Annotated in this window: 51 protein-coding genes, 1 tRNA gene, 1 pseudogene and 1 riboswitch; of the genes and pseudogenes, 11 read left to right on the top strand and 42 right to left on the bottom strand. The window is 65.7% G+C overall.

Annotated features, from left to right (window positions below; translation table 11 throughout):
• The 4 genes from prmC to LDO54_RS17840 form a co-directional block, all read left to right on the top strand.
• Window positions 1-616, top strand: a 616-nt coding sequence (gene prmC, locus LDO54_RS17855) for a peptide chain release factor N(5)-glutamine methyltransferase (protein ID WP_224012012.1), incomplete at its 5' end; no start/stop codon positions are given.
• Between the two features lie 94 nt (window positions 617-710).
• The gene (gene grxD / locus LDO54_RS17850) at window positions 711-1,022 is read left to right on the top strand and encodes a Grx4 family monothiol glutaredoxin (protein ID WP_224012011.1); all 312 of its coding nucleotides are present in this window, start codon (window positions 711-713) and stop codon (window positions 1,020-1,022) included.
• Between the two features lie 144 nt (window positions 1,023-1,166).
• Window positions 1,167-1,772 carry a UbiX family flavin prenyltransferase gene (locus tag LDO54_RS17845; protein ID WP_224012010.1) on the top strand — a complete coding sequence of 202 codons (606 nt, stop codon included), beginning with the start codon at window positions 1,167-1,169 and terminating at the stop codon, window positions 1,770-1,772.
• A gap of 144 nt (window positions 1,773-1,916) precedes the next feature.
• A complete protein-coding gene (locus LDO54_RS17840; protein WP_224012009.1) occupies window positions 1,917-2,714 on the top strand; it encodes a DODA-type extradiol aromatic ring-opening family dioxygenase in 798 nt (265 codons plus the stop codon).
• A 115-nt stretch (window positions 2,715-2,829) separates the two neighbouring features.
• On the opposite strand, the gene LDO54_RS17835 is transcribed toward LDO54_RS17840, so the two are convergent.
• The gene (locus LDO54_RS17835) at window positions 2,830-4,425 is read right to left on the bottom strand and encodes an APC family permease (RefSeq protein WP_224012008.1); all 1,596 of its coding nucleotides are present in this window, start codon (window positions 4,423-4,425) and stop codon (window positions 2,830-2,832) included.
• Between the two features lie 432 nt (window positions 4,426-4,857).
• On the opposite strand from LDO54_RS17835, the gene LDO54_RS17830 reads away from it, so the two are divergent.
• Complete coding sequence (locus LDO54_RS17830) at window positions 4,858-5,061, top strand: cold-shock protein (RefSeq protein ID WP_027797379.1); 204 nt, start codon at window positions 4,858-4,860, stop codon at window positions 5,059-5,061.
• Between the two features lie 133 nt (window positions 5,062-5,194).
• Here LDO54_RS17830 and LDO54_RS17825 read toward each other — a convergent pair whose 3' ends face one another.
• The 3 genes from LDO54_RS17825 to LDO54_RS17815 form a co-directional block, all read right to left on the bottom strand.
• A complete protein-coding gene (locus tag LDO54_RS17825; RefSeq protein ID WP_224012007.1) occupies window positions 5,195-6,529 on the bottom strand; it encodes an Hsp70 family protein in 1,335 nt (444 codons plus the stop codon).
• A gap of 216 nt (window positions 6,530-6,745) precedes the next feature.
• Entirely contained in the window at window positions 6,746-7,348 is a 603-nt protein-coding gene (locus tag LDO54_RS17820; RefSeq protein WP_224012006.1) for a nitroreductase family protein, read from the bottom strand.
• A 201-nt stretch (window positions 7,349-7,549) separates the two neighbouring features.
• Window positions 7,550-8,833, bottom strand: a complete 1,284-nt coding sequence (locus LDO54_RS17815) for an MFS transporter (protein WP_224012005.1) — start codon at window positions 8,831-8,833, stop codon at window positions 7,550-7,552.
• A 170-nt stretch (window positions 8,834-9,003) separates the two neighbouring features.
• Between LDO54_RS17815 and LDO54_RS17810 the strand changes: the two genes are divergently transcribed.
• Both LDO54_RS17810 and LDO54_RS17805 read left to right on the top strand, forming a co-directional pair.
• Window positions 9,004-9,669, top strand: coding sequence for a TetR/AcrR family transcriptional regulator (locus LDO54_RS17810; protein ID WP_224012004.1), 666 nt, complete (start codon window positions 9,004-9,006; stop codon window positions 9,667-9,669).
• A gap of 71 nt (window positions 9,670-9,740) precedes the next feature.
• Window positions 9,741-10,337, top strand: a complete 597-nt coding sequence (locus LDO54_RS17805; RefSeq protein ID WP_224012003.1) for a DUF1415 domain-containing protein — start codon at window positions 9,741-9,743, stop codon at window positions 10,335-10,337.
• A gap of 89 nt (window positions 10,338-10,426) precedes the next feature.
• Here LDO54_RS17805 and LDO54_RS17800 read toward each other — a convergent pair whose 3' ends face one another.
• Window positions 10,427-11,293, bottom strand: coding sequence for a class I SAM-dependent methyltransferase (locus tag LDO54_RS17800; RefSeq protein ID WP_224012002.1), 867 nt, complete (start codon window positions 11,291-11,293; stop codon window positions 10,427-10,429).
• Window positions 11,294-11,675: 382 nt separating this feature from the next.
• On the opposite strand from LDO54_RS17800, the gene LDO54_RS17795 reads away from it, so the two are divergent.
• A complete protein-coding gene (locus tag LDO54_RS17795) occupies window positions 11,676-11,996 on the top strand; it encodes a DNA-binding protein (RefSeq protein WP_065062658.1) in 321 nt (106 codons plus the stop codon).
• A gap of 253 nt (window positions 11,997-12,249) precedes the next feature.
• On the opposite strand, the gene LDO54_RS17790 is transcribed toward LDO54_RS17795, so the two are convergent.
• The gene (locus LDO54_RS17790) at window positions 12,250-13,395 is read right to left on the bottom strand and encodes a methyltransferase (protein WP_224012001.1); all 1,146 of its coding nucleotides are present in this window, start codon (window positions 13,393-13,395) and stop codon (window positions 12,250-12,252) included.
• A gap of 292 nt (window positions 13,396-13,687) precedes the next feature.
• On the opposite strand from LDO54_RS17790, the gene LDO54_RS17785 reads away from it, so the two are divergent.
• Window positions 13,688-16,339: a type IIG restriction enzyme/methyltransferase gene (locus tag LDO54_RS17785; protein ID WP_224012000.1), complete on the top strand. Its 2,652-nt coding sequence runs from the start codon at window positions 13,688-13,690 to the stop codon at window positions 16,337-16,339.
• Between the two features lie 51 nt (window positions 16,340-16,390).
• On the opposite strand, the gene LDO54_RS17780 is transcribed toward LDO54_RS17785, so the two are convergent.
• The 8 genes from LDO54_RS17780 to LDO54_RS17745 form a co-directional block, all read right to left on the bottom strand.
• A tRNA-Thr gene (locus LDO54_RS17780) sits at window positions 16,391-16,466 on the bottom strand.
• 18 nt (window positions 16,467-16,484) lie between these two features.
• Complete coding sequence (locus tag LDO54_RS17775; protein WP_224011999.1) at window positions 16,485-17,027, bottom strand: ClpXP protease specificity-enhancing factor; 543 nt, start codon at window positions 17,025-17,027, stop codon at window positions 16,485-16,487.
• Window positions 17,028-17,099: 72 nt separating this feature from the next.
• Complete coding sequence (locus tag LDO54_RS17770) at window positions 17,100-17,711, bottom strand: glutathione S-transferase N-terminal domain-containing protein (RefSeq protein WP_027797364.1); 612 nt, start codon at window positions 17,709-17,711, stop codon at window positions 17,100-17,102.
• Between the two features lie 113 nt (window positions 17,712-17,824).
• Window positions 17,825-18,586, bottom strand: a complete 762-nt coding sequence (locus LDO54_RS17765) for a cytochrome c1 (protein ID WP_436975614.1) — start codon at window positions 18,584-18,586, stop codon at window positions 17,825-17,827.
• A gap of 99 nt (window positions 18,587-18,685) precedes the next feature.
• The gene (locus LDO54_RS17760) at window positions 18,686-20,074 is read right to left on the bottom strand and encodes a cytochrome b (protein WP_224011998.1); all 1,389 of its coding nucleotides are present in this window, start codon (window positions 20,072-20,074) and stop codon (window positions 18,686-18,688) included.
• A complete protein-coding gene (gene petA / locus LDO54_RS17755; RefSeq protein ID WP_224011997.1) occupies window positions 20,074-20,694 on the bottom strand; it encodes a ubiquinol-cytochrome c reductase iron-sulfur subunit in 621 nt (206 codons plus the stop codon). The genes LDO54_RS17760 and petA overlap by 1 nt, the downstream gene beginning before the upstream one ends.
• Window positions 20,675-20,899: a hypothetical protein gene (locus LDO54_RS17750; RefSeq protein WP_224011996.1), complete on the bottom strand. Its 225-nt coding sequence runs from the start codon at window positions 20,897-20,899 to the stop codon at window positions 20,675-20,677. Before LDO54_RS17750 ends, petA begins: the two co-directional genes overlap by 20 nt.
• A gap of 65 nt (window positions 20,900-20,964) precedes the next feature.
• Complete coding sequence (locus LDO54_RS17745; RefSeq protein WP_224011995.1) at window positions 20,965-21,711, bottom strand: Nif3-like dinuclear metal center hexameric protein; 747 nt, start codon at window positions 21,709-21,711, stop codon at window positions 20,965-20,967.
• Between the two features lie 19 nt (window positions 21,712-21,730).
• Here LDO54_RS17745 and LDO54_RS17740 point away from each other — a divergent pair, with 19 nt between their 5' ends.
• The gene (locus tag LDO54_RS17740) at window positions 21,731-22,951 is read left to right on the top strand and encodes a Do family serine endopeptidase (RefSeq protein WP_224011994.1); all 1,221 of its coding nucleotides are present in this window, start codon (window positions 21,731-21,733) and stop codon (window positions 22,949-22,951) included.
• A gap of 137 nt (window positions 22,952-23,088) precedes the next feature.
• Here LDO54_RS17740 and tatC read toward each other — a convergent pair whose 3' ends face one another.
• From tatC to LDO54_RS17600, 28 genes are all read right to left on the bottom strand, one after another.
• A complete protein-coding gene (gene tatC, locus LDO54_RS17735) occupies window positions 23,089-23,871 on the bottom strand; it encodes a twin-arginine translocase subunit TatC (protein WP_224011993.1) in 783 nt (260 codons plus the stop codon).
• A 69-nt stretch (window positions 23,872-23,940) separates the two neighbouring features.
• Complete coding sequence (tatB, locus tag LDO54_RS17730; protein WP_224011992.1) at window positions 23,941-24,522, bottom strand: Sec-independent protein translocase protein TatB; 582 nt, start codon at window positions 24,520-24,522, stop codon at window positions 23,941-23,943.
• A gap of 71 nt (window positions 24,523-24,593) precedes the next feature.
• Window positions 24,594-24,830, bottom strand: a complete 237-nt coding sequence (gene tatA, locus LDO54_RS17725) for a Sec-independent protein translocase subunit TatA (protein WP_224011991.1) — start codon at window positions 24,828-24,830, stop codon at window positions 24,594-24,596.
• A gap of 225 nt (window positions 24,831-25,055) precedes the next feature.
• Window positions 25,056-25,436: a histidine triad nucleotide-binding protein gene (locus LDO54_RS17720; RefSeq protein ID WP_224011990.1), complete on the bottom strand. Its 381-nt coding sequence runs from the start codon at window positions 25,434-25,436 to the stop codon at window positions 25,056-25,058.
• 37 nt (window positions 25,437-25,473) lie between these two features.
• Entirely contained in the window at window positions 25,474-25,869 is a 396-nt protein-coding gene (locus LDO54_RS17715) for a DUF4870 family protein (RefSeq protein WP_224011989.1), read from the bottom strand.
• A 118-nt stretch (window positions 25,870-25,987) separates the two neighbouring features.
• Window positions 25,988-26,356 carry a phosphoribosyl-ATP diphosphatase gene (locus tag LDO54_RS17710; protein ID WP_065062687.1) on the bottom strand — a complete coding sequence of 123 codons (369 nt, stop codon included), beginning with the start codon at window positions 26,354-26,356 and terminating at the stop codon, window positions 25,988-25,990.
• Window positions 26,353-26,769, bottom strand: coding sequence for a phosphoribosyl-AMP cyclohydrolase (hisI, locus tag LDO54_RS17705; protein ID WP_224011988.1), 417 nt, complete (start codon window positions 26,767-26,769; stop codon window positions 26,353-26,355). Before hisI ends, LDO54_RS17710 begins: the two co-directional genes overlap by 4 nt.
• Before the next feature lie 3 nt (window positions 26,770-26,772).
• Complete coding sequence (hisF, locus tag LDO54_RS17700; protein WP_224011987.1) at window positions 26,773-27,546, bottom strand: imidazole glycerol phosphate synthase subunit HisF; 774 nt, start codon at window positions 27,544-27,546, stop codon at window positions 26,773-26,775.
• Window positions 27,547-27,677: 131 nt separating this feature from the next.
• A complete protein-coding gene (gene hisA / locus LDO54_RS17695) occupies window positions 27,678-28,430 on the bottom strand; it encodes a 1-(5-phosphoribosyl)-5-[(5-phosphoribosylamino)methylideneamino]imidazole-4-carboxamide isomerase (protein ID WP_224011986.1) in 753 nt (250 codons plus the stop codon).
• 182 nt (window positions 28,431-28,612) lie between these two features.
• Window positions 28,613-29,254, bottom strand: a complete 642-nt coding sequence (hisH, locus tag LDO54_RS17690) for an imidazole glycerol phosphate synthase subunit HisH (protein ID WP_224011985.1) — start codon at window positions 29,252-29,254, stop codon at window positions 28,613-28,615.
• Window positions 29,255-29,516: 262 nt separating this feature from the next.
• Window positions 29,517-30,104, bottom strand: coding sequence for an imidazoleglycerol-phosphate dehydratase HisB (hisB, locus tag LDO54_RS17685; protein ID WP_224011984.1), 588 nt, complete (start codon window positions 30,102-30,104; stop codon window positions 29,517-29,519).
• Window positions 30,105-30,187: 83 nt separating this feature from the next.
• Entirely contained in the window at window positions 30,188-31,264 is a 1,077-nt protein-coding gene (gene hisC / locus LDO54_RS17680; RefSeq protein ID WP_224011983.1) for a histidinol-phosphate transaminase, read from the bottom strand.
• A gap of 320 nt (window positions 31,265-31,584) precedes the next feature.
• Window positions 31,585-32,904 carry a histidinol dehydrogenase gene (hisD, locus tag LDO54_RS17675; RefSeq protein WP_224011982.1) on the bottom strand — a complete coding sequence of 440 codons (1,320 nt, stop codon included), beginning with the start codon at window positions 32,902-32,904 and terminating at the stop codon, window positions 31,585-31,587.
• A 66-nt stretch (window positions 32,905-32,970) separates the two neighbouring features.
• Complete coding sequence (hisG, locus tag LDO54_RS17670; RefSeq protein ID WP_065062697.1) at window positions 32,971-33,669, bottom strand: ATP phosphoribosyltransferase; 699 nt, start codon at window positions 33,667-33,669, stop codon at window positions 32,971-32,973.
• A complete protein-coding gene (gene murA, locus LDO54_RS17665; RefSeq protein ID WP_224011981.1) occupies window positions 33,666-34,928 on the bottom strand; it encodes a UDP-N-acetylglucosamine 1-carboxyvinyltransferase in 1,263 nt (420 codons plus the stop codon). The genes hisG and murA overlap by 4 nt, the downstream gene beginning before the upstream one ends.
• 108 nt (window positions 34,929-35,036) lie before the next feature.
• Window positions 35,037-35,276 carry a BolA family protein gene (locus tag LDO54_RS17660; RefSeq protein WP_065062699.1) on the bottom strand — a complete coding sequence of 80 codons (240 nt, stop codon included), beginning with the start codon at window positions 35,274-35,276 and terminating at the stop codon, window positions 35,037-35,039.
• 27 nt (window positions 35,277-35,303) lie between these two features.
• On the bottom strand, window positions 35,304-36,068 hold the full coding sequence (locus LDO54_RS17655; RefSeq protein WP_224011980.1) for an ABC transporter permease: 765 nt from the start codon (window positions 36,066-36,068) through the stop codon (window positions 35,304-35,306).
• A complete protein-coding gene (locus LDO54_RS17650) occupies window positions 36,065-37,000 on the bottom strand; it encodes an ABC transporter ATP-binding protein (protein WP_224011979.1) in 936 nt (311 codons plus the stop codon). The genes LDO54_RS17655 and LDO54_RS17650 overlap by 4 nt, the downstream gene beginning before the upstream one ends.
• A 228-nt stretch (window positions 37,001-37,228) precedes the next feature.
• On the bottom strand, window positions 37,229-37,501 hold the full coding sequence (locus LDO54_RS17645; RefSeq protein ID WP_224011978.1) for an STAS domain-containing protein: 273 nt from the start codon (window positions 37,499-37,501) through the stop codon (window positions 37,229-37,231).
• A complete protein-coding gene (locus tag LDO54_RS17640) occupies window positions 37,498-38,130 on the bottom strand; it encodes an MlaC/ttg2D family ABC transporter substrate-binding protein (protein ID WP_224011977.1) in 633 nt (210 codons plus the stop codon). The genes LDO54_RS17645 and LDO54_RS17640 overlap by 4 nt, the downstream gene beginning before the upstream one ends.
• A 237-nt stretch (window positions 38,131-38,367) precedes the next feature.
• A complete protein-coding gene (locus LDO54_RS17635; RefSeq protein WP_224011976.1) occupies window positions 38,368-39,387 on the bottom strand; it encodes an MlaA family lipoprotein in 1,020 nt (339 codons plus the stop codon).
• A gap of 11 nt (window positions 39,388-39,398) precedes the next feature.
• Window positions 39,399-39,977 carry an outer membrane lipid asymmetry maintenance protein MlaD gene (mlaD, locus tag LDO54_RS17630; protein ID WP_065062821.1) on the bottom strand — a complete coding sequence of 193 codons (579 nt, stop codon included), beginning with the start codon at window positions 39,975-39,977 and terminating at the stop codon, window positions 39,399-39,401.
• Between the two features lie 128 nt (window positions 39,978-40,105).
• Window positions 40,106-40,882 carry a lipid asymmetry maintenance ABC transporter permease subunit MlaE gene (gene mlaE / locus LDO54_RS17625; RefSeq protein ID WP_224011975.1) on the bottom strand — a complete coding sequence of 259 codons (777 nt, stop codon included), beginning with the start codon at window positions 40,880-40,882 and terminating at the stop codon, window positions 40,106-40,108.
• Entirely contained in the window at window positions 40,879-41,700 is an 822-nt protein-coding gene (locus LDO54_RS17620) for an ABC transporter ATP-binding protein (RefSeq protein ID WP_224011974.1), read from the bottom strand. Before LDO54_RS17620 ends, mlaE begins: the two co-directional genes overlap by 4 nt.
• 168 nt (window positions 41,701-41,868) lie before the next feature.
• A complete protein-coding gene (gene thiE, locus LDO54_RS17615; protein ID WP_224011973.1) occupies window positions 41,869-42,981 on the bottom strand; it encodes a thiamine phosphate synthase in 1,113 nt (370 codons plus the stop codon).
• Window positions 42,981-43,793, bottom strand: coding sequence for a thiazole synthase (locus LDO54_RS17610; protein ID WP_224011972.1), 813 nt, complete (start codon window positions 43,791-43,793; stop codon window positions 42,981-42,983). The genes thiE and LDO54_RS17610 overlap by 1 nt, the downstream gene beginning before the upstream one ends.
• A 73-nt stretch (window positions 43,794-43,866) precedes the next feature.
• The gene (gene thiS, locus LDO54_RS17605; protein ID WP_065062715.1) at window positions 43,867-44,064 is read right to left on the bottom strand and encodes a sulfur carrier protein ThiS; all 198 of its coding nucleotides are present in this window, start codon (window positions 44,062-44,064) and stop codon (window positions 43,867-43,869) included.
• A 96-nt stretch (window positions 44,065-44,160) separates the two neighbouring features.
• Window positions 44,161-45,306: an FAD-dependent oxidoreductase gene (locus LDO54_RS17600; RefSeq protein WP_436975613.1), complete on the bottom strand. Its 1,146-nt coding sequence runs from the start codon at window positions 45,304-45,306 to the stop codon at window positions 44,161-44,163.
• Window positions 45,307-45,544: 238 nt separating this feature from the next.
• A riboswitch (TPP riboswitch) is annotated at window positions 45,545-45,658 on the bottom strand.
• Between the two features lie 346 nt (window positions 45,659-46,004).
• Between LDO54_RS17600 and LDO54_RS17595 the strand changes: the two are divergent.
• A pseudogene (locus LDO54_RS17595) lies at window positions 46,005-47,275 on the top strand (ABC transporter ATP-binding protein/permease); the annotation flags it as partial.

Genomic DNA, 47,275 nt, shown 5'->3' with positions numbered 1-47,275 from the left:
CACGCCCGACGTGCTGATCCCGCGCCCCGAAACCGAACTGCTGGTCGAAACCGCGCTGGCCGCGCTCGAAGGCATCGCGCAGCCGCGCGTGCTCGACCTCGGCACGGGCAGCGGCGCGATTGCGGTGGCGATCGCCTCGGCGCGGCCCGACGCGCGCGTCTGGGCCGTCGACCGCTCGGAAGCCGCACTCGCCGTGGCCGCGCGCAACGCCGCGAAGCTGCTCGACGCGCGTCGTCCCGGCGGCGCGCTCACCTTCGTCGCAGGCAGCTGGTACGACACGCTCGACGCCGCGCTGCGCTTCGAGGTCATCGTGAGCAATCCGCCCTATATCGCGAACGGCGATCCGCATCTCGACCAGGGCGACCTGCGCTTCGAGCCGCGCGGCGCGCTCACCGACGAGGCCGACGGCCTCTCGTGCCTGCGCGCGATCGTCGACGGCGCGCCGGAACGACTCGTCGCGGGCGGCGCGCTCTGGATGGAACACGGCTACGACCAGGCCGCCGCGGTGCGCGCGCTGCTCGACGCGCGCGGCTTCGCGGACGTGCGCTCGGAGCAGGACCTCGCGGGCATCGAACGCATCAGCGGCGGGCGCTTCGGCAGCCCGATCCGCGCATAGCCACGCCGAGCGCGCCCGGCTCGCGCCGGCGAAATCCGCTATCATTTCACTCTGCAATCAACGTATTCCGCATCACTCAATCCCAAGGTCAGACATGGACACCCAACAGCGCATCAAGCAGATCGTCGACGAAAACGCCGTCGTCCTTTTCATGAAGGGCAACGCGCAGTTTCCGATGTGCGGCTTCTCGGGCCGCGCGGTGCAGATCCTGAAAGCCTGCGGCGTCGATCAGTTCAAGACCGTCAACGTGCTCGAGGACGACGAAGTCCGCCAGGGCATCAAGGAATTCTCGAACTGGCCCACGATTCCGCAGCTCTACGTGAAGGGCGAATTCATCGGCGGTTCGGACATCATGATGGAGATGTACCAGAACGGCGAACTGCAACAGCTGTTCACGGCGGCTTAAGCCCCCGAATCGCTTTGCCACGGAACGGCGGCGCGCCCTGCGCCCGTTGTTCCGCGCCGGTTTGAGGTCTTTCGGGCCGGCGCGCTTTTCCGCCTTCTTCGCGGATTCCCTCAGATTCCCCCGCCTTTTTCGCCGATCTCCCTCGTGAACGCCCTCCCCACCGCCACTGTTCCCCGCCGTCTGATCGTCGCGATCACGGGTGCCACGGGCGCGATTTACGGCGTGCGCATTCTGGAAACGCTGCGGCGTCTGGGCGGCGTCGAATCGCATCTGCTGATCTCGGCGGCGGGCTGGCTCAACATCCAGCACGAGTTGCAGCTGAGCAAAGAGGACCTGCACGCGCGCGCGGATGTCGTGCACTCGGTGCGCGACGTGGGTGCCACGATCGCCTCGGGTTCGTTCGCGACCGACGGCATGATCGTCGCGCCCTGCTCGATGAAGACGCTCGCGAGCGTCGCCCACGGCCTCTCGGACAACCTGATCGCGCGCGCCGCCGACGTCACGCTCAAGGAGCGCCGCCGCCTCGTGCTGCTGGTGCGCGAAACACCGTTCAACCTCGCGCATCTGCGCAACATGACGGCGGTGACGGAGATGGGCGGCGTGATCTTTCCGCCGCTACCGGCCTTCTACAACCAGCCTGCATCGATCGACGAGATGGTCGATCACACGGTCGCGCGCGTGCTCGACCTGTTCGCGCTCGGACCGGCGCTCGCGCCCGCGTGGCCTGGGCTGCGCACCACCGGCGACTAAGCTTTTAGCGCTGTGTTCGTGCCCCGTCGATTATCAACATCGGCGACACAATCAATTCGCTTGCCGCACATTTAATTCGCGAGAGTTGGGTCTTATATTGATCGTAACGCGAACTTTTCCGGCCGCCTCGCGCGGCTCACGATCATGACCACCCGCACTCCCACGCTTTTCCTGTCGCATGGCGCGCCCACTTTGCCGATCGACCCGTCGATGCCGCGCGAAGGCTTCGTCAAGCTGGCCGAACATCTGCCGCGCCCCGAGTCGATCCTGATGCTCTCGGCGCACTGGTACACGCAGCGCCCGGCCGTCAGCACCGCGACGCAGCCCGAGACCATCCACGACTTCTACGGCTTTCCGCGCGCGCTCTACGAGATCCAGTACCCGGCGCCCGGCGCGCCCGAGACCGCGCAACGCGCGGCGGCGCTGCTGCGCGCGCAGGGCGTCGAGGTCGACGAGGAAGCGCACGGCCTCGACCACGGCGCCTGGGTGCCGATGCTGCTGATGTTCCCGAACGCCGACGTGCCCGTCGCCCAGTTGTCGATCCAGCCGCGCGCCGACGCCGCGTATCACTTCGCGCTCGGCCGCGCGCTGCGCGAGTTGCGCGACGAAGGCGTGATGGTGGTCGGTTCGGGCCAGATCACGCATAACCTGCGTCAGGCCGACTTTTCGGCGCGCCCCGAGGATGCCGATCCGCGCGTCGCCGAATTCACCGACTGGTTCGAGTCGCATCTCGCCGCCCGCGACATCGACGCGCTGCTCGACTATCGCGCGAAGGCGCCGCATGCGGTGCTGATGCACCCGACCGACGAGCATCTGCTGCCGGTGTTCTCCGCGCTCGGCGCCGCCGACGACGACTACACGCTCGGCGTGCAGTCGCTCGGCACCTACCAGCGCGCGCTGGCAATGACGAACTACGTGTTCGGCTCGGCCACGGCGCAGTAAAACTGCCAGACACGCCAGACGTAAAAAAGCCCGCCTGAATCGCTTCAGGCGGGCTTTTTCTGCTTCGTTTATTGCTTTTTCAGGCTGCCGCTGCGAACAGCGGCCGGAGCATCACTCAGTGTGCGCCGATGCCTTCGAGCACTTCGTCGTGTTCCTTGCGCTCTTCCAGATACGGCGTGCGGTAACCCGAGTTCACGCCCCAGAAGTAGAAACCCAGCGAGATGATCGCGACGACCAGCATGTCCCAGCCGTAGGGAATCAGGTCGTGGCCGCCGAACTGCTTCGAGCCGATCAGCGAGAGCACGGCCATCGTCGGCAGGTAGGCGCACAGCCACCATGCGGCCTTCAGATCCGCGCCCCAACCGCCGAAGCCTTGCTTCGCCTGGAAGTAGAAGTACACCGGCAGCGCGACGATCATCAGCAGGATGATTTCGCCCGTCAGCGGCCACTTCGCCCAGTACAGGATCATCGATGCGCAGACGAACGCGAACGGCGCGATCACCTTCATGAACGGCACCGACAGCGGGCGCTCGATGTCCGATGCCGCGCGCTTGAGCGCCATCAGGCTGATCGGGCCCGTGAGGTACGAGATCACAGTCGCAACCGAGATCACCGCTGCCAGCGAGCTCCAGCCGCGGAAGAAGAACATGAAGATGAACGACACGGCCAGGTTGAACCACATCGCCGGGCGCGGCACGCCGTAGAACGGGTGCACGTTGCCGAAGATCGACGGCATCGTGTTGTTGCGCTCCATTGCGTAGATCATGCGCGAGGTCGTCGCCATGTAGGTCGTGCCGGTGCCGCTCGGGCTCACGAATGCGTCGACGTACAGCAGGATCGCCAGCCAGTTCAGGTTCAGCGCGATCGCGAGTTCCGCGAACGGCGACTTGAAGTTGAACGTGTTCCAGCCCTTCGCCACGTCGGACGGATCGACCGCGCCGATGTAAGCAACCTGCAGCAGCACGTAGATCACGAGTGCGCAGACGATCGAGCCGATCACCGCGAACGGGATGCTCTTCGACGGATTACGCGCTTCGCCCGCGAGGTTGATCGGGCTCTGGAAGCCGTTGAACGCGAACACGATGCCGCTCGTCGCGACCGCCGTGAACACCGCCGACCAGCCGTAAGGCGCGAACGTGCTCGCCTCGCCGAAGTTCTCGTGGTGGAAACCCGTCATCATCAGGCCGATGATCGTCAGACCCGGGATGATGAACTTGAAGATCGTGATGGCGCTATTGGCGCGCGCGAACAGCTTCACGCCCCAATAGTTGAGCATGAAGTACACGATCACGAGCAGCGCCGAGAGGCCCAGCCCGGAATGCGTTAATGACCCATCGACGAACAGCGAGTGCGCCCACGGATAGGGCCACGTGCTCATGTATTGAATGGAAGCTTCAGCTTCGATCGGAATCACCGAGACGATGGCGATCCAGTTCGCCCAGGCGCTGATGAAGCCCACGAGCGCGCCGTGCGAGTAGCGCGCGTAGCGCACCATGCCGCCCGACTCCGGGAACATCGCACCGAGTTCGGCGTAGGTGAGCGCGATGGCCAGAATAACCACGGCACCGATCACCCAGGCGCAGACGGCTGCGGGGCCGGCAATTTTCGCCGCCTTCCATGCGCCGAACAGCCAGCCCGAACCGATAATCGACCCGAGGCCGGTGAACATCAGCGCGAACGGGCCGATGTTCCGTTGAATAGAACTTTTCACGTCTTCTCCTGTATCAAGAGCAGTTCGACACCGCGTGCCCCGTCTGTTGTGCGGGCGGGGTTCCAGCGGCGGTCGCACCTGCGCGCGGTCGATTGCACCCGAAGGCGCAACTCATGCGCGGCGCGTAGTTTAACGGTTGCACTGCCAAAAGGCGCTAAAAAACTGAGCGCACTACAAAAAAAACAGCAACTTAGCAAGCTTTGTAAGGCTTTGTTTCGACCCTGCCTCAAATATCTATGGAGTTACCCTGGGTCCCGGTTGACCTGGCAGGGAATTAGCCGTATAAAGATCGAGCAGGATTTCAAGCGGCGAGTGTGAATAGGTCTTTCGTAGTTCGCCCATCAACGGTACTCCGGCTGGTCCCATACCCCTTCCTTGATTTTCGTGCACCTCTCTGTGGCTTCGGCCTTCATTCATTTTTAGGAAAGTAATATGGAAACCGGTACCGTCAAGTGGTTCAATGACGCTAAGGGCTTTGGCTTTATCACTCCGGACGGCGGCGGCGAAGACCTGTTCGCGCACTTCTCGGAAATCAAGGTTGACGGCTTCAAGACGCTGCAAGAGAACCAAAAGGTTCAATTCGAAGTGCGTACCGGCCCGAAGGGCAAGCAAGCTGCCAACATCAAGCCGGTCTAAATACCGTCTTCGACCGTCAGGGCTCTAACCTCGGCCCTGGCTGGCAAGCTTACAGAAAAACCCCATGCTTCTTCCTGAAGGTGGGGTTTTTTGTCGCCTGTCGCTTTTGTTATTGCTGTTGTTTTAAGCGGCTTCAGGCGAACAGGCGCTGCGCGTGAATGCCCAGCCCCGTCGCCACGCTGGCGAGGCGGTCGCCGAATACCGGCTGCGCGTGCGGGAATGCGTCGGCGAGCGCCTGGGTCAAGAACAGCAGACCCGTCGAGCCGCCCGTGAAATACAGCGCGTTCACGGCGCCCGGCGCCACGCCCGCGGCCTGCACGGTCTCGCGCGCGGCTTCCACGATGCGGCGCGTTTCCTCGCGGCCCGCTTCCACCAGTTGCGCGTCGTCGAAGGCGAGGCGCAGGTCGGTTTCCACCTGCTCCAGATCGATCATCGTCTGGCCGCCCGCCGACACGCCGATCTTCGCTTCCTCCGCATGCGCCGCCAGCGCGTGCCCGAGACGCCAGTCGACCACGCGCATCAGGCGATCGTGGTGCGCGGCGTCGCGGTACAGATGGCGCATGAGCTTGAGTTCGGCGGCGCGCTTGGGCGTGTACACCGTGTTGATCAGGTGCCAGGTCGCCAGATCGAAATAGACGCGGTTCGGCACCTCGCGGCCTTCCGGGTCGAGCGACTGATAGCCGAGCTCCCGCAGGATCGTCGCCAGTTCGACGCGGCGGTCGAAGTCCGTGCCGGCCACGTGCACGCCGTGATGCGCGAGCACGTCGTCCTTGCGGGCGAGGCGCGTCATGCGCTGCGGTCCTACGCGCACGAGCGAAAAGTCCGACGTACCGCCGCCGATGTCGGCCACCAGCACCAGCCCCTCTTCCGTCAGACGCGACTCGTAGTCGAATGCCGCCGCGATCGGCTCGTACTGGAACTCGATTTCCTTGAAGCCCACCGCGCGCGCCGCCGCTTCGAGCTGATCCTGCGCGAGCTTGTCGGCACGCGGATCTTCGTCGACGAAAAACACCGGGCGGCCCAGCACCGCGCGCGTGAGGCTCGCGCCCGCGCAGCGTTCGGCGCTGCGTTTGAGGTGATCGAGGAAGATCCCGATGATTTCCGTGTAGCGGATCGCGCTGCCGTCGCCGAGATCGGTCGTGCTCTCCGCGAGCGGCGAGCCGAGAATGCTTTTCATCGAGCGCATCAGGCGCCCGTCGAAGCCGTCGATGTAAGCCGCCAGCGCCGCGCGGCCAAACTCGCGCGTGTGCTCGTCGGTGTTGAAGAACACCGAGGTCGGCAGCGTGGTGTGCGCGCCTTCGACCGGCGCGAGGCGCATCGCATCGCCCGGCGCGGCGCCCGGCAAGGCCACGGCCGAATTGGAGGTGCCGAAGTCGATCGCGCAGAAGGGATTCGACGCGGAATTCGACGCGGATTTCGAAGCGGGATTCGAGGCTGGATGCGGGGAGGCGGTCAAGGCGGGGCTCATGGCGGGGGTCATGGCAACGCCGCGCGGCACGTCGCACGCGGCATTACGGAAGGCTGGGAGGACCGGCTTTGTATCACGAAAACGCGGCGCGGAGCAACCGCAGGGACGGGGTGCGGCCCCGCAAATAAAACGCGCGGCCAGCGCCGCGCGATTTGCCCTGCAAGGAGCCAGAACGGAGGCCAGCGCGGCCTGGCAGGCCAGCCGGCTCTGCGTTGCTCAGCCCTTGAACGGCTGCTTCCAGGCGTTCGCGTAAGCGATATCGCCGACGCTCGCGCGCGTGCGCTCCGCCTTCTCGCGGTCGCGCAGCACCGGATCGAGCTTCTCGGCGTCGCCGTAATGGCCGATCGAGATGATCGCCAGCGGCTCCACGTCGTTCGGCAGGCCGAATTCCTTGCGGAACGCATTCACGTCGAAGCCGCTCATCTGGTGCGCGGCGAGACCGAGCGCATGCGCCTGCAACACCAGCGACATGGCCGCCGCACCCGCGTCGTACTGCGCCGTGCGGTTCACCTCACCCTTGGCGTTGAGCGTCTGCGCCGTCACCGCGACCAGCACGGGCGCCGGCGCGTTCCACTGCTGGTTGAAGGGCACGAGCGTCGCGAAGGCGCGCTTGAACGCCGGCTCGTCGGCCGTGCGGTCGAACACGATGAAGCGCCACGGTTGCAGGTTGTAGCCCGACGGCGCCCAGCGCGCGGCTTCGATGACCGCGTGCAGTTGCTCGCGCGAAACCGGCTCGTTCGAATAGGCGCGCGGGCTCCAGCGGCCTGCGATCAGTTCGTGGATGGGCACGGCTGTCGGTGCGGGTTTTTGCTTCGTCATGCCTGATGTGTCCTTGGTGTGCGGGCGCTCGCCCGGGGCTCACAGCATACCCGCGCCGCGTGAAACGCGCTGAAACGGCGAAGGCGGCGCGGATGCAGCCGCCTTCGCGGTCACTTCGGATGTCGGCTTCGCGCAATCGGGCGAGTGCAATCCGCGAGTGCAATCGGGCGAGCGCCGCCGCGCGAACTCAGGCCGTCTGCATCAGGCCGTCTGCGCACCCGCCGTGCGCGGCGCGCGGTTGATGCGCAGCACGAGGAACGAGGCGATCAGGCACAAGCCGCCCGAAATCATCGACGCCACCGTGTAAGTGCCGAGGCTCGAACGCAGCAGCCCCGCGCCAAACGCCGCGAACGCCGCGCCCAGTTGATGGCCCGCGACCACCCAGCCGAAGATGATCGGCGCGCGCTCCTTGCCGAACACATCGGTGGCGAGGCGCACGGTCGGCGGCACGGTGGCGATCCAGTCGAGTCCGTAGAAAACCGCGAAGATCGGCAGACCGAAGAAGTCGATACCGAACGCGTGCGGCAGATAGATCAGCGAGAGCCCGCGCAGGCCGTAGTACCAGAACAGCAGCACGCGGCTGTTGAAGCGGTCCGAGAGCCAGCCCGAGAGCGTCGTGCCGAACAGATCGAAAATGCCCATCGTCGCGAGCAGCGACGCGCCCTGCACTTCCGTCATGCCGTAGTCGCCGCACATGGCGATCAGGTGCGTGCCCACGTAGCCGTTGGTGCTCGCGCCACAAATAAAGAAGCTGAAGAACAGCAGCCAGAAGTCGCGCGTGCGGCTCGCCGATGCGAGCGCGCCGAACGCCAGCTTGATCGGATTCTGCTGGGGCGCGGGCGGCGCGACGGGCGCATCGGGCTCCTCGCCGAACGGACGCAGCTTGAGGCTGGCCGGCCGCTCGGGCAACAGGAACGCGACCAGCGGCAGCACCACGGCGGCGGCCGCCGCGACCACCAGCACGACGAGCTGCCAGCCGTGCTTTTGAGCGATCGCCGCGAGGAACGGCAGGAACACGAGCTGACCCGTGGCCGAACTCGCCGTGAGAATGCCCATCGCGAGCCCGCGATGCGTGGTGAACCAGCGCGTGACGACCGTCGCCGACAGCGACAGCGCCGCCACGCCGGTCGAGCCGCCCACCATCACGCCCCAGATCAGGATCATCTGCCACGGATGCGTCATCAGCGAGGAAAGCGCGACGCCCGCTCCCATCGTGGCAAGCGCCGCCAGCAGCGTCGGTCTTACGCCGAAGCGCTGCATCGCCGCCGCCGCGAACGGCCCCATCAGCCCGTAAAGCGCGATGTTCACCGAAATCGCCAGCGAGATCGTCGCCCGGCTCCAGCCGAACTGATGCTCGAGCGGCACCATCATCACGCTCGGCGTCGCGCGCGTGCCGGCTGCCGCCAGCAGCACCAGGAACACCACCGCCACCACGAGCCATCCATAATGGAAACGCCCGCCGACCCACCTCGCTGCCCAGTTCATCCGTGCTGCTCCACGTTCGTTGACCTGCTTGATTCGCCTGCTTGATCTGCCTGCTTGATCCGAGTCTTGTCGATCGAACGGATTGTTACCGCTCGGTCACAAGTGTGTTGCGATAGTAGTGACCGCTCGGTAACATGTCAAGCATGTCCCTGACGACGAGATGTCCTGCCATGTCCACGCGCCACGAAGATCCGACCGCACCCGCCGCCACCGCGCCCGGCAAAGCCGCCGCGCGTGCGGGCCGCGCGCGCACCCAGACGGCCGGGCCGCGCGCCCAGGAGCATCTGCTCGCCGCCGCCGACGAACTGTTCTATCGCGAAGGCGTGCGCGCCGTGGGCGTCGAAGCCGTGGTCGAGCGCGCAGGCGTGAACAAGATGAGTCTGTACCGGCAATTTTCGTCGAAGGACGATCTGGTGGTCGCGTATCTGAAGCGCTGCGACGTGCGCTTTTTCGAGCGCTTCGAGGCGAGCGTCGCGAAGCATCCGGGCGAACCGGCGAAGCAGTTGATGCAGGCGTTCGAGGATCTGGCGGCGCGCGCGTCGGCGCCCGACTATCGCGGCTGTCCGTTCGTGAACGTCGCGGCCGAGTTTCCCGACCCGGCGCATCCCGCGCGCCACAGCGTGGCCGACAACAAGACGCGGCTGATGGCGCGCCTCACCGAGCTGGCGCAAGCGGCGGGCGCGGCCAACGCCGCGTCGCTCGCGAACGAACTGGCGCTGCTGATCGAGGGCGTCTACGCCGCGAGCCAGACCTACGGCCCCGGCTGCGGCCCGATTCAGGCGGCGCCGCGCATGGCGAAACTGTTGATCGAAGCGGCATGCGGGTCCGCCGCCTGATTTCGCGACATCCATTTATGGCGCGCCGTTCGCCGCAGCGGGCGCGCAAACCGCACCGGTAAAATGCCGCGATGACCGATACACCGAACATCCCCGCCACGCCCGACACGGCGCATCCCGAGCACGCCGCCATTCTCGACGCCACGCGCCACTGGCTCACGCGCGCGGTGATCGGGCTGAATCTCTGCCCGTTCGCGAAAAGCGTGCATGTGAAGGGCCAGATCCGTTACGCGATCAGCGAAGCGACCGATCTGGAAGGTGTGCTAACCGATCTCGAAACCGAACTGCGCACGCTCGCGGATAGCAGCCCGGAGGACATCGACACGACGCTGCTGATCCTGCCGCACGCGCTCGCCGATTTCCTCGACTACAACGACGCGCTTCATTTCGCCGACTTGCTGCTCGGCCAGTTGCGACTCGACGGCGAGTTGCAGATCGCGAGCTTCCATCCGCAGTATCAGTTCGAGGGCACCGAGCCCGAGGACATCGAGAACTACACGAACCGCGCGCCCTATCCGATCCTGCATCTCTTGCGCGAGGCGAGCATCGAGCGCGCCGCGGACGCATTCCCGGACGCCGCCGACATCTACGAGCGCAATCAGGAAACGATGCGCCGCCTGGGCCTCGAAGGCTGGCGCGCGTGGATGAGCCAGCGCGACGACCAGTAAGGCGTCCTGCCGATCAAACAGCGATCGTCATGATCGCCTGAGCGTGCGCAGCGGCCCGTCAAACTCTGGCCGCGCGCCACACGCCACGCTCACACTTCCTCGGCGGCTTCCTTGGCCGACGCCGCGCCCTCATCGACGAAGAAACGCTCGCGCAGCTCGGCAATCCCGAAGGTGTCGAGCAGTTCGTTGAGGCGCTCCGCCGGGCGGCGGCGCGGCAGATTCTTGTACTGCGCCACGATGAGCTCGTTCTTCATCGAGTGCTCCCAGCCCACCAGCTCCGTCACGCTCACCTGATAGCCGTGCGCCTCCAGTTGCAGGCAGCGCAGCACGTTGGTGATCTGGCTGCCGAACTCGCGCGTATGCAGCGGATGACGCCAGACCTCCGTGAGCGCCTGGCCGAGCGACTTGCCCTTGTTGCGGCGAAGCACGCCCGCCACTTCAGCCTGACAGCACGGCACCACGACGATATGGCGCGCGTGCTTCTTGAGCGCGAAACGCAGCGCGTCGTCGGTGGCGGTATCGCAGGCGTGCAGCGCCGTGACGATATCGACCGTGGGCGGCAGTTGCGTCGACGTGATCGAGTCGGCCACCGAGAGATTCAGAAACGACATCCCCTTGAAGCCGAGCCGCGCCGCCAGTTCCTCCGAGCGCTGCACGAGTTCGTCGCGCGTTTCGATACCGAAGATGCGCGAGTTGTCGCACAGACCCTTGAAGAACAGGTCGTACAGAATGAATCCCAAGTAGGACTTGCCCGCACCGTGATCGACGAGCGTGACGTCGCGGCCATCCTGCTTGAGGTCGTTGAGCAGCGGCTCGATGAACTGGAACAAGTGATAGACCTGCTTCAGCTTGCGGCGGCTGTCCTGGTTCATCTTGCCGTCGCGCGTCAGGATATGGAGCTCCTTAAGAAGCTCGATCGACTGATTCGGACGGATTTCGTAGGTCTTGCTGGACATCGGGACAAAAAAAGATGAGAAGCGTCATTAACCGCGAAACGTGCGGCAACCGACAGAGCGACGCAAATAGATCTGTCATTTTACGGAAAAAGCAGCACGAGGCCGCGAACCTGATAGCGGCCCATTCGTCATATGGTTGGAGCGTCCGTCACGCTGACCCACGTCCGGACGACAGGGAGGGGTTGATTAAAACAGACACGGTGAGCCTCAGGCCGCCGATGTCCAGAAAGGACCATTTTTGGGGCGCGACCGACCGGCAAAGTACCGGATGTGCGCGCATGGGAGGTCGCTCCGGGTCCGCCGGCAGCGATAAATCAGGTATGACGCAGATCCCCGCTGGGCAAAGACGCACGGCGCTGCGCGACCTTGCATGGGGCATGCAATGAACACAATACCCGACGGTAACGCTGAGCAAAAATTCCAGGAACTGCTTGCCAGACTCGTTGAAGTGCCCGAGTGGACGGAAAAGCAGCAGTTGGAGCTCGAAATGGCGCGTGACATCTCGGTCGAGATGCTGCGCCTGGCCGAAGAGATGCGCGACGGCGCGGCAGATCTCGAGAATTGCCTGATCCTGCTGAAATACGCCAAAGTGCTCGATTTCGTGATGTCGGCGCTCGCTGCGCGGCGCGACATCAAACCCCAGACTTTACGCGTGATCTTCAAGCTCGCCGGCCTGGCCGTCGACGAGGCGTATCCAGGTTAGCGACGACCGCCAACACCACCGGAAAGCAGGCGAACGCGCGGCGTTTTCACGGCCCGGCATACAGGCGGGCCGCGCGGCGCGACGTGCGCTGGAGATCGGCCGCCGCGCCGATGCGCCGACGCATCGTCACCCTGTACGAGCCGTTCGCGTCACGCGAAGGCTCATCGCCGGCTTTTGTCTTCGCGCTCGTGCTGTTTCGGCCCTTTCATTCATCGTGGCTTCCGAATGAATTGGCGAAACCGCGCGCGGCGCATCATGCCTTGCGCACTTTCAGGCGCCACAGCGACGTGATCTCCGCCGCGCGCGCACGATACAGCGGATCGTTCGGATCGCTCGCCTTCGGGTGACGCGGACGAATGTCTTCGCGCCCCGCCACTTCCAGCCCCGCCTCGACGATCATTTCCACGAGCGCCTCGCGCGTGCGCAAACCCAGATGCTCGGCGAAATCGGAGAGGATCAGCCAGCCTTCGCCGCCCGGCTCCAGATGATCCTTGAGACCGCCGAGGAAGCCGCGCAGCATGCGGCTGTCTGGATCGAACACCGCATATTCGATGGGCGACGCCGGTCGCGCCGGCACCCACGGCGGATTGCAGACCACCAGCGGCGCGCGCCCCGGCGGGAACAGATCCGCCTCGACCACCTCGACGCGCTCACCGTGGCCCAGCCGCTCCAGGTTCTCACGCGCGCAGGCGAGCGCGCGGGCGTCCTGATCGGTCGCGACGATCTGCTTGACGCCGCGCGCGGCGAGCACCGCCGCGATCACGCCGGTCCCGGTGCCGATGTCGAACGCCTTCTCGACCGACGGCAGCGGCACGCGCGCGATCAGATCGAGGTACTCCCCGCGCACCGGCGAGAACACGCCGTAGTACGGATGCACATGCGCCCCGTCGAGCGCGGGAATCGGCACGCCCTTCTTGCGCCATTCATGCGCACCGATCAGCCCGAGCAATTCGCGCAGCGACACCGCCGACGGCTCGCCATCGGGCGCGCCCCACGCTTCCTCGCACGCGAGCTTCACGTCGGGCGCGCGGCGCAGCGCGATGCCGTAGTCGCCTTCGAGCGGCAGCAGCACCATGCCGAGCGTGCGCGCACGCTGCGCCTGCGCCTGGCGATGCAGATGGAATGCTTCGAGCGGCGTGGCCGGCGGCTTGGGCGCACCCTTCTTCGGCTTGCGTTCGGCGCGGCGCGCCATGGCCTGCAGCAGTTGCCGCGCGTTCTGAAAGTCGCCGTACCAGAGCAGCGCGGTGCCTTCGCAGGCGAGCCGGTAGGCGTCGTCGGCCGTGGTGCGGTCGTCGGCGATCACCACGCGCTTCGGCGCGGGTGCGCCCGCCTCCGAACGCCAGCGGACGGTGCGCGGGCCGTCCGTGTCGGGCCAGCTCAAGGTGGGAAAGTCGGTCATAGGATTCGAATGCTTTAAGGCGCGCCGCAACGCGGCGGCGCAAGACGCGCGCCATCATATAGCAGAGCGCGCGGCCGCGTTCCGCGCCGTGCGCCCGAAAATACAGCCGTGCGGGCGCCGCGCGGGCATGGAGGCATCATCGCGCAGCGCCGCGTATCCGTCGACTCGGCCAGAAGACATAGGCCGAACGGCATAGGCCGGAAGGCACAGGACAGTTCCTCGCTCAGCGCCAATAGCCGCCAGTACAATGAGCGCCGATCCGCGCAACGGTGCCTCGCGCCACAACGAGAACATGTCCGAGACCAACCCACCGAGACGCGCCGCCAGTTCACCGAGCGCACAGGGCGCATCAAGCGCACGGCGCGCGAAGAACCACCACGCGAAGCCCGGGCTCGATGCGGACTTCTACGCCGAACTGCTGCATATCGCCGGACTGCAGGAAAGCGCGGCGGCGGGCAAGACCGTGGTGGCGCGGCGCGACGGCGCACAGCGCCAGCCGGGCGCGCTGATCGAACTGGCGCTCGCGGCCATCGACTCGCGCGACATCCCGCAAACTTCGCAGACCTTCCGCACGGCGCTGCGGCTGTGCATCGCGTGGCTTGGCCGCCTCGTGTTCCTCAAGCTGCTCGAAGCGCGCCTGCTCGCGCTGCACGAGGGCGACCGCGCGTATGCGTTTCTGCGCAGCGCGCGCATCGGCACGTTCGCGCAACTCGGCGCGCTCTGCCACGACGTGTTCGGCAACGGCGAAGGCCATCCGCACCTGCCGCGTTTCGATGGCGCGATGTTCGAGTCCGCCGACCTCGCGGCGCTCGGCATCGGCCTCGCCGCGCTCGCGGACGACGCCCCGCTCGCCCCATTCGAAGCAACCGCGCTGGATTCCGCGCCCGCATCGCACGCGCGCAACACCGTCACCTATCTGCTCGATTTCCTCGACGCATTCGAATTCGGCTTCGATGCAGGCACACCGACGAACGCCAGCCAGCCGCCGCATCGACAACGCATCGACACGGCCACGCTCGGCCTCGTCTTCGAAAAGCTCAACGGCTATCGCGACGGCGCGTGGTACACGCCGGGCCGCGTCGCCATGATGCTGGCGCGCGAGGCCGTCACGGGCGCGGCGCTCGGGCGATTCACGCTGCTCAATGGCTGGCGCTGCGCGACGCTCGATCAGTTATCCGAACAAATCGACAAAGATGATCGCCGCGACGAAGCGCGCGCGCTGCTGGCTTCGCTGCGCGTGTGCGATCCGGCGATCGGCACGGGGCATCTGCTCGTCTCGGCGCTCGACGAATTGATCGTGCTGAAAGCGCGTCTGCACCTCTTCGACGACGCGCCCGACCACGCGCTCGCGGGCCTGCGCATCGAAGTCGTGAACGACCGGCTTAGCGTGACGCTCCCGCACGGCGGCGCGCCCAGCCGCGAGCAACAGCGCCGTATCGACGCCGCGCTCTATCGCGAGAAACGCGCGATCGTCGAGCAGAATCTGTTCGGCGTGGATATCGACGCCGACGCGCTCGGCATGGCGCGGCGGCGGCTCGCGTTCGAACTGCTCGCGCACGCCGCTTACGACGACGCGGGCCGCTTCGCGACGCTGCCGAACCTCGCCACCAATCTTCGGCAAGGCAATGCGGTGCTGAGCCGCGTCGACGACCATCCCACCGACCACGACACCACGCAAGCCTTCGACTGGCGCACCGAGTTTCCCGCGCTATGCGACGCACGCGGCGCGTTCGCGGGCTTCGACGCCGTGCTCGCCAACCCGCCCTACGTCGACTCCGAGCGCATGATCAACGAAGGCCAGCGCGCGCTGCGCGAGCAGCTGGCGCGACGCTGGCCGAGCGCGCGCGGCAACTGGGATCTCTACATCGTGTTCATGGAACTCGGCCTCGCGCTCACGGCGCCGCACGGCACGATGGCGTTTCTCACGCCCGACAAGTGGCTCGCGAAGCCGTTCGGCGCGGCGTTCCGCACGCGCCATCTCGACATGATCGAGCGCATCGTCACGCTGGGCCGCGGCGTGTTCGAGCACGCGCTGGTCGATGCGATCGTGACGGTGTATCGGCGGTCGGGCTGCGAGAAGATCGAAACATCGCGTCTCGATCAAGCTGGGCTGACGCCGCTCACCCTTGCACCGAAGCGCGACCTCGAAGCGCCGTGGACGCTCGACGCGCTGCTCTCGCCGCACTACGCGTTCGTGCAGCGGCTCGCGCGCGCGCATGCGACGCTCGGTGAGTTGATCGCCTGCGAAAACGCGTGCGCGACCGCCGATGCCTATCGGCTCGCGCCGTGCATCGAGGAAGCGCGCGGCGCCTTCGATGCGCGCGATCACTATCGCGTCGTGAATACCGGCACGCTCGGGCGCTACGTCTCGCGCTGGGGCGTGAAGCCGATGACCTATCTCGGCCAGCGTTACGCTGAACCCGTCGTCGGACGCGCGCGCTTCGAGGCGGCGTACGCGAATCGGTATCGTGAGAAGGCCGCGGCGAAGAAAGTGATCGTGAAGGGGCTCACGCATCTCGACGCCACGCTCGACCTCGCCGGTGACACGATCCCCGGCAAGACCACGCTGATCCTGCGCGCGGACGACGACACCCTCCTCAAGTTCGCGGCAGCGGTGCTGAACGGCCCGCTCGCGGCCTTCGTCACGCGCGCGCGATTTGGCGCATCGAGCTACAACGGCGGCGTGGCCTTCACCAAACTGATGATCGATGCGATTCCGGTCCCGCGCGACGCGAGCGCGCGTGCGGACGTGGTGAAGTGCGTGGATCGATTACTCGATGCGCTGCGGTCTGGTGATCACGCATCACGCAGCGAGGCGCTCATGCGCGAGATCGACCGCGCGCTTTACGCGGCGTATGGGCTGGAGGAAGACGAGATCGCGCTGATCGAAGGCGACGGACGCGGCGCGAGCAAACGCGGCACCACCACGCAACACCGCGCCTGAAAAAGAAAAAGGGCTACAGCTGATGCGCTGTAACCCTTTCTCGAACTGTTTTGGTGCCGGCTGCAGGACTCGAACCCGCCACCTGATGATTACAAATCAACTGCTCTACCAGATGAGCTAAGCCGGCGTAGCCCGTGATTCTACTTCATTTCACGATCTTGAGGTGACCCTTACCGCCCTTTGCAGCACCGTCGTCGCCGGAATCGCCCTTGCCGGTCTTCGCGGACACGGCGGACTCGTCGGTCTCGCTCTGCACGGCAGCAGGCGCCACGCTCGGCACCGCCGTCGGACCGGCCGTGGGCACCACTGCGGGCGCAGCCGTGTCCTCATGCTCGTCCTGAGCCGAAGGCAGCACGTCGTTCGCGTCGCCCGGCGGCGCTTCGACCGGGAACGCCATGCCCTGGCCGTTCTCGCGCGCGTAGATCGCCAGCACGTTCGACACCGGCACTTCGATCTTGTGCGACTTGCCGGAAAAACGCGCGTGAAACTCGATCATCTCATTGCCCATCTGCAACTGGCTCGTGGCCTCGAAGCTGATGTTCAGCACGATCTCGCCGTCGCGCACGAACTGGCGCGGCACCCGCGTGCGGTTGTCGACCCGCACCGCGATATGCGGCGTGAAGCCGTTGTCCGTGCACCACTCGTACAGCGCGCGCAGCAGATACGGCTTGGTGGAAATCTCTTGCATCAACAGTCCTCTGACGAGGCGGCCCACCCGCGAGCAGCGCGCCGCCTCCGGTTTGCAACGGCGACGGCCGCCTTAGCGGCGCATCACCTTTTCCGACGGCGTCAGCGCTTCGATGTAGGCCGGACGGCTGAAGATACGCTCGGCGTACTTCATCAGCGGCGCGGCGTTCTTCGAGAGTTCGATGCCGTAGTGATCGAGACGCCACAGCAGCGGCGCGATCGCGACGTCGAGCATCGAGAACTCTTCGCCGAGCATGTACTTGTTCTTCAGGAAGATCGGCGCGAGCTGCGTAAGGCGGTCGCGGATCGCGAGGCGCGCCTTCTCGTGATTCTTCTCGGCGGCCTTGCCCTTCTCGTTTTCGAGCGTGCTGACGTGCACGAACAGTTCCTTCTCGAAGTTGAGCAGGAACAGACGCGCGCGGGCGCGCTGGACCGGATCGGCCGGCATCAGCTGCGGATGCGGGAAGCGCTCGTCGATGTACTCGTTGATGATGTTCGACTCGTACAGAATCAGGTCGCGCTCGACCAGAATCGGCACCTGACCATACGGATTCATCACGGCGATGTCTTCCGGTTTGTTGAACAGGTCGACGTCGCGGATTTCGAAGTCCATGCCCTTTTCGAACAACACCAGCCGGCAACGCTGGGAGAACGGGCAGGTAGTGCCGGAGTACAGAACCATCATGATTTACATTTCCTCAATAAACCCAAAAGGCCGACGGGCAAAAACACCGCCTGAGGCCTAGCGGCCGTCAGACGGTGTTTCGTGACACCGGCCCCACGTCGGTCAGAACGTGCCTATTTGATATCTTTCCAGTACGCGGCGTTCAGTCGCCACGCGAAAAAGCTCAGGACGCCGAGGAACAGCAGCACCCAGACGCCGAGCTGCTTGCGGGTTTTCTGCTCCGGTTCGGACATCCAGCCGAGGTAAGCCACCAGGTCGGCCACGGCAGAATCATAATCCACCGGCGAGAGCTTCCCCGGCGAGACCTGTTGGTACCCCACAAAGCGGCGGACTTTTTCCCCGGATTCCTCGTCCACCGTGTCTTCGAACTTCGCGGTGCGCACGCCCTGCAATTCCCAGAGCACGTGCGGCATGCTCACGTTCTCGAACACCATGTTGTTCCAGCCGGTCGGACGCGTGTCGTCGCGGTAGAAGCTGCGCAGATACGTATACAGCCAGTCGCGCCCTTTCGCGCGCGCTTCGACGGAGAGGTCCGGCGGCGCCACCCCGAACCACGCCTTGGCGTCGTCCGGGCGCATGGCGATGGACATCGTGTTGCCGACCTTGTCCGTCGTGAACAAGAGATTATCTTCGATTTGCTTCTGCGGAATGCCGAGATCCTGCAACCGGCTGTAGCGCATCAGATTCGCACTGTGGCAGTTCAGGCAATAGTTTACAAACAATTGCGCGCCATGTTGCAGCGAAGCAAGATTTTCGCCGTTATCGGGTGCGCGGTCGAGCGGAATGTTTTCCTGCGCCGCTACCGTTCCGACCCCAAACCCCAAACCCACCGCCAGGCCGCACGCCATCGCGAGCGTCGCGACGCCGCGCCGCACGCGCTGTTGAGCACCGCGCTGAACGTTGCGCAGCAGATTGCGCGCCCGCGCGAGCGTCGAAAAGAGAGATGCCATCGTCATGTCTTCCTCGCTCGCAAGTTAATGGGGCTTGAACCGCACGCGTTCGGGCGGCTGCTTGAACGTGCCAAGCGGCGTCCAGAACGGCATGCCGAGGAAGAACGCGAAGTAGATCAGCGCGCACACCTGCGCGATCAGCGTGGCCGCCGGCGATGGCGGCCGGGTGCCGAGAAAGCCCAGTGTGAGGAAGGCCGCCACGAAAATCCCGAGGAACACCTTGTGGAAGAACGGCCGGTAGCGGATCGACTTCACCGGCGCGCGGTCGAGCCACGGCAGGAAAAAGAGCGAGATCACCGCCGTGCCCATCACCACCACGCCCCAGAATTTCGACTCGGTGAAGGCCATCGCCAGAATCACGAGCACCGCCAGCACCGGCAGCCCCGCGCGCCATTTGCCGCGCGCGCGCACCAGCGCGAACAGGCCGAGCAGTCCGATCACGATCATCAGCACGATCTTGAACGGGTCGGTCGTGGCGCGCAGCATCGCGTAGAACGCCGTGAAGTACCAGACCGGCGCGATCTCGGGCGGCGTCTGCAGCGGGTTGGCCGGCACGAAGTTGTTCGCTTCGAGGAAGTAGCCGCCCATTTCCGGCGCGAAGAAGATGATCGCCGCGAAGATCATCAGGAAGATGCACACACCCATGAAGTCGTGCACCGAGTAGTACGGATGGAACGGGATGCCGTCGAGCGGAATGCCGTTCGCGTCCTTTTTGTCCTTGATCTCGATGCCATCCGGGTTGTTCGAGCCCACTTCGTGCAGTGCGACGACATGCGCCACCACCAGCCCGATCAGCACGAGCGGAATCGCGATCACGTGGAACGCGAAGAAGCGGTTGAGCGTGACGTCCGACACCACGTAGTCGCCGCGAATCCACAGCGAAAGATCCGGGCCGATGAACGGAATCGCCGAGAACAGGTTCACGATCACCTGCGCGCCCCAGAACGACATCTGCCCCCACGGCAGCAGATAGCCGAAGAACGCTTCCGCCATCAGGCACAGGAAGATCGCGCAGCCGAAGATCCACACGAGTTCGCGCGGCTTGCGGTACGAACCGTAGAGCAGCCCGCGGAACATGTGCAGGTAGACGACCACGAAGAACATCGACGCGCCTGTCGAGTGCATGTAGCGGATCAGCCAGCCCCACGGCACCTCGCGCATGATGTACTCGACCGAGGCGAACGCGAGCGTCGAATCGGGCTTGTAGTTCATCGTCAGGAAGATGCCCGTGACGATCTGGTTCACCAGCACGAGCAGCGCGAGCGAGCCGAAGAAGTACCAGAAGTTGAAGTTCTTCGGCGCGTAATACTCGGAGACGTGGGCTTTCCACGTCGCGGTCATCGGAAAGCGCTTGTCGATCCAGCCTGCGAGGCCCGTCGTCTCCACCACCTGTTTTTCTTGTCCCGTGGCCATCACGCTTCTCCTTTTTCGTCCTTGCCGATCACGATCTGCGTCGGTGACGTGAACATGTAGCGGGGGATGTCGAGGTTCTGCGGCGCGGGCTTGTTCTTGAACACGCGGCCGGCGAGATCGTAGGTGGAGCCGTGACACGGACACAGGAAGCCGCCCGGCCAGCTATCGGGCAGGTTCGGCTGCGGGCCTTCCTGGAAACGCGGCGTCGGCGTGCAGCCCAGATGCGTGCACACGGCGACGGCCACGAGAATGTGCTGATGCTCGGCGCGCGAGCGGTATTCGTTCTTGCAGTAGTCCGGCATCGGAATGGAAAACGGATGCTCGGATTCGGGATCGGCCAGTTCGGCGTCGGCCTTCTTGCAGTCCGCCAGCATGCGGTCGGTGCGGTTCAGGATCCACACGGGCTTGCCGCGCCAGGCGACCGTCATGAGCGAGCCGGGCTGCAAACCGCTGATATCGACTTCGACGGGCGCGCCGGCGGCGCGTGCTTTTTCGGATGGTGCAAACGAGCCTACGAAAGGTACGACAGTGGCCACGCCTCCTATGCCACCTGCTACGGACGTCGCAATCAGCCAGGTACGGCGGCTGCCATCGACGCGGTCATTTTCTTTGTCTCGCATCACATCGCCCCACTTCTGAGTTGGATTTTTCCGTCACGCCGTTGATGACCCGCATGCTGCCGAACGCTAGTTTGCGCGAATGGAGTTGGCATTTACAAGGGGCGATCTCGAAAAAGCGCCCGAAGTCCTTGATAAATCGGGGTTTTCCCCCAGAAATCAGGGCACATTTCTTTTCGGCTTGTAAATGCCCGGTGAATAAATCCATGCGATCTGGGAGACGCGCGCGGGCGTCGCGCGATTCGGACGCCGCGCGCAAAGACGGCCGAATACTTAAACCGGATTGTCGATGTCGATAAAGAGATGATCGATATCGAATGTTTCGGCCAGATGCGCACCGACGGCCTGCACGCCGAAGCGCTCGGTCGCATGGTGGCCCGCCGCGAGGAAGGCCACGCCGCTCTCCGCCGAGGTGTGAAAAGTGGGCTCGGAGATTTCGCCGGTGAGGAACACGTCGGCGCCCGCGTCGATGGCCGAGTCGAACAGGCTCTGCGCCGCGCCCGTGCACCACGCCACGCGGCGCAGCTGCCAGTCGGGATCGCCGAGCACGAGCGGCGCGCGCCCGAGCGTCTGCTCGACCTGCGCGGAGAAGTGCGCGAGCGTGATCGGCATGGGCAGCGTCGCCATCCAGCCGAGATCCTGCTCGCCGAAGCGTTGTTCGCTGATCCAGCCGAGTTTGGCGCCCAACTGCGCGTTATTGCCGAATTCCGGGTGGCAGTCGAGCGGCAGATGGAAGGCGAACAGGTTGAGGTCGTGCGCGAGCAGCGTCTTCAGGCGGCGGTATTTGCGGCCGGTGATCTGCGGCGCCTCGTTCTTCCAGAAGTAGCCGTGATGGACCAGCACGGCGTCGGCGCCCCACTCGAGCGCGGCTTCCAGAAAGGCCAGCGAGGCGGTCACGCCGGTCGCGATCTTCTGCACGCGCCGCCGCCCTTCCACTTGCAGGCCATTGGGGCAGTAGTCCTTGAACCGCCCGGTTTCCAGAAGATTGTTCAGATACAATTCCAGTTCGATCCGATCCATATAATCCTCTAATCTTCAGATGCTTAGACGCTTTTGGCTGTTCTTCGCCCAGGCGGTGACGGTCCTGCTGGCGTTGATGTTCATCATCGCGACGCTCAAGCCGCAGTGGCTTCAGCACCAGGGGCAACTCGGCAAACAGCTCGCCGAACCCATCGTCGCGCTACGCGAAGTGGCGCCGGGCATCGGCGGCGGCGGCGGCAGCCAGGGGTCCTATGCGGACGCCGCCCAGAAGGCCATGCCCGCGGTCGTCAACGTGTTCTCCAGCAAGGACGGCTCGCTGCCGCCCGATCCGCGCCAGAACGACCCGCTGTTCCGCTACTTCTTCGGCGATCGCAACAACAACCGCAAGCAGCAGCAACAGCCCGCGGCGAATCTCGGTTCGGGCGTCATTGTCAGTCCAGACGGTTACATTCTAACGAACCAGCACGTGATCGACGGCGCGGATCAGATTGAAATCGCGCTCTCCGACGGCCGCACCACCAACGCCAAGGTGATCGGCATCGACCCGGAAACCGATCTGGCCGTGCTCAAGATCAATCTGCCGAACCTGCCCACGATCACGCTCGGCCGGATGGATCAGGCCCGCGTGGGCGATGTCGTGCTAGCCATCGGCAATCCGTTCGGCGTGGGCCAGACGGTCACGATGGGCATCATCAGCGCGCTGGGCCGTAATCACCTCGGCATCAACACGTTCGAGAACTTCATCCAGACCGATGCGCCGATCAATCCCGGCAACTCGGGCGGCGCGCTCGTCGACGTGAGCGGCAATCTGCTCGGCATCAACACGGCCATCTACTCGCGCTCGGGCGGCTCGCTCGGCATCGGCTTCGCGATTCCCGTGTCCACGGCGCGCAGCGTGCTGGAAAGCATCATCACGACCGGTTCGGTCACGCGCGGCTGGATCGGCGTGGAGCCGCAGGACCTGACGCCCGAGATCGCCGAATCGTTCGGCATCAACGAGAAGTCGGGCGCGATCGTCGCGGGCGTGCTGCAAGGCGGCCCCGCCGACAAGGCCGGCATCAAGCCGGGCGACATCCTGCTTTCGGTGAACGGCGAGGCCATCACCGACACCACGCGCCTGCTCAACGTGATCGCGCAGATCAAGCCGGGCACCGACGCGAAGGTCCACCTCGTGCGCAAGAACAAGGACATGGACCTCGACGTGATGATCGGCAAGCGCCCGCCGCCGCCCAAGCACCCCGCCAACGAAGACGGCGAAGGCGACGACGAAGGCGGTTGAAGTTCTACTCGCCGGGCGAAAGCCGCACGCGCGGCCTCGCCTCCCAAGCGAAGCAACCCGGCGCTACAAACACAAAGGCCGCGAACGTCACCGTTCGCGGCCTTTTCTTTTGTGTTCTGCGGGGATGTCGCGCGACGTCAGCTTGTCGCTTCGCTCTCGTCGGCGGTCTTCCTTTCGCCGGTGCCGATGAAAACGCGCGCCGCGATGATGCCCGCTTCGTAGAGGATGATCAGCGGCAGCGCCAGAATCAGCTGCGAGAACACGTCCGGCGGCGTCACCACGGCGGCGACGATGAACGCGCCCACGATCACATACGGACGGATTTCCTTGAGCTTCTTCACCGTGAGCACGTGCATGCGCACGAGCAGCACGACGATGATCGGCACCTCGAAAGTGACGCCGAACGCGATGAACATCGTGAGCACGAAGCTCAGGTAATTGTCGATATCGGTCGTCATCTCCGCGCCGAGCGGCGCGTTGTAGTGCGCCATCACGCGGAAGATCGTGGGAAACACCACGAAGTACGCGAACGCCATGCCGCACAGGAACAGCGTGTAGCTGCTCGCCACCAGCGGCACGACCAGCTTCTTCTCGTGCTGATAGAGCCCCGGCGCGACGAACGCCCAGATCTGATAAAGCACGACAGGCAGCGCGATCACGAAGGCGACGAGCATCGTCACTTTCATCGGCACGAAGAACGAGCCGGTCACGTCGGTGACGATCATCTTGCCGTCGCGCGGCAGGTTCTGCATGAGCGGACGCGCGAGCAGCCTGAAGATGTCGGGCGCCCAGTAGACGAGCCCGACGAACACGACGATGACGGCAATGCCCGCGCGGATGATACGGTCGCGGAGTTCGACGAGGTGCGAGATGAAGGTCTCTTCAGTGCCCTCGCCCTGGTTTTGCTGGGGGTCGCTCACACCGGCCCTCGGGGGTTGGAGATGGGGAAGTTCGAATGCGGCTGCGGCATCGGAATCGGTGAATGCGCGTCAGAAGAAACGCGTGGGCCGGCGCAGGCTGGCCGGCGTGTGCTGCGCGACGCGCGCCGCGCCCGACTGCACGCGCGTGCGCCGCAGCGTCGCGCGTTTGTACCACACGGGCGTGCCCGTCTGTTTCACGCGCCAGTTCTTGCGCTTCGCCGTGGACGCGCCGGCATCGCCGGAACGCCACGTGGAGGCTGACGAACCGTCGGCGAAACCCGCGCTACCGGACGTGCCGGACACCGCGCTTTGCGCCGTGACGGCAGCCGGGTCCGCGCCGCCCGCGATGCTGGGCGACACGCTCGTACCCTGGTTCCAGGCGTCGTTGAGCTCGGTTTCGTGCTGGCGCAGATTCTCGTGAACGTTCTTCTCGACGTTCTGCGCAGCCTGTTCGAACTCGCCCTTCATGCGGCGCAGTTCGTCGAGTTCGATCTCGCGCGTGACTTCGGCCTTGACGTCGTTGATGTAACGCTGCGCGCGCCCGAACAGCGCGCCTGCGGTGCGCGCAACGCGCGGCAGGCGCTCCGGTCCGAGAACGACCAGCGCGACGACGCCGATCAGCGCCATCTTCGTGAGACCCAGATCAAGCATGAATGGAGCTTTCCGTCAGCCTTGGAGCAGGAAAAAGCGAAACAGACACGGCAAGCAGACGACCACCGCGCTTAGCGGAGGTCGTTGCTCGAGGTCTTGTCCTTGGCGTCGACGTCGACCGTGCCGCCGTTCTTCGGCAGCTCGCGCTTGGCCGCGTCGGGAGCTTCCTCACCGTCGCGCATGCCTTCCTTGAAACCCTTGACCGCACCGCCGAGGTCGCTGCCGATATTGCGCAGCTTCTTCGTGCCGAAGACGAGCGCCACGATCAACAACACAATCAGCCAATGCCAGATGCTCAACGAACCCATGATCAAAACTCTCCTTAACCCCGCGCCGCGCCTCGTGCGCAGCGTGAAAACGTTGGCGCGCCGAGGCGCGCTGCGTAAAAACCGGTCCGATAGTAAATAGTGCCTGCGAGGTGTGGCGGCTGCATGGCATGCCACCCTTTTTCAGCGGGCCTTGTTGCTTTATCTGCTCAATGCGCTTCGTGCCTGCCTCATGCGTCACTCAACGGTGATGCACGCGGCGCGCCTTCAGCCCATGCGTTGCCACGGACGCGGCCCGGCCAGCAAATGCGCGTGCAGGTGGTAGACCTCCTGACCGCCGCCGGGCCCCGTGTTCACGACGGTGCGAAAACCGGTTTCACCGCCGGTGTACGACACGCCGAGATCCTTCGCGAGACGCGCCACCAGCACGAACATTCTACCAAGCAGCGGTGCGTCCTTTTCACCGCAATCGGCGAGCGTCGCGATATGTTCGCGCGGGATCACCAGCACGTGCGTCTGCGCCGCGGGCCGGATGTCCCGGAAAGCGACGAATTCGTCGTCTTCGTAGACGCGTGTGCTCGGAATCGCCCCGTCGGCGATCTTGCAGAACAGACAGGTGCTGCGGTCGTGGCTGTCACTTTGGCTCATGATGCTCCCGAAATGCGCGGACCCGACAACCCGCCGATCACACCCACGCGCGCGGATCGCGCAGCGGCTTGCTGTCATGCAGATACAGCCAGCCTTTGATGATACGGTACAACGTCCAGATCGCGACAGCCCACAAAATTGGAATGCCGATCAGCACGAAAAACAGCGCGACACCGATCAGATGCCCCGCCAGCCCGAGCCAGAAGGTGCGGATCTGCCAGGTGAAATGCTGCTCGTAGGGCGTGCCCGCCGCTTCGTCGCGCTTGAGGTAATTGATGATGATGGCGACCAGCACGGTCACGCCGCCGGTGAGCCAGTAGAACGCGTAGAGGCCGTAGAGCACATGCGTGAGGGTGCGCAGACTGCGCAGGCGGTCCGCGTCGATCGGTTCGCGCACCACTGGAGGCGGATAACCGCCGGGCGTCGTGGACATGTTGCGTCTCCCCTGATGTGCGGCGCGCGCGCCGCGTGGGTGGGCAAGCGCCGCCGGTGTGCCCGGCGGCATGCGCGCCAGTGCGACCCGGACCCGCGCGGGCCCGTGTCAGTTGCCGTCAGTCGCCGTTCGCCTCGCGCTCCTGGCTCTTGCGCAGCGCCTTCTCTTCGAGACCCGAAAGGCCTTCGCGGCGTTCGAGTTCCGCCAGCACATCGGCGGGGCTCAGGTCGAAATGCGAGAGCGTCACGAGGCAATGGAACCACAGATCGGCCATTTCGCCGACCAGCGCCTTGGGCGCGCCGCCCTGGCGCACGTCCTTGGCGGCCAGCACGACTTCGGTCGCCTCTTCGCCGACCTTCTTGAGCACCGCGTCGTCGCCCTTGTGGAACAGGCGCGCGACGTAGGAAGCATCGGGATCGCCGCCCTTGCGGCTGTCGATCACCGCCGCGAGGCGCAGCAAGGTGTCGTTGGTGTTCAGTTGCGTCATTTGTAGATGTGCTCGGGGTCTTTCAGCACGGGATCGACGGCGACCCAGCGGCCCTCGTCGACGGTGCCTTCGAATTGCTGGAAAAAGCACGAGTGGCGGCCCGTGTGGCAGGCGATGCCCGACACCTGCTCGATCTTGAGCAGCACGACGTCTTCGTCGCAGTCGAGGCGAATCTCGCGCACGTGCTGCACGTGGCCCGATTCCTCGCCCTTGAACCACAGGCGCTGGCGCGAACGCGAGAAGTACACCGCGCGGCGCAGCTCGACGGTCTTGGCGAGCGCCTCGCGGTTCATCCACGCGAACATCAGCACGTCGCCGCTGGTGGCTTCCTGGGCGATCACCGGCACGAGGCCGTTGGCGTCCCAGTTGATCTTGTCGAGCCAGCCGGCTTGTTCGATCGATGCGGTCGTCATGGCTTACATCCTCACCGAAATGCCCTGGTCGGCCATGAAGCGCTTCGCCTCGCCGACCGTGTGCTCGCCGTAGTGGAAGATGCTCGCTGCGAGCACCGCGTCGGCGTGGCCCTTGACGATGCCGTCCGCCAGATCCTGCAGGCCGCCCACGCCGCCCGAGGCGATCACGGGCACCGGCACCGCGTCGGAGACGGCGCGCGTGAGGTCGAGGTCGAAGCCGCTCTTGGTGCCGTCGCGGTCCATGCTCGTGAGCAGGATTTCGCCCGCGCCGAATTCGGCCATCTTGCGCGCCCATTCGACGGCGTCGATGCCGGTGGCCTTGCGGCCGCCGTGCGTGAACACTTCCCAGCGCGCCGGTTCGCCCGGCGCGGAGGTGCGCTTGGCGTCGATCGCGACCACGATGCACTGCGAGCCGTACTTGTCGGCCGAGTCGCGCACCAGTTGCGGATTCGCGACCGCCGACGAGTTCATGCCGACCTTGTCCGCGCCCGCGTTGAGCAGGCGGCGCACATCGGCCACGGCGCGCACGCCGCCGCCGACCGTCAGCGGAATGAAGACCTGCGACGCCACCGCTTCGATGATCGGCAGGATCAGGTCGCGCCCGTCCGAAGTGGCGGTGATGTCGAGGAAGGTGAGTTCGTCGGCGCCCTGATCGTCATAGCGGCGCGCGATTTCGACGGGGTCGCCCGCGTCGCGCAGTTCGACGAAGTTGACACCCTTGACGACCCGTCCGGCCGTCACGTCGAGACAGGGGATGATGCGTTTGGGTAGAGCCATGATCTTGCCGGTGATGCCAGGTTAGTGTCCGTCGGGCGCGGCGGCGGATGCGGCGCCGCCCTGGGCCGCTTTCGGGCCGCGATCGGCAAAAAGCAAAAGGCCTCCGCTCGCGGAGGCCGTGGGGGCGACGCTTACGCGTCGTCCGATTCGCGCAGGCTGTCCGCGCGCGTTTGCGCCGCCGCGAAATCGAGGTCGCCCGAGTAGATCGCGCGGCCGCAGATCACGCCTTCGACGCCCTCGTCTTCCACTTCGCAGAGCGCGTCGATGTCGGCGAGATTCGACAGGCCGCCGCTCGCGATCACCGGAATCTTCACCGCGCGCGCGAGGCGCACCGTGGCTTCGATGTTGATGCCTTGCAGCATGCCGTCGCGGCCGATGTCGGTGTAGATGATCGACTCGACGCCGTAGTCCTCGAACTTGCGCGCGAGATCCACGACTTCGTGGCCCGTGAGCTTGCTCCAGCCGTCGGTGGCGACCTTGCCGTCCTTGGCGTCCAGGCCGACGATGATGTGGCCCCCGAACGCCGTGCACGCTTCCTGGAGGAAGCCCGGGTTCTTGACCGCGGCGGTGCCGATGATCACGTAGGAGAGGCCGTCGTCGAGATAGCGCTCGATGGTGTCGAGGTCGCGGATGCCACCGCCGAGCTGCACGGGGATCGCGTCACCCACTTCGCGGATGATTTCGCGAATAGCGTCTTCGTTCTTCGGCTTGCCGGCGAACGCGCCGTTCAGATCGACGAGGTGCAGACGGCGCGCGCCGCGCTCGACCCAATGTCGGGCCATGGCCGCCGGTTCCTCGGAGAAAATCGTCGCCTGGTCCATATCGCCTTGTTTCAGGCGTACGCAGTGACCGTCTTTGAGATCGATGGCCGGAATCAGCAGCATAGCAATCGGGGAATATCTGGGAATGAGGTTGAAATCAGCCGGCTTCGGTGGATAAAAGGCCCGATCCGACGCCGTTTCGCTAGTTTAGTACAACTCTTTCGGTGGCCTTGCCAACGGGGATCGACACGGGGCGGCCTCGTGGGCCAGGCCCCGGCGCGCCCCGGAGCGCGCCGCGTTCGAAATCAGGGGTTCCAGTCGACGAAGTTGCGATAGACGCGCAAGCCCGCCGCCGCACTCTTTTCCGGGTGGAATTGGGTGGCGAAAATGTTATCCCGCGCCACCGCCGAGGTAAAGGCCGCGCCGTAAGGGGTTTCGCCAACCGTGTGCGACGCATCGTCCGGCACTACGTAGTAGCTGTGCACGAAGTAGAAAAAGCTTTCGTCGGGCACGCCGTCCCACAGCGCATGCGCGCGCGCCTGGCGCACGCGGTTCCAGCCCATCTGCGGCACCTTGAAGCGCGAGCCGTCGTCCTGCAGCTGGCCCGCGAGATCGAAGCGCACGACCTTGCCCGGCAACAGGCCGAGGCCCTTCGTGTCGCCTTCCGCGCTCCAGTCGAACAGCATCTGCTCGCCCACGCACACGCCCATCAGCGGCTTGCTGCGCGCGGCTTCGAGCACCGCGTCCTGCAGGCCCGACTCGGCGAGACTGCGCATGCAGTCGGGCATCGCGCCCTGGCCCGGCAGCACGACGCGGTCGGCTGCGCGGATCGCTTCGGGACGCTCGACGATCTGCACGTCGGCTTCCGGCGCGGCCTGCTTCAGCGCCTGGGCGACCGAACGCAGGTTGCCCATCCCATAATCCACAATCGCAATTGAAGTTTTCATCTCGATTCAGGCCGCGTCGGCCATGTTGGGCGTGATCAGGCGGCTGCCTGTTCGTGCCCGGATGTTGCCTGGTAAGCCTGGTTTTGCCCGGTCGGCTTCGTGGTTCCGCAAGCCGCATGCGCGGCGCGCGAGCCGCCGCAACCGTTCAGACCCGTCAATGTACGCCTTGCCACCGCGGCGCGCCTTTAGTTGGCACTTTAGTTGGCACTTTAGTTGGCACATCGGCTGGCGCATCGCGCCGGCCGGCGCCACCCGGCACCGCTTACAGGCTGCCCTTGGTCGACGGAATCTTGCCGGCCTGGCGCTCGTCGAACTCGGCGGCCTGGCGCAGCGCGCGGCCGAAAGCCTTGAACACGGTTTCCATCTGATGGTGGGCGTTCAGCCCGCGCAGGTTGTCGATGTGCAGCGTCACGCCCGCGTGATTGACGAAGCCGCGGAAAAACTCGATCGACAGGTCGACGTCGAAGGTGCCGATGCGCGCGCGCGTGAACGGCACGTGGAACTCCAGGCCCGGACGGCCCGAGAAGTCGACCACGACGCGCGAGAGCGCCTCGTCGAGCGGCACGTAGGCATGGCCGTAGCGGCGGATGCCCTTCTTGTCGCCGATCGCCTGTGCGACCGCCTGGCCCAGCGTGATGCCGACGTCTTCGACCGTATGGTGGTCGTCGATATGCGTGTCGCCATGCGCCTCGACTTCGAGATCGATCAGACCGTGTCGTGCGATCTGGTCGAGCATGTGGTCGAGAAACGGCACGCCGGTCTTGAGCTTTTGCTCGCCGGTGCCGTCCAGATTGATTTTCACGCTGATCTGCGTTTCGCTGGTGTTGCGAACGACTTGCGCGACGCGCATGGCAATTTCCTTCAAACAGCCCGTACAGGAGGGTTTTTAGAGAACGAAGCGAGCTTCGGAATACGGTGAACAGTGGGGACGATTCACTTGAGCACAAGCTTCAGGGCGGCGACCAGCTGCGCGTTTTCGTCGGGGGTCCCGACGGTCAGGCGCACGCAATTCGCCAGCAATGGGTGCATTTTACTCACGTTTTTGATCAAAACCCGCGCGGTCAACAGGGTATCGAACACGGCGTGGGCATCCGGCACGCGCACCAGCAGGAAATTGCCGGCGCTCGGGAACACTTCGGCGCCCGGCAATTTCGCCACTTCGGCGGCCAGTTGCGCCCGTCCCGCGCGCAGTTGCGCGGCCTGCGCGTCGAGCACGTCGAGGTGATCGAGCAGGAACGCGGTGGTCGCCTGGGTCAGCACGTTGACGTTGTACGGCGGGCGCACCTTGTCGAATTCGTCGAGCCACGCGGAGCGGCCCACGAGATAGCCCAGACGAATGCCCGCGAGGCCCAGCTTGGACATCGTGCGCATCACGACCACGTTCGAGAACGCGCCCGCGCGCGGCAGCCAGCTCGCCTGCGCGAACGGCTGATACGCCTCGTCGATCACCACGAGCGAGCCCGCGGCGTCGGCGGCCGCGATCACGCGCTCGATATCGGCGTCGTCGAACAGCGTGCCGGTCGGATTGTTCGGATACGCGAGCCAGATCACGGCCGGCTTGTGCTCGGCGATCGCGGCGAGCATCGCCTCGGTATCGAGCGTGAAATCGGCCTTGAGCGGCACGCCGACGAACTCCAGCTGCGCGAATTTCGCCGACATCGCGTACATCACGAAGCCCGGCACCGGCGCGAGCACCTTCGCGCCCGGCTTCGCGCACGCCATCGTGATCATGCTGATGATCTCGTCCGAGCCGTTGCCGAGCAGCACGTCGCACTCGGACGGCACGCGCAGCGCGCTCTTGAGCCGCGCGAGCAGCGCCTCGGGACGCGGCGCCGGATAACGGTTCAGCGCGACGCCCGCGAGATGTTCGCCGAGCTTCGCCGCCAGATCGGCGGGCAGCGCAAACGGGTTTTCCATCGCGTCGAGCTTCACGAAGCCGGAGGCGTCGGGCACCGGATAGCTCGTCATTGCGAGCACATCGGAGCGGATCAGATCTTGAGGTGTCGTCATGTCGGAAGACTCGCGCGCCCGGGGCGGCAAGCCGGCACGAACGGCTCGTTCGCAGCGCGAGGCTGCGTGGCCGTCCTGGTTATCGTTGGTTTAGCGTTGGTCTCGCGTTGTTTTCGTGTCCGCCGCGGGCGGGCGGTTCGGCAAACGTCGACAAACGTCGGCAAACTTCAGCGAATCTCGTCGAATCTCATCGAATCGCCGGCGGCGATGGTCCAGCCGGTTAGTTCGGATTTCCAACCATCGAGCCCGGCGCAAGGCACGCTGCGGCGCCGCGAACCGGACTCGACGGCGCCGCCCGGCCCTGGATCAGGCCGGCGTCATCAGACTGGCTTCATGCGGTATTCGGCGCTGCGCGCATGCGCTTGCAGCCCTTCGCCGTAGGCCAGTTCCGCGGCGATCTCGCCCAGCGTCTGCGCGCCTTCCGCGCTGACTTCGATCAGGCTCGAACGCTTGATGAAATCATAGACGCCCAGCGGCGACGAGAAACGTGCGGTACGAGACGTAGGCAGCACGTGATTCGGGCCCGCGCAGTAGTCGCCGAGGCTTTCGCTCGTGTAGCGGCCGAGGAAGATCGCGCCCGCATGGCGGATTTCGGCGCCCCACTTCTGCGGCTCCAGCGCCGAGATTTCCAGGTGTTCCGGCGCGATGTCGTTGGCGATCGCGCAGGCTTCGGACATGTCGCGCACCTTCACGAGCGCGCCGCGGTTCGTGAGCGACGTGGCGATCACTTCCGCGCGCGGCATGGTGGGCAGCAGCTCGTTGATGGCGGCTTCCACGCGCTTGATGAAGCTTTCGTCCGGGCACAGCAGGATCGACTGCGCGAGTTCGTCGTGCTCGGCCTGCGAGAACAGATCCATCGCGACCCAGCGCGGATCGGTCGTGCCGTCGCAGATCACGAGAATTTCCGACGGACCGGCGATCATGTCGATGCCGACGGTGCCGAACACGCGGCGCTTGGCCGACGCCACATACGCGTTGCCCGGGCCGCAGATCTTGTCGACGGCCGGAATGGTTTGCGTGCCGTAGGCGAGCGCGGCCACGGCCTGCGCGCCGCCGACCGTGAACACGCGGTCGACGCCGGCGATCAGCGCCGCCGCCAGCACGAGCGGGTTCTTCACGCCGTCCGGCGTGGGCACGACCATGACGATCTCGCGCACGCCCGCGACGCGCGCGGGAATCGCGTTCATCAGCACCGAAGACGGATACGCCGCCTTGCCGCCCGGCACGTACAGGCCGACGCGGTCGAGCGGCGTGACCTTCTGGCCCAGCACGGTGCCGTCCGATTCGGTGTACTGCCAGCTATGCGAGCCGCACTCGATGCGCTGCTTCTCGTGGTAGCCGCGCACGCGCGCCGCCGCCGCTTCGAGCGCCGCGCGCTGCTTCGGCTCGAGACTTTCGAGCGCCGCTTCGAGTTCGCTGAACGGCAGTTCGAGCGCCGCGACGCTCGTGGCGTTCAGGCGGTCGAAGCGGTTCGTGTACTCGAGCACGGCGACGTCGCCGCGCGCCTTCACGTCGGCGAGGATTTGCGCCACCGAGCGCTCGATGGCCTCGTCCTCGCTCGCCTCGAAAGCGAGCACCGCGTGCAGCGCCTTCTTGAAACCTTCGGCGCTGGAATCGAGTTTGCGCATCGTGATAGCCATGCTGGTATCCATCCGTATCGGTTGTGCGCGCGGCGCCTCACACGAGGCGCGCGGCGCGCGGACTGCTTATGCGGCCTGCTCGCCGCGCGACGCGCGTTCGAACGCGTCGAGGAACGGCCGCAGTGCGGCGCGCTTGAGCTTGAGCGCCGCCTGATTGACGACGAGACGCGACGAGATCGGCATGATCTCCTCGACTTCGGCCAGATTGTTGGCGCGCAGCGTGCCGCCGGTGCTGACCAGGTCGACGATCGCGTCGGCGAGGCCGACGAGCGGCGCCAGTTCCATCGAGCCGTAAAGCTTGATCAGGTCGACGTGCACGCCCTTGGCCGCGAAATGCTGACGCGCCGCTTCGGTGTACTTGGTCGCGACGCGCAGGCGCGCGCCCTGGCGCACCGCGTTCGCGTAGTCGAAGCCCGCTTTCACGGCCACCGACAGACGGCAGCGCGCGATGTCGAGATCGACCGGCTGATAGAGCCCGCCGCCGCCGTGCTCGTTGAGCACGTCCTTGCCCGCCACGCCGAAGTCGGCCGCGCCGTACTCGACATAGGTGGGCACGTCCGTCGCGCGCACGATGATCACGCGCAGGTTCGGATCGGTGGTCGGCAGAATCAGCTTGCGCGAGGTTTCCGGGTCTTCGGCCACGTGCACGCCCGCGGCGGCCAGCAGCGGCATCGTCTCTTCGAAGATGCGGCCCTTCGAGAGCGCGAGCGTCAGCGGCGCGCTGGAGGCGGCGGCCGGCGTCGGCCGGGATTCAACCGTGCTCATGCTTCGCTCCCCTTGATGCGCTTGACGTCCGCGCCGATCTTCGTGAGCTTCGCTTCCATGCGGTCGTAGCCACGGTCGAGGTGATAGATGCGGTCGATCAGCGTTTCGCCTTCGGCGCACAGGCCCGCGATCACGAGGCTCGCCGACGCGCGCAGATCGGTCGCCATGACCTTCGCGCCCGAGAGCTTTTCGACGCCCGCGATCAGCGCGGTCTTGCCGTCGATCGTGATGTGCGCGCCCAGGCGGTTCAGTTCCTGCACGTGCATGAAGCGGTTTTCGAAGATGTTTTCGACGACCTGCGAGGTGCCGTCGGCGATCGTGTTGAGCGCCATGAACTGCGCCTGCATGTCGGTCGGGAACGCCGGGTATTCCGAGGTGCGCAGATTCACGGCGCGCGCGCGTTCTTGCATGCGCACGCGCATCCAGTCGTCGCCCTCTTCGATCGTCACGCCCGCTTCGCGCAGCTTGTCCGTGACGGCGTCGAGCGTGTGCGGACGCACGTTGCGCAGCATGACGTCGCCGCCCGCGGCCGCGACCGCGCACAGGAACGTGCCCGCTTCGATGCGGTCGGGAATGACCGTGTGCTGCGCGCCGTGGAGCTTCTCCACGCCTTGAATCACGAGGCGGTCGGTGCCGATGCCTTCGATCTTCGCGCCCATCGCCACCAGCAGGTGCGCGAGGTCGCCCACTTCCGGCTCGCGCGCGGCGTTTTCGATGATGGTCTCGCCATCGGCCAGCACGGCGGCCATCAGCAGGTTTTCCGTGCCGGTGACCGTGATCATGTCGGTCACGATGCGCGCGCCCTTCAGGCGCTTCGCGCGCGCTTCGATGAAGCCGTGCTCGATGCTGATCTCGGCGCCCATCGCCTGCAGGCCCTTGATGTGCTGATCGACCGGACGCGCGCCGATCGCGCAGCCGCCCGGCAGCGACACCTTCGCCTCGCCGAAGCGCGCGACGAGCGGCCCGAGCACGAGGATCGAGGCGCGCATGGTCTTGACCAGCTCATACGGCGCGACGAGGTTGTTCACGTTCGAGGCGTCGAGCTGCACGCGCGCGCCGTCCTGTTCGGTGCGCACGCCCATCTGGTTGAGCAGCTTGAGCGTCGTGCGCACGTCCTGAAGGTCGGGCACGTTGTCGAGCTGGACGGGTTCCGCGCTCAGCAGACCGGCGCAGAGAATGGGCAGCGCGGCGTTCTTCGCACCGGAAACGGTGACTTCCCCCGCGAGCTTCTGCCCGCCGACGATGACGAGTTTGTCCATGCCTGAGGTTTCCTGATCGGTGCGGCCGGCTTGCGGCGCTGCGTCGTGTTGAACGGCGCCGCTGGCTGCGGCGCCTTTATCCTGGGTAATTCGCACTGAGATTCCAGATTATGCGTTCTGCCATTCGGCGGGCGTGAGCGTCTTCATGCTGAGCGCGTGGATTTCCGCACGCATGCGGTCGCCGAGCGCCGCATAGACGAGCTGATGGCGCTGGATCAGACGCTTGCCTTCGAAGGCCGACGAAACGACGACCGCGGAAAAGTGCGTGCCGTCGTCGCCCTCGACCTCCAGATGCTCGCACGCGAGCCCGGCCAGGATGTATTGCTTGAGCTGTTCCGAAGACAACATGGTGAAAGGCTCCTGCCTGAATTGCACTTAGTGGCGCAGCTTGTAGCCGCTTGCGAGCAGACGCATCGCGAGCGTGGCCAGCACCACGAAAAAGACGAAAACGATCGCGAGGCTCACGAGCGGGTTAATGTCGGACAAGCCGAAGAAACCGTAGCGGAAGCCGTCGATCATGTAGAAGAACGGGTTGAGCCGCGACACCTCGCGCCACACCGGCGGCAGCGTATGCGTCGAATAGAACACGCCCGAAAGGAACGTGAGCGGCATGATGAGAAAGTTCTGAAACGCCGCGAGCTGGTCGAACTTCTCGGCCCAGATGCCGGCGATCAGGCCGAGCGTGCCGAGAATCGCCGAGCCGAGCACCGCGAAGGCGATGATGTAGAGCGGCGCGGCGAAGCTCATCGGAATGAACCAGATCGTCACGACGAACACGCCCGCGCCGACGGCGAGGCCGCGCACGATCGAGGCGAGCACGTAGGCGCCAAACATCTCCCAGGCGGCCAGCGGCGGCAATAAGACGAATACGAGATTGCCCGTGATCTTCGACTGGATCAGCGACGACGACGAATTCGCGAACGCGTTCTGCAGCACGCTCATCATCACGAGGCCCGGAATCAGGAAGCTCGTGTACTCGACGCCCGGATAAACCTCGACATGGCCGCGCAGCGCGTGGCCGAAGATCGTCAGATAGAGCAGCGCGGTGATGACCGGCGCGAGCACGGTCTGGAACGCGACTTTCCAGAACCGCAGCACTTCCTTGTAAAACAGCGTACTGAAACCACTATAGCCGCTCATGCGAGCCCCTCGATCACTTCCGGACCGTTCATCACCTGCACGAAGACGTCTTCGAGATCGGCCTTGCGCACTTCCATTTCTTCGAGCTTGCAGCCGTTCGCGCGGCACAGCGAGAGGATGCGCTCCACCTCGTCGTAGCTGTTCAGGCGCAGCAGATGTTGATTGCCGCCGCCGTTCGGCAGATTCGAGGTATCGACTTCGAGCGCGCGCAGTTCGGTGGGCAGCGCGCCTTCCGAGAAGCGCAGGAACAGCTGCGTGCCCGCGAAGCGCTGCAGCAGCGTGCTCGTGCGTTCGAGCGCCACGACCTCGCCGCGTCGCAGCATGGCGATGCGGTCGCAGAGTTCTTCCGCTTCTTCCAGATAGTGCGTGGTGAGCACGATCGTGTGCCCTTCGCGGTTCAGGCGCGCGATGAACTTCCAGAGCGTCTGGCGCAGTTCGACGTCGACGCCGGCCGTGGGCTCGTCGAGCACGATCACGGGCGGACGGTGCACCAGCGCCTGCGCGACCAGCACGCGGCGCTTCATGCCGCCCGACAGCGCGCGCATGTTGACGTCGGCTTTCTCGGTGAGGTCGAGATTGGCCATGACTTCGTCGATCCACGCGTCGTTATTGCGCAGACCAAAGTAGCCGGACTGGATGCGCAGCGTTTCGCGCACCGTGAAAAACGGATCGAACACCAGTTCCTGGGGCACGACGCCGAGATTGCGGCGCGCGTTGCGGTAATCGGTGACGACGTCGTGGCCGCGGACTTCGATGGTGCCTTCGTCGGCACGCGCGAGGCCGGCAAGCGCGCTGATGAGCGTCGTCTTGCCCGCGCCGTTCGGGCCGAGCAGCCCGAAGAACTCGCCTTCTTCGACCGTGAAGCTGACGCCTTTAAGCGCCTGAAGCTCTTTGTAGCGCTTCTTGACGTTGCGGATTTCTATGGCTGGCATGACTCAGACGCCGCCCGTGGTAAACGGCGCGGCCGGTAAGTGCATCAATGCTGCGGGGAAGACCGGAATTGGGGACGGCACAGGCCGCCTGCTGCCCGCCGTCTGCGTTACCCGATCGAGCCGGGGCAACGCCCAAAAAACATTTGATTATAGGCCAAGTCGGAAAGCCCGGCCTGGGCCTGGCGTTGACTTGAAGAGGACGCGACGGCGGCGAGGCGCCGTCGCGCGTCAATGTCGCTCGTGGAGAAGCGAATCGACGCCATAGGCGCGCGCGAGGGACGCGAGCGCGGCGGGCAGATTGACGACGCTCAGCGTGGCGCCGCGTTGAGTCGCAGCGCGCTGCCAGGCGAGCAGCACGGCGAGCGCGGACGAATCGAACTGCGTGAGCGACGCGCAGTCGACGGCGGTAGCGCCCGACGCGATCTGCGCGAGACCCGCCGAGAGCGCGGCCTTCGCGCTCTCGTGGGTCAGCGTGGCGCCGGTGGCGAAGCGTTCGCTCACGAAGCGGCCTTGCCCGAAGCCAGCTGCTGGTTGCGCTGCGTGAGGAAGGTGATCAGACCTTGCACGCCGCCCTGCTGGATCTTTTCCTGGAACTGCTGCTGGTACGCCTGGATCAGCCATGCGCCGAGCACGTTGATGTCATACACGCGCCAGCCTTGCGCCGTCTTGTAGAGACGGTAGTCGAGCTCGATCGGCTGGCCGTTGTTCATGACGGTCGAACGGACCACGACGTCAGTGTCGTCCGGGTTCGCGCGGAACGGCTTGTATTCGATCTGCTGGTCGCGGACCTGGGCGAGCGCGCCCGAGTACGTGCGGATCAGCAGCGTCTTGAACTGTTCGATGACCTGTTGCTGCTGCTCCGGCGTCGCCGTGCGCCAGTTGCGGCCCATTGCGAGCTGCGTGGTGCGGCGGAAGTCGGTGTACGGCAGGATCTTCTCGTTGACCAGTTGCGTGATCTTGCTGATGTCGCCGGACTGGATCGACTTGTCACCCTTGATCTGGTCCATGACCTGCTGCGTGATCGTCTTGACCATCGCGTCGGGGTTGCTGGTGTCGACGGTCTGCGCGGACGCCGTGCCGGCAAACGCGAAAAACATGGCGAAAATCGGGAACAACAAGAATTTTTTCATAGCGAGTCCTGCAAGTTGGGGAGGCGCGATGTCGGGCGGTGAGCCGCGAATCGCGCCTGAGATTCGAGCCAACGATAGCACGCGAGTTCTATCGCACTGAGTCAAAGAGTGCCAGGAAATTGCGACAAGCGTTTCAGCTTGTTACGTCGGATCTGAGCGCCCCGGACGCCGGAAAACCGGCGTCCGCCCGGTGCGAGCCGCCTGCGCGGCGGTTCGTCCGGCCGTTTGTCCGGCCGTTCAGCGCAGACGCAGCAAGCTCGGGAAACCGATGCGCGCCGGCGGCACGACATCGCCGCCCGGCACGGTGGTTTGCGAAGCGGCCGAAGCCGGTTCGGCCGCCGCGCCTGCCGGTCCTTCCAGCGTGGCCGGCGCGCCGACCGCCGCCGAGGCGCCTTCCGGTACGGCTGGCGCCATGCTGGCCGCCGTGGGCGTAGCAGCACGTGCCGCGCCCGACGCCGGCACCGCCGCCGCGGCACCCGACGCGCCCGCTGCCGGGGCTGCGCCCTGGTCGGCGTCTTCGTAGTTCGGCGGCGGCGTGTCGCCGTAATCGGGCAGGCTGCTATCCGACGACGCGTGGCCGTCCGAGAGCAGATAGCGGCGGCGCTGCAGGTAGGTGTTGCGCACGAACGAGTACTTGTCGATCGCCGCGCCTTCCAGCAGGTCGCTCGCGCCCAGCAGATTCGCGCGCGTGCTCACCACGTTCAGGCCGTAGAGGCCCCACGAGAGCGCCGCCGGATCGACATAGGTGAGCGGATTGATGAAGTAGTTGCCCACGAGGCCCACGCCGTCACGCACCGTGCTCGGCCCGAACAACGGCAGCACGATATACGGACCGGCGGGCACGCCGTAGTGGCCGAGCGTCAGGCCGAAGTCCTGGTTGTGCTTGGGCAGCTTGGCGAGCGTCGCCACGTCGAACAGACCGCCGACACCGAAGACCGTGTTGATCACGATCCGCATGATGTCTTCGACGCCGTCGGTGATCTTCAGCTGCAGCAGGTTGTTGGCCGCGTTGTAGACGTCGCCGATATTGGCGAAGAAGTTCGTCACGCTGTCACGCACGGGCTGCGGCGTGATCTTCACGTAGCCCTTGGCGACGGGCTTGAGCGCGTACTGGTCGACCTTGTCGTTGAACGTGTAGACGGTGCGGTTGAAGCCTTCCCACGGATCGTCCTTCGACGGCGTCTGCACCGTCGAGCACGCCGTGAGGGCGAGCGCCGCGACACCGATTGAAACGGCGCGCATGCGTGTGGTCATCATCGTTTTTCTCCTTATTGCGCCGCCGCGCCCGAGCCGGCTGCTGCCGGCGCGGGTGCCTGGACCGGCGCGGCGCTATCCCCGCCTGCCGGACCATTTGCGGCCCCACTTCCACTGTTACCCGATTTCGACGCGCCCGAGTCGGCAGCCTTGCTGTAGAGGAACTGTCCGATCAGGTTTTCGAGCACGATGGCCGACTGCGTCATCGAGATGGTGTCGCCGGCCTTGAGCATTTCCGTGTCGCCGCCTGGTTCGAGTCCGATGTACTGCTCGCCGAGCAGACCCGAGGTCAGGATCTTCGCGGACGAATCCTTCGGAAACTGATACTGCTGGTCGAGATTGATCGTGACCAGCGCCTGGTACGTGTTCGAGTCGAAGCCGATCGACGCCACCCGGCCCACGGTCACGCCCGCGCTCTTGACGGGCGCGCGCGGCTTGAGGCCGCCGATATTGTCGAACTTGAGCTTCACGGGGTAAGTCGCCTGGAACGAGAGCGAGCTCATGTTCCCGGCCTTCAGCGCGAGAAACAGCAGCGCAATGAAACCCAGCACCACGAACAGGCCGACCCAGAAGTCGAGAGCAGTCTTTTTCATCGTCATCCCAATGAGAATCCGTTGCGGCGGCGCGCGGCCCGGAAACCCGGAATGCCGCTGCGCCTGCCGCGCCGCCCCGCCGCCCGCGCCCGATTCTTTCGGTGCGCGAGACGCCGGAGCGCTTTGCTTTAGCTGAACATCAGCGCGGTGAGCAGGAAGTCGAGGCCGAGCACCGCGAGCGACGCGTACACCACCGTCTTGGTGGTCGCGCGCGACACGCCTTCGGGCGTGGGTTTCGCCTCGTAACCCTGATACAGCGCGGTAAAGGTCACGGCGAATCCGAACACGATGCTCTTGATGACGCCGTTGCCGACGTCGGTCCAGACATCGACGCCGCCCTGCATCTGCGACCAGAACGCGCCCGAATCGACGCCGATCAGCAGCACGCCCACCACGTAACCGCCCAGAATGCCGACCGCGCTGAAGATGGCCGCCAGAATGGGCATGGCGATCACGCCCGCCCACATGCGCGGCGCCACCACGATGCGCACCGGGTCCACCGCCATCATTTCCATGGCCGTGAGCTGCTCGCCCGCTTTCATCAGACCGATTTCAGCCGTGAGCGAGGTGCCCGCGCGGCCCGCGAACAGCAGCGCCGTAACCACCGGACCGAGCTCGCGCACGAGCGAAAGCGCGACCAGCAAACCGAGCGCCTGCTCCGAACCGTAGCGATTGAGCGTGTAATAGCCCTGCAAGCCGAGCACGAAGCCGACGAACAGGCCCGACACCGCAATGATCAGCAGCGAATAATTACCGACGAAGTGGATCTGCTTCGTGACAAGACGCGGACGGCGCAGCAGCGGAAAGAATTCCAGCACGAGGCGCACGAAAAAACACGTGGCATGGCCCGCGCGCGTGATGCTCTCGAGCACCGCGCGGCCGACCGAACTGATGGCGCCGGTCATGAGCGGTCTCCGCCAATGCCGAAGTCCGCGCCGAGCGGCACGTTCGTCGGGTAGTGAAAACGGAACGGACCGTCCGGCGCGCCGTCGATGAACTGGCGCACGATCGGATCGGTCGAGGCGCGCAGCTCGTCGGGCGTACCCTGCGCCTGCACCTTGCCGTTCGCGAGGAAATACACGTAGTCGGCGATCGCGAACGACTCGGGCACGTCGTGCGTGACGAGGATCGACGTCGCGCCGAGCGCGTCGTTGAGCGTGCGGATGAGGTTCGCGGTGATGCCGAGAGAAATGGGGTCGAGTCCTGCAAAGGGCTCGTCGTACATCATGAGTTCGGGGTCGAGCGCGATGGCGCGCGCGAGCGCGACGCGGCGCGCCATGCCGCCCGAGATTTCCGACGGCGCGAGGTCGCGCGCACCGCGCAGGCCCACGGCGTTGAGCTTCATGAGCACGAGGTCGCGGATCAGTTCTTCGGGCAGGTCGGTGTGCTCGCGCAGGGCGAACGCGACGTTATCGAACACTGACATGTCGGTAAACAGCGCGCCGAACTGGAACAGCATGCCCATCTTGCGGCGCAGGGCGTAGAGGCCGTCGCGCGTTTGCGCGCCGACGTCCTGACCGTGAAACAGCACCTGGCCGCGCTGTGCGCGCACGAGGCCGCCGATCAGGCGCAGCACCGTGGTCTTGCCGCCGCCGGAGCCGCCCATGACCGCGATGACCTGGCCGCGCCCGAAGCGCATGTTCAGCCCGGACAGGACGAGCCGATCGCCGTAACCGAAGTCGACGTCGCGCAGCTCCAGAAGGGTCTCAGAGTTTGGGGGCACGTGGCTGACAGTCCATTTACACGAAGGCGGGATTATAGGGCCATCGTGGAATTGCTGCCGTGATGCGCCCAAGCCGCTTGATGCAGGCGGAAAGGCCGTGAAAGGCCCCGCTGCTCGCTCCTCGCGCCGGTCACGCAACAGGGGCGCGACCGGCAACGAGGCGGACCATTATTGCGTAAACGCGTTGCGCAATGCAGCAACGGCGGCAGCCGGATCTGCGGCTTCCGTGACGGCGCGCACGACGGCCGCACACGGGGCGCCGGTGGCGAGGACGGCGGGCAAGGCAGCGGCGTCGATGCCGCCGATCGCGACCATCGGCACCACGCCGTCGAGCAGCTGGACATAGCGCGCGAGACGCTTGAGACCTTGCGGCGCGGTCGGCATCTGCTTGGTCGTGGTGGCGAACACCGCGCCGCAGGCGATGTAGCTCGGGCGGAAGTGCAGCGCCGTCAGCATCTCGAAATAGCCGTGCGTCGAGAGACCGAGCCGCGTGCCCGATGCCGCGATCGCGTTCAGGTCGGCTTCGCGCAGATCTTCCTGCCCCAAATGCACGCCGTAGGCGCCCGCAGCGAGCGCGGCCTGCCAGTGATCGTTGATGAACAATTGTGCATCGTGCTTGCGGCCCGTCGCGACGCAGCGCTCGATCTCGCGCGTGAGTTCCGGCGATTCGGGCTGCTTGCTGCGCAGCTGCACGGTCGTCGCGCCGTAGTCGAGCACGCGCTCGACCCAGTCGGCCGTCGGCAGCACGGGATACAGGCCGAGCCGCGCCGGGCACGGCGCGAACGGCTGCGCGGGCGCGTCGGGCAGGCCGAGCACGCGCGGGAAGCGCGCGATGTCGACCGGCCAGGCGTCGGCGTTCTGCTCGTCGCCATCACGCCAGGCGAGCGCGAGCACGAGCGCGTCGTGCGGATCGAAACCGCAGTCGAGGAACGCCGCCAGCGCCGGAATCCAGTCCTCGGCCAGCGCGCCTTCGAGCGCGTAGCGCTCGCCGCCCAGATGCAGCGTCACGCGCGCCTGCTGCGGATCGTCGCCGGCGGCTTCGATCACGCCCGCGCCTTCCGTCATCCAGCGCGCGATGTTCGCGAGATGCGGCGCGGCGTGGGTCACGACGATCAGATCGCCGCCGTTGGGCGCGTCGGGCGGCGTCAGGCAGATGCGCCACGGCGCCTGCGTCGCCGCCCAGTCGCCCAGACGCGCACGGATGCGCTCCGCCGTCGCGGTCAGCGCGTCGGCGGGCGGCCAGAACAGTTCACGGTCCTGAAAATGCAACGTTTCACTCATTACTTGCCTCCATCCTGGTGCCAGAACGGCATGCCGACGACCGGCGTGCTCGCGACGGCGGCTTCGCGCTCGGCCATCGGTCCGGCGAGATACGCGCTGCGGCCCGCCTCCACGCCCAGCGCGAACGCGCGCGCCATCGCATCGGGATGCGTCGCCTGCGCGACCGCCGTGTTCAGCAGCACGCCGTCGAAGCCCCACTCCATCACTTGCGCCGCGTGCGACGGCAGGCCGAGGCCCGCATCGACGATCAGCGGCACGTCGGGCAGACGCTCGCGCAGCACGCGCAGGCCGTACGGATTGATGACGCCCTTGCCGGTGCCGATCGGCGCGCCCCACGGCATCAGCGCCTCGCAGCCCGCGTCGAGCAGACGGCGGCCGATCACGAGGTCTTCGGTGCAGTACGGCAGCACCTTGAAGCCGTCCTTCACGAGCCGCGCGGCGGCTTCGATCAGGCCGACCGGATCGGGCTGGAGCGTGTAGTCGTCGCCGATCAGTTCGAGCTTGATCCAGTCGGTGTCGAACACCTCGCGCGCCATGTGCGCCGTGGTGACGGCTTCGTTGACGGTGAGGCAGCCCGCCGTGTTCGGCAGCAGCGGCACGCCGTGGCGCTTGAGCAGATCGAAGAAACCGGCTTCCGCGCCGCCTTCGTTCATCTGGCGGCGCAGCGCGACGGTGATCATGCCGGGGCGCGCGGCCGCCATCGAATCGGACAGCGATTGCAGCGACGGATAGCGCGACGTGCCGAGCAGCACGCGGCTCTGGAAAGTTTCGCCGTAGAGCGTGAGCGCGTCGGCGGTTGATTGGGTGGTCATGACAGGAATCCTTGTCGGGTAGCGTGGGCGGCGGTGGCGTTCGCGGGCCTTCGCAGGCGCGCGGATCGGCGGATCAGCCGCCGGCCACCGGGCTCACGACGTCGAGGCGGTCGCCCGCCGACAGCGCGCGCGCGCCATGCTGGGCGCGCGCCACGAAATCGCCATTCACAGCGACGGCGAACGGCGGACGCGCGCCGAACGCGACCAGCGCGTCGGCGACGGTCGCGCCCTCGGGGAGCGTGAGCGGCTTCTGATTGATCTGAATGTCCATAACGATTCGTCTGACTACGTTTGATTCAGGCGCGGCGCAAGCGGCGCGCCTTCGTGGTTCTGTGCGGCGTGTTCGTGTGCGTGGCCCGCGCGCGGCTCAGGCCGGTTCGTGCGCGTGCTGCGCGACTTCGGCGCGGCGGTCGTGCAGCATCGACGCCCAGCGCGATTCGCCGCGCAGCGCCTCGAATCCATCGGCGTCCTGAATGCGTCCGGCCAGCAGCGCTTCGGCCACGCGCACCGCTTCGTCGGCGACGGCGGGCGCGATCATGAAACCGTGGCGATACAGGCCGTTCACGCGCAACGTGTTCTCGCCGTCCCAGTAGAGCGCGGGACGATGGTCGGGCAAGGTCGGGCGGCACTGCGAATTGAGTTCGAGAATGCGCGCCTCGCCGAACGCCGGATGCACGGCGAAGGCCGCGCTCAGCAGTTCGAGCGCCGAGCGCACGCTCACCGGCGAGCGGTCCTCGCCTTCGATCTCGGTCGCGCCGATCACGTACACGTCGTTCTGCTTCGGCGCGATATAGAGCGGATAGCGCGGATGCAGCAGCCGCACCGGACGCGTCAGGCCGATGCCCGGCGCGTGCACGCGCGCGACCTCGCCGCGGATGCCGCGCAGCGCGGGCATCACGGGCTTGGCGCCGAGTCCGCGGCAGTCGATCGTCACGCGCGCGGGCGGCGGATTCGCATCATCGACGGTCGTATTCCAGTGGGTTTGCACGCCGCGCTGCGCGAGGCCCGCAGCAAGCGCGGCCAGCGCCTGGCGGTTGTCGAGCTGGCCTTCGCCGTCGAGCAGCCAGCCGCGCGCGAAACGCCCGGCGAGCGCCGGTTCGGCGGCGTCGAGCTGCGCGCCCTGGAGCGTCATGAAATGCGCGTCGGCGAGCGCGCGCGGCGCGTTGGCGCGCACGCGGCGCTCGAACAGCGGCGCTTCGGTGCGGTCGGCGTGATGCCAGACCACGAGCGTGCCGTTGCGCTGGAAGAACACGGGCTCGGGCAGCTCGGCGAGAATGCGCGGCCAGGTGTCGAGCGATTCGACGCCCAGTTCGGTGATCAGCAGTTCGGCGACGGCGGCTTCCGCGAGCGGCGCGAGCATGGCCGCCGCGACCCAGGCCGCGGCTTCCCCGCCTTCGGGGCCGCCGCGCTCGTAGAGCGCCACGCGATGCCCGGCGCCCGCGAGACGCCACGCGACGAGACGTCCGCACAGGCCGCCGCCGACGACGGCGAAATCGGCCACGGCAGAGGACACCGAAGCAAGCGGCGAAGTCGCCGTAATCGGGGAACGAACTGTTTGAGATGAAGAAGGTGCGGTCATCGTATCCTTTCCGTACGGCAAGAAGCATGCGTACCCAAGGACGAAACCGGCTGGCAAGGCCGGCCGTGCAAACGATGCGCGCGAAATGGAAGCTGCGCTGCACACGTTGCCCGGCGGGAATCTGGACGCCCGCGCCCGAACCGGAGGAACGGACCCATAAAAACAGCGCCAGCAAGACTTTCCGGAAACTTCCCGCGCCGGTATTACCCGGATCGGGTGCGAAGGGTCTCTCTCAGCCTCACTGCGGCATGCCCGGCATACCGGTGAAGCACCCCTGTTTCGTCAGCGGTCATTAGACCACAAAAGACGCGCGCGCCGCAAACCGCCCAGCAGGCCGGTTTGGGTGCTTCAAATGCTGCATTGCGGGCGATTTATCACGGTTTTTCATGGGTCAATTCCTGTGCGCCGGCACGCGCGCATTCATGCGTTTTCCTCATCGTTTCCGTGCTGTCCTGGCCCTTCGGAGCGGGGCGTGCAAGCGGCGCTCTGGCACAATGCCCCGATCTCCCGGAAGCCGCCCTGCCGTGCGCGGGCGGTGAGAGAATGGGACCCGCGTGGCATTAAGACTCACTTAAGCGGCTCGCGACAGAATCGCCAGGCAACCGCCATCAGGGCACAACATCAGGACGCTCATGACCAACCCCACTCCCCGCGCCACGCCGGATCAGAACGAGCATCACAAGATCACGGCCTGGAGCCTCATCAAGCCCTATTGGGTCTCCGAGGAACGCTGGATCGCATTGGGCCTGCTCGTCGCGATCATCGCGATGAATCTCGCCGTCGTGTGGATCAACGTGCGCCTGAACAGCTGGAACGCGGACTTCTACAACGCCCTGCAAAACAAGGACGTCAAGCAGTTCCCGCATCTGCTGATGATCTTCACGGCACTCGCGTTCGGCTTCATCATTCTCGCGGTATATGGGCGGTATCTGCGCCAGATGCTCGGCTTCCGCTGGCGCCAGTGGCTCACGACGCGCTTCATGAACGAATGGCTCGAACAGGGCGCGTTCTACCGCATCGAGCGCGACCGTCTCGCCGACAACCCCGACCAGCGTATCAGCGACGACCTGCAATCGTTCGCCACCACCACGCTCTCGCTGACGCTCGATCTGCTCTCGACGATCGTCACGCTGGTCTCGTTCATCACGATCCTGTGGTCGATCGCGGGCGCGCTCACCTTCTCGCTCGGCGCAACGCCCATCACGATTCCCGGCTACATGGTCTGGGCCGCCGCGCTCTACGCCGTGTTCGGCTCGGTCGTGATCCAGAAGGTCGGCCATCCGCTCGTGTCGATCAACTATCAGCAACAGAAGGTGGAAGCGGACTTCCGCTTCGGCCTCATCCGCCTGCGCGAAAACGCCGAGCAGATCGCGCTCTACGACGGCATGAAAACCGAGCGCGACAATGCGCAGGGCCTCTTCGAGCACATCCGCGAAAACTGGTGGCGCGTGATGAAGTACACGAAGCGCCTCACCTTCGTGCTGAGTTTCTACGGCCAGATCGCGATCATTTTCCCGATCGTCGTGGCCTCGCCGCGCTACTTCGCGGGCGCCTTCACGTTCGGCGTGCTGATGCAGATCTCGCAGGCCTTCGGCACCGTCAGCGACTGCTTCTCGTGGTTCATCAACAGTTACGCGAGCCTCGTCGAATGGCGCGCTACCGTGAATCGTCTGCGCGAATTCTCGCGCGTGGTGCATTCGCCGCGTCTGAAGGAAACCGTCTCGCCGGCCACCGAGCACGGCGGCATCAATCTGCATTACGTCGATGCGGGCGAGTTGAGCACCGGACACCTCAAGCTCGCGCTGCCCAACGGCCAGCCGCTCTCGGAAGTGCGCGACATCGCCATCAAGCCGGGTTCGCGCTGGCTCGTGCGCGGCCCGTCGGGCGCGGGCAAGAGCACGCT

Source organism: Paraburkholderia tropica (genome assembly GCF_914484835.1).
Taxonomy (GTDB): Bacteria; Pseudomonadota; Gammaproteobacteria; order Burkholderiales; family Burkholderiaceae; genus Paraburkholderia; species Paraburkholderia tropica_A.
Note: the sequence above shows the minus strand (reverse complement) of the source record. Positions and strands in the feature narration are given on the sequence as shown.

Coding starts and splice junctions, on each gene's coding strand:
- grxD (WP_224012011.1), top strand. CDS start 711: ATGGACACCCAACAGCGCATCAAGCAGATCGTCGACGAAAACGCCGTC.
- LDO54_RS17840 (WP_224012009.1), top strand. CDS start 1,917: ATGACCACCCGCACTCCCACGCTTTTCCTGTCGCATGGCGCGCCCACT.
- LDO54_RS17830 (WP_027797379.1), top strand. CDS start 4,858: ATGGAAACCGGTACCGTCAAGTGGTTCAATGACGCTAAGGGCTTTGGC.
- LDO54_RS17825 (WP_224012007.1), bottom strand. CDS start 6,529: ATGAGCCCCGCCTTGACCGCCTCCCCGCATCCAGCCTCGAATCCCGCT.
- LDO54_RS17820 (WP_224012006.1), bottom strand. CDS start 7,348: ATGACGAAGCAAAAACCCGCACCGACAGCCGTGCCCATCCACGAACTG.
- LDO54_RS17815 (WP_224012005.1), bottom strand. CDS start 8,833: ATGAACTGGGCAGCGAGGTGGGTCGGCGGGCGTTTCCATTATGGATGG.
- LDO54_RS17810 (WP_224012004.1), top strand. CDS start 9,004: ATGTCCACGCGCCACGAAGATCCGACCGCACCCGCCGCCACCGCGCCC.
- LDO54_RS17805 (WP_224012003.1), top strand. CDS start 9,741: ATGACCGATACACCGAACATCCCCGCCACGCCCGACACGGCGCATCCC.
- LDO54_RS17800 (WP_224012002.1), bottom strand. CDS start 11,293: ATGTCCAGCAAGACCTACGAAATCCGTCCGAATCAGTCGATCGAGCTT.
- LDO54_RS17795 (WP_065062658.1), top strand. CDS start 11,676: ATGAACACAATACCCGACGGTAACGCTGAGCAAAAATTCCAGGAACTG.
- LDO54_RS17790 (WP_224012001.1), bottom strand. CDS start 13,395: ATGACCGACTTTCCCACCTTGAGCTGGCCCGACACGGACGGCCCGCGC.
- LDO54_RS17785 (WP_224012000.1), top strand. CDS start 13,688: ATGTCCGAGACCAACCCACCGAGACGCGCCGCCAGTTCACCGAGCGCA.
- LDO54_RS17775 (WP_224011999.1), bottom strand. CDS start 17,027: ATGCAAGAGATTTCCACCAAGCCGTATCTGCTGCGCGCGCTGTACGAG.
- LDO54_RS17770 (WP_027797364.1), bottom strand. CDS start 17,711: ATGATGGTTCTGTACTCCGGCACTACCTGCCCGTTCTCCCAGCGTTGC.
- LDO54_RS17760 (WP_224011998.1), bottom strand. CDS start 20,074: ATGGCCACGGGACAAGAAAAACAGGTGGTGGAGACGACGGGCCTCGCA.
- petA (WP_224011997.1), bottom strand. CDS start 20,694: ATGCGAGACAAAGAAAATGACCGCGTCGATGGCAGCCGCCGTACCTGG.
- LDO54_RS17750 (WP_224011996.1), bottom strand. CDS start 20,899: ATGGATTTATTCACCGGGCATTTACAAGCCGAAAAGAAATGTGCCCTG.
- LDO54_RS17745 (WP_224011995.1), bottom strand. CDS start 21,711: ATGGATCGGATCGAACTGGAATTGTATCTGAACAATCTTCTGGAAACC.
- LDO54_RS17740 (WP_224011994.1), top strand. CDS start 21,731: ATGCTTAGACGCTTTTGGCTGTTCTTCGCCCAGGCGGTGACGGTCCTG.
- tatB (WP_224011992.1), bottom strand. CDS start 24,522: ATGCTTGATCTGGGTCTCACGAAGATGGCGCTGATCGGCGTCGTCGCG.
- tatA (WP_224011991.1), bottom strand. CDS start 24,830: ATGGGTTCGTTGAGCATCTGGCATTGGCTGATTGTGTTGTTGATCGTG.
- LDO54_RS17720 (WP_224011990.1), bottom strand. CDS start 25,436: ATGAGCCAAAGTGACAGCCACGACCGCAGCACCTGTCTGTTCTGCAAG.
- LDO54_RS17715 (WP_224011989.1), bottom strand. CDS start 25,869: ATGTCCACGACGCCCGGCGGTTATCCGCCTCCAGTGGTGCGCGAACCG.
- LDO54_RS17710 (WP_065062687.1), bottom strand. CDS start 26,356: ATGACGCAACTGAACACCAACGACACCTTGCTGCGCCTCGCGGCGGTG.
- hisI (WP_224011988.1), bottom strand. CDS start 26,769: ATGACGACCGCATCGATCGAACAAGCCGGCTGGCTCGACAAGATCAAC.
- hisF (WP_224011987.1), bottom strand. CDS start 27,546: ATGGCTCTACCCAAACGCATCATCCCCTGTCTCGACGTGACGGCCGGA.
- hisA (WP_224011986.1), bottom strand. CDS start 28,430: ATGCTGCTGATTCCGGCCATCGATCTCAAAGACGGTCACTGCGTACGC.
- hisH (WP_224011985.1), bottom strand. CDS start 29,254: ATGAAAACTTCAATTGCGATTGTGGATTATGGGATGGGCAACCTGCGT.
- hisB (WP_224011984.1), bottom strand. CDS start 30,104: ATGCGCGTCGCGCAAGTCGTTCGCAACACCAGCGAAACGCAGATCAGC.
- hisC (WP_224011983.1), bottom strand. CDS start 31,264: ATGACGACACCTCAAGATCTGATCCGCTCCGATGTGCTCGCAATGACG.
- hisD (WP_224011982.1), bottom strand. CDS start 32,904: ATGGCTATCACGATGCGCAAACTCGATTCCAGCGCCGAAGGTTTCAAG.
- hisG (WP_065062697.1), bottom strand. CDS start 33,669: ATGAGCACGGTTGAATCCCGGCCGACGCCGGCCGCCGCCTCCAGCGCG.
- murA (WP_224011981.1), bottom strand. CDS start 34,928: ATGGACAAACTCGTCATCGTCGGCGGGCAGAAGCTCGCGGGGGAAGTC.
- LDO54_RS17660 (WP_065062699.1), bottom strand. CDS start 35,276: ATGTTGTCTTCGGAACAGCTCAAGCAATACATCCTGGCCGGGCTCGCG.
- LDO54_RS17655 (WP_224011980.1), bottom strand. CDS start 36,068: ATGAGCGGCTATAGTGGTTTCAGTACGCTGTTTTACAAGGAAGTGCTG.
- LDO54_RS17650 (WP_224011979.1), bottom strand. CDS start 37,000: ATGCCAGCCATAGAAATCCGCAACGTCAAGAAGCGCTACAAAGAGCTT.
- LDO54_RS17640 (WP_224011977.1), bottom strand. CDS start 38,130: ATGAAAAAATTCTTGTTGTTCCCGATTTTCGCCATGTTTTTCGCGTTT.
- LDO54_RS17635 (WP_224011976.1), bottom strand. CDS start 39,387: ATGATGACCACACGCATGCGCGCCGTTTCAATCGGTGTCGCGGCGCTC.
- mlaD (WP_065062821.1), bottom strand. CDS start 39,977: ATGAAAAAGACTGCTCTCGACTTCTGGGTCGGCCTGTTCGTGGTGCTG.
- mlaE (WP_224011975.1), bottom strand. CDS start 40,882: ATGACCGGCGCCATCAGTTCGGTCGGCCGCGCGGTGCTCGAGAGCATC.
- thiE (WP_224011973.1), bottom strand. CDS start 42,981: ATGAGTGAAACGTTGCATTTTCAGGACCGTGAACTGTTCTGGCCGCCC.
- LDO54_RS17610 (WP_224011972.1), bottom strand. CDS start 43,793: ATGACCACCCAATCAACCGCCGACGCGCTCACGCTCTACGGCGAAACT.
- thiS (WP_065062715.1), bottom strand. CDS start 44,064: ATGGACATTCAGATCAATCAGAAGCCGCTCACGCTCCCCGAGGGCGCG.